Origin of the sequence: Paraburkholderia atlantica (assembly GCF_000092885.1) — a bacterium.
Lineage (GTDB): Bacteria > Pseudomonadota > Gammaproteobacteria > Burkholderiales > Burkholderiaceae > Paraburkholderia > Paraburkholderia atlantica.
Map to the genome: position 1 here is coordinate 1,947,363 of NC_014117.1, position 57,671 is coordinate 2,005,033.

48 protein-coding genes (2 of these 48 cut by a window edge) are annotated in these 57,671 nt (G+C 65.0%); 15 read left to right on the top strand and 33 right to left on the bottom strand.

Going from position 1 to position 57,671, the window contains the following annotated elements:
• The 3 genes from guaA to guaB all read right to left on the bottom strand — a co-directional run.
• Positions 1-1,038, bottom strand: partial view of a glutamine-hydrolyzing GMP synthase gene (gene guaA / locus BC1002_RS08665; RefSeq protein WP_013089680.1) — the 5' portion only. Its footprint begins 546 nt before the window's first position; 1,038 of the gene's 1,584 nt are visible here — the first part of the coding sequence; it begins with the start codon at positions 1,036-1,038; its stop codon lies off the left edge, out of view.
• Between the two features lie 203 nt (positions 1,039-1,241).
• A complete protein-coding gene (locus BC1002_RS08670; protein WP_013089681.1) occupies positions 1,242-1,985 on the bottom strand; it encodes a hypothetical protein in 744 nt (247 codons plus the stop codon).
• Between the two features lie 6 nt (positions 1,986-1,991).
• Positions 1,992-3,452, bottom strand: coding sequence for an IMP dehydrogenase (gene guaB / locus BC1002_RS08675; protein WP_013089682.1), 1,461 nt, complete (start codon positions 3,450-3,452; stop codon positions 1,992-1,994).
• Between the two features lie 295 nt (positions 3,453-3,747).
• Here guaB and BC1002_RS08680 point away from each other — a divergent pair, with 295 nt between their 5' ends.
• Entirely contained in the window at positions 3,748-4,734 is a 987-nt protein-coding gene (locus BC1002_RS08680) for a DMT family transporter (protein WP_013089683.1), read from the top strand.
• Between the two features lie 70 nt (positions 4,735-4,804).
• On the opposite strand, the gene BC1002_RS08685 is transcribed toward BC1002_RS08680, so the two are convergent.
• The gene (locus tag BC1002_RS08685; protein WP_013089684.1) at positions 4,805-5,137 is read right to left on the bottom strand and encodes an RnfH family protein; all 333 of its coding nucleotides are present in this window, start codon (positions 5,135-5,137) and stop codon (positions 4,805-4,807) included.
• Positions 5,134-5,571 carry a type II toxin-antitoxin system RatA family toxin gene (locus tag BC1002_RS08690; protein ID WP_013089685.1) on the bottom strand — a complete coding sequence of 146 codons (438 nt, stop codon included), beginning with the start codon at positions 5,569-5,571 and terminating at the stop codon, positions 5,134-5,136. The genes BC1002_RS08685 and BC1002_RS08690 overlap by 4 nt, the downstream gene beginning before the upstream one ends.
• A 100-nt stretch (positions 5,572-5,671) precedes the next feature.
• On the opposite strand from BC1002_RS08690, the gene smpB reads away from it, so the two are divergent.
• A complete protein-coding gene (smpB, locus tag BC1002_RS08695; protein ID WP_013089686.1) occupies positions 5,672-6,118 on the top strand; it encodes an SsrA-binding protein SmpB in 447 nt (148 codons plus the stop codon).
• Positions 6,119-6,218: 100 nt separating this feature from the next.
• Here the strand turns inward: smpB and BC1002_RS08700 are convergent, their stop codons facing one another.
• From BC1002_RS08700 to ppsA, 3 genes are all read right to left on the bottom strand, one after another.
• A complete protein-coding gene (locus BC1002_RS08700) occupies positions 6,219-7,166 on the bottom strand; it encodes an SPFH domain-containing protein (RefSeq protein ID WP_013089687.1) in 948 nt (315 codons plus the stop codon).
• A 147-nt stretch (positions 7,167-7,313) separates the two neighbouring features.
• Positions 7,314-7,769: an NfeD family protein gene (locus BC1002_RS08705; RefSeq protein WP_041734644.1), complete on the bottom strand. Its 456-nt coding sequence runs from the start codon at positions 7,767-7,769 to the stop codon at positions 7,314-7,316.
• A 117-nt stretch (positions 7,770-7,886) separates the two neighbouring features.
• Positions 7,887-10,289, bottom strand: coding sequence for a phosphoenolpyruvate synthase (ppsA, locus tag BC1002_RS08710; RefSeq protein ID WP_013089689.1), 2,403 nt, complete (start codon positions 10,287-10,289; stop codon positions 7,887-7,889).
• A 468-nt stretch (positions 10,290-10,757) separates the two neighbouring features.
• On the opposite strand from ppsA, the gene ppsR reads away from it, so the two are divergent.
• Positions 10,758-11,573, top strand: a complete 816-nt coding sequence (gene ppsR, locus BC1002_RS08715; protein ID WP_013089690.1) for a posphoenolpyruvate synthetase regulatory kinase/phosphorylase PpsR — start codon at positions 10,758-10,760, stop codon at positions 11,571-11,573.
• 58 nt (positions 11,574-11,631) lie between these two features.
• Here the strand turns inward: ppsR and BC1002_RS08720 are convergent, their stop codons facing one another.
• The 16 genes from BC1002_RS08720 to rpsB all read right to left on the bottom strand — a co-directional run bounded on the left by BC1002_RS08720 (position 11,632) and on the right by rpsB (position 27,884).
• Complete coding sequence (locus BC1002_RS08720; protein ID WP_013089691.1) at positions 11,632-12,420, bottom strand: TrmH family RNA methyltransferase; 789 nt, start codon at positions 12,418-12,420, stop codon at positions 11,632-11,634.
• A gap of 94 nt (positions 12,421-12,514) precedes the next feature.
• On the bottom strand, positions 12,515-13,264 hold the full coding sequence (rnhB, locus tag BC1002_RS08725) for a ribonuclease HII (protein WP_013089692.1): 750 nt from the start codon (positions 13,262-13,264) through the stop codon (positions 12,515-12,517).
• Positions 13,261-14,430: a lipid-A-disaccharide synthase gene (gene lpxB / locus BC1002_RS08730; RefSeq protein WP_013089693.1), complete on the bottom strand. Its 1,170-nt coding sequence runs from the start codon at positions 14,428-14,430 to the stop codon at positions 13,261-13,263. Before lpxB ends, rnhB begins: the two co-directional genes overlap by 4 nt.
• A 3-nt stretch (positions 14,431-14,433) precedes the next feature.
• Complete coding sequence (gene lpxA, locus BC1002_RS08735; protein WP_013089694.1) at positions 14,434-15,222, bottom strand: acyl-ACP--UDP-N-acetylglucosamine O-acyltransferase; 789 nt, start codon at positions 15,220-15,222, stop codon at positions 14,434-14,436.
• Between the two features lie 95 nt (positions 15,223-15,317).
• Positions 15,318-15,782: a 3-hydroxyacyl-ACP dehydratase FabZ gene (gene fabZ / locus BC1002_RS08740; RefSeq protein WP_006048683.1), complete on the bottom strand. Its 465-nt coding sequence runs from the start codon at positions 15,780-15,782 to the stop codon at positions 15,318-15,320.
• A gap of 185 nt (positions 15,783-15,967) precedes the next feature.
• Positions 15,968-17,080: a UDP-3-O-(3-hydroxymyristoyl)glucosamine N-acyltransferase gene (gene lpxD / locus BC1002_RS08745; RefSeq protein ID WP_013089695.1), complete on the bottom strand. Its 1,113-nt coding sequence runs from the start codon at positions 17,078-17,080 to the stop codon at positions 15,968-15,970.
• Between the two features lie 76 nt (positions 17,081-17,156).
• Positions 17,157-17,678 (bottom strand): OmpH/Skp family outer membrane protein, encoded by a 522-nt coding sequence (locus BC1002_RS08750; RefSeq protein ID WP_026225318.1) that lies wholly within the window; start codon positions 17,676-17,678, stop codon positions 17,157-17,159.
• A gap of 103 nt (positions 17,679-17,781) precedes the next feature.
• Positions 17,782-20,094, bottom strand: coding sequence for an outer membrane protein assembly factor BamA (gene bamA / locus BC1002_RS08755; RefSeq protein WP_013089697.1), 2,313 nt, complete (start codon positions 20,092-20,094; stop codon positions 17,782-17,784).
• Positions 20,095-20,161: 67 nt separating this feature from the next.
• The gene (gene rseP, locus BC1002_RS08760) at positions 20,162-21,556 is read right to left on the bottom strand and encodes an RIP metalloprotease RseP (RefSeq protein ID WP_013089698.1); all 1,395 of its coding nucleotides are present in this window, start codon (positions 21,554-21,556) and stop codon (positions 20,162-20,164) included.
• Positions 21,557-21,563: 7 nt separating this feature from the next.
• Positions 21,564-22,769 carry a 1-deoxy-D-xylulose-5-phosphate reductoisomerase gene (locus BC1002_RS08765; protein ID WP_013089699.1) on the bottom strand — a complete coding sequence of 402 codons (1,206 nt, stop codon included), beginning with the start codon at positions 22,767-22,769 and terminating at the stop codon, positions 21,564-21,566.
• Between the two features lie 10 nt (positions 22,770-22,779).
• Positions 22,780-23,601, bottom strand: a complete 822-nt coding sequence (locus tag BC1002_RS08770) for a phosphatidate cytidylyltransferase (RefSeq protein WP_013089700.1) — start codon at positions 23,599-23,601, stop codon at positions 22,780-22,782.
• Entirely contained in the window at positions 23,595-24,377 is a 783-nt protein-coding gene (uppS, locus tag BC1002_RS08775; RefSeq protein WP_013089701.1) for a polyprenyl diphosphate synthase, read from the bottom strand. Before uppS ends, BC1002_RS08770 begins: the two co-directional genes overlap by 7 nt.
• Positions 24,378-24,438: 61 nt before the next feature.
• Entirely contained in the window at positions 24,439-24,999 is a 561-nt protein-coding gene (gene frr, locus BC1002_RS08780) for a ribosome recycling factor (protein ID WP_013089702.1), read from the bottom strand.
• 97 nt (positions 25,000-25,096) lie between these two features.
• On the bottom strand, positions 25,097-25,810 hold the full coding sequence (gene pyrH / locus BC1002_RS08785) for a UMP kinase (RefSeq protein WP_013089703.1): 714 nt from the start codon (positions 25,808-25,810) through the stop codon (positions 25,097-25,099).
• Between the two features lie 222 nt (positions 25,811-26,032).
• Positions 26,033-26,914 carry a translation elongation factor Ts gene (tsf, locus tag BC1002_RS08790; protein ID WP_013089704.1) on the bottom strand — a complete coding sequence of 294 codons (882 nt, stop codon included), beginning with the start codon at positions 26,912-26,914 and terminating at the stop codon, positions 26,033-26,035.
• A gap of 217 nt (positions 26,915-27,131) precedes the next feature.
• The gene (gene rpsB, locus BC1002_RS08795; protein WP_013089705.1) at positions 27,132-27,884 is read right to left on the bottom strand and encodes a 30S ribosomal protein S2; all 753 of its coding nucleotides are present in this window, start codon (positions 27,882-27,884) and stop codon (positions 27,132-27,134) included.
• Between the two features lie 429 nt (positions 27,885-28,313).
• Here rpsB and map point away from each other — a divergent pair, with 429 nt between their 5' ends.
• The 3 genes from map to BC1002_RS39725 all read left to right on the top strand — a co-directional run bounded on the left by map (position 28,314) and on the right by BC1002_RS39725 (position 33,810).
• Entirely contained in the window at positions 28,314-29,255 is a 942-nt protein-coding gene (map, locus tag BC1002_RS08800; RefSeq protein ID WP_274380037.1) for a type I methionyl aminopeptidase, read from the top strand.
• Positions 29,256-29,284: 29 nt separating this feature from the next.
• Positions 29,285-31,864, top strand: a complete 2,580-nt coding sequence (locus BC1002_RS08805) for a [protein-PII] uridylyltransferase (protein ID WP_013089707.1) — start codon at positions 29,285-29,287, stop codon at positions 31,862-31,864.
• A 380-nt stretch (positions 31,865-32,244) separates the two neighbouring features.
• Positions 32,245-33,810 (top strand): pseudouridine synthase, encoded by a 1,566-nt coding sequence (locus tag BC1002_RS39725; RefSeq protein ID WP_420798751.1) that lies wholly within the window; start codon positions 32,245-32,247, stop codon positions 33,808-33,810.
• A 96-nt stretch (positions 33,811-33,906) separates the two neighbouring features.
• Here BC1002_RS39725 and def read toward each other — a convergent pair whose 3' ends face one another.
• The 5 genes from def to BC1002_RS08840 all read right to left on the bottom strand — a co-directional run bounded on the left by def (position 33,907) and on the right by BC1002_RS08840 (position 42,848).
• Positions 33,907-34,440, bottom strand: coding sequence for a peptide deformylase (gene def / locus BC1002_RS08820; RefSeq protein WP_013089708.1), 534 nt, complete (start codon positions 34,438-34,440; stop codon positions 33,907-33,909).
• Positions 34,440-36,503 (bottom strand): NAD-dependent DNA ligase LigA, encoded by a 2,064-nt coding sequence (gene ligA, locus BC1002_RS08825; protein WP_013089709.1) that lies wholly within the window; start codon positions 36,501-36,503, stop codon positions 34,440-34,442. Before ligA ends, def begins: the two co-directional genes overlap by 1 nt.
• Before the next feature lie 166 nt (positions 36,504-36,669).
• Complete coding sequence (locus BC1002_RS08830; protein WP_013089710.1) at positions 36,670-37,986, bottom strand: cell division protein ZipA C-terminal FtsZ-binding domain-containing protein; 1,317 nt, start codon at positions 37,984-37,986, stop codon at positions 36,670-36,672.
• Between the two features lie 113 nt (positions 37,987-38,099).
• On the bottom strand, positions 38,100-41,618 hold the full coding sequence (gene smc, locus BC1002_RS08835; protein WP_013089711.1) for a chromosome segregation protein SMC: 3,519 nt from the start codon (positions 41,616-41,618) through the stop codon (positions 38,100-38,102).
• 180 nt (positions 41,619-41,798) lie between these two features.
• Entirely contained in the window at positions 41,799-42,848 is a 1,050-nt protein-coding gene (locus BC1002_RS08840; protein ID WP_013089712.1) for a DMT family transporter, read from the bottom strand.
• Between the two features lie 373 nt (positions 42,849-43,221).
• On the opposite strand from BC1002_RS08840, the gene dapC reads away from it, so the two are divergent.
• The 6 genes from dapC to cls all read left to right on the top strand — a co-directional run bounded on the left by dapC (position 43,222) and on the right by cls (position 49,675).
• Positions 43,222-44,442, top strand: a complete 1,221-nt coding sequence (gene dapC, locus BC1002_RS08845; RefSeq protein WP_013089713.1) for a succinyldiaminopimelate transaminase — start codon at positions 43,222-43,224, stop codon at positions 44,440-44,442.
• A 62-nt stretch (positions 44,443-44,504) separates the two neighbouring features.
• Positions 44,505-45,332, top strand: coding sequence for a 2,3,4,5-tetrahydropyridine-2,6-dicarboxylate N-succinyltransferase (dapD, locus tag BC1002_RS08850; RefSeq protein WP_008923562.1), 828 nt, complete (start codon positions 44,505-44,507; stop codon positions 45,330-45,332).
• A complete protein-coding gene (locus BC1002_RS08855; RefSeq protein WP_013089714.1) occupies positions 45,332-45,697 on the top strand; it encodes an ArsC family reductase in 366 nt (121 codons plus the stop codon). Before dapD ends, BC1002_RS08855 begins: the two co-directional genes overlap by 1 nt.
• A 151-nt stretch (positions 45,698-45,848) precedes the next feature.
• Positions 45,849-46,988, top strand: a complete 1,140-nt coding sequence (dapE, locus tag BC1002_RS08860; protein WP_013089715.1) for a succinyl-diaminopimelate desuccinylase — start codon at positions 45,849-45,851, stop codon at positions 46,986-46,988.
• Between the two features lie 14 nt (positions 46,989-47,002).
• Positions 47,003-47,887, top strand: coding sequence for a 50S ribosomal protein L3 N(5)-glutamine methyltransferase (gene prmB, locus BC1002_RS08865; protein ID WP_013089716.1), 885 nt, complete (start codon positions 47,003-47,005; stop codon positions 47,885-47,887).
• 300 nt (positions 47,888-48,187) lie between these two features.
• Positions 48,188-49,675 (top strand): cardiolipin synthase, encoded by a 1,488-nt coding sequence (gene cls, locus BC1002_RS08870; protein ID WP_013089717.1) that lies wholly within the window; start codon positions 48,188-48,190, stop codon positions 49,673-49,675.
• Positions 49,676-49,689: 14 nt separating this feature from the next.
• Here the strand turns inward: cls and BC1002_RS08875 are convergent, their stop codons facing one another.
• Complete coding sequence (locus tag BC1002_RS08875; RefSeq protein ID WP_013089718.1) at positions 49,690-50,169, bottom strand: glutathione peroxidase; 480 nt, start codon at positions 50,167-50,169, stop codon at positions 49,690-49,692.
• Positions 50,170-50,334: 165 nt separating this feature from the next.
• Between BC1002_RS08875 and BC1002_RS08880 the strand changes: the two genes are divergently transcribed.
• Together BC1002_RS08880 and BC1002_RS08885 are read left to right on the top strand one after the other, a co-directional pair.
• Entirely contained in the window at positions 50,335-52,290 is a 1,956-nt protein-coding gene (locus BC1002_RS08880) for an ATP-binding cassette domain-containing protein (RefSeq protein WP_013089719.1), read from the top strand.
• A gap of 124 nt (positions 52,291-52,414) precedes the next feature.
• Positions 52,415-53,470, top strand: a complete 1,056-nt coding sequence (locus BC1002_RS08885; RefSeq protein WP_013089720.1) for a CaiB/BaiF CoA transferase family protein — start codon at positions 52,415-52,417, stop codon at positions 53,468-53,470.
• 10 nt (positions 53,471-53,480) lie between these two features.
• Here BC1002_RS08885 and BC1002_RS08890 read toward each other — a convergent pair whose 3' ends face one another.
• The 3 genes from BC1002_RS08890 to alr all read right to left on the bottom strand — a co-directional run bounded on the left by BC1002_RS08890 (position 53,481) and on the right by alr (position 56,363).
• The gene (locus tag BC1002_RS08890; RefSeq protein ID WP_013089721.1) at positions 53,481-53,759 is read right to left on the bottom strand and encodes a DUF2866 domain-containing protein; all 279 of its coding nucleotides are present in this window, start codon (positions 53,757-53,759) and stop codon (positions 53,481-53,483) included.
• Positions 53,760-53,912: 153 nt separating this feature from the next.
• Entirely contained in the window at positions 53,913-55,289 is a 1,377-nt protein-coding gene (gene radA / locus BC1002_RS08895) for a DNA repair protein RadA (RefSeq protein WP_013089722.1), read from the bottom strand.
• Between the two features lie 3 nt (positions 55,290-55,292).
• On the bottom strand, positions 55,293-56,363 hold the full coding sequence (gene alr / locus BC1002_RS08900) for an alanine racemase (RefSeq protein WP_013089723.1): 1,071 nt from the start codon (positions 56,361-56,363) through the stop codon (positions 55,293-55,295).
• A gap of 218 nt (positions 56,364-56,581) precedes the next feature.
• On the opposite strand from alr, the gene lplT reads away from it, so the two are divergent.
• Positions 56,582-57,671: the 5' portion of a lysophospholipid transporter LplT gene (gene lplT, locus BC1002_RS08905; RefSeq protein WP_013089724.1), read on the top strand. 218 nt of this gene lie beyond the right edge of the window; the window shows 1,090 of its 1,308 coding nt (coding positions 1-1,090); the start codon lies at positions 56,582-56,584; its stop codon lies off the right edge, out of view.

Genomic DNA, 57,671 nt, shown 5'->3' on the forward strand with positions numbered 1-57,671 from the left:
GGCCTTCTTGCCCTTGCCCGCCGATTCGATGACGTCCGGATAGATCGTGCCTTGTGCCAGCCACTTCGCATCGGTCAGCTTGCCGGCCTCGGCCTGGAACACTTCGACGAACTCCGCGCCGATGATCTTGCGCTTCGCCTCCGGATCGGTCACGCCGGCGAGCTTGCCGAGGAAAGCTTCGCTCGCGTCGACGTGAATCACCTTCACGCCGAGGTGATCGGCAAACAGCGCCATCACCTGCTCGGCTTCGTTCAGACGCAAGAGGCCATGATCGACGAACACGCAGGTCAGCTGATCGCCGATCGCGCGATGCAGTAGCGCCGCCGCCACGGACGAATCCACGCCGCCCGACAAGCCCAGAATGACGTGCTCGTTACCGACCTGCTCGCGAATCTTCGCGACGGCCTCGTCGATGTAGTGGCCCATTTCCCAATCTGCCTTCGCACCGCAGATCTGCAGCACGAAGCGCTCGAGCATCGCGCGGCCCTGCACCGTGTGGGTGACTTCGGGATGCCATTGCAGGCCGTAGAAGCGGCGCTGTTCGTCGGCCATCGCGGCAATCGGGCACGACTCCGTCGATGCCATCAGCGCGAAGCCGGGCGGCATTTCCAGCACCTTGTCGCCGTGGCTCATCCACACCTTCAGCATGCCGTGGCCTTCGGACGTGGTGAAGTCGCTGATGCCTTCGAGCAGGCTCGTATGATTGCGCGCGCGCACTTCGGCGTAGCCGAATTCGCGCAGATGGCCGATATCGACCTTGCCGCCCAGCTGCTGGGCCATCGCCTGCATGCCGTAGCAGATGCCGAGCACCGGCACGCCGAGTTCGAACACGGCTTGCGGCACGCGCGGCGTGTCTTCCTCGGTGACCGAGCTCGGGCCGCCCGACAGAATCACGCCCTTCGGCGCGAAGTCGCGGATGAACGACGCGTCGACGTCGTACGGATGGATTTCCGAATACACGTTGGCTTCGCGAACGCGACGTGCAATCAGTTGGGTGACTTGCGAACCGAAGTCGAGAATCAGGATCTTGTCATGCATGGCAGCGGACGGAATCAGAAGTGAGCGGATACGGAATGCCGCGCACGAGGCGCGGCGATGAATTCAAAGCGGTCAACGCGGCGACGGCGCGACAGCAAACATTACGGTGAAGCACAAAGGCGCGACCAACGGCGAAACTCGCCGCCAGCGATGCGCGCGAACGAAACCCGGTAGCTTCAGCAAACGGCCTGGCGCGCGGCGCTTCAGCCATGGAACGGCGGGCGCGGTGCGCCGGGCGCGTCGTTGCGGGCGTCGCGTGCGGCGCGTTCGGACTCGCTCGAGCCGGGCTCGCTTGCGGCCGGATGAAGCGGCGCGGTAGTGGCGACGGAAGCCGCGCCAGCCGGATTGACCGGCCGCGTGACCGGCACGACTGGCTCCGGCACCGGCTCCGCCTGATAGATCGGAAAGCCCGTTGACACACGTGGCTCGCGCGCGTTGTCGCGTTCGAGTTCACGCTTCTGCGCGGCATCCTTTTCGGCTTCTTTCGCAACACGCTTGTCAGCCCGGCTGTCGGCCTTGCTCGAGGAGGACTTGACCACGTCCCCCTTCTCGCGCCGCCGCACCACACCCGACAGCCGCACGCCGCCGAGCCCGATCACCACCAGCGCGACACCGGCCAGCACCGCTACCATCTGCCCGAAGCCGGTCAGCGACGGCGTATGCAGCCCCAGCAGCCAGACCAGCATCAGCACGCCGATCAGCCAGTGCACATGACCGACCACCTTCGCGACCGTTGAGGTCAGCGCTCCGTCGAACGACGCATGCAGCGCGAGCCACGCGAGCCCGATCAGTGCAACGCCGAACGCCTGGCCGACCAGCACCGGCTCCGTTGGCACCAGTTGCAGCGCGTCGTACATCGAGGTCCACGGCGTCAGCACGAACAGCAGGCCGAACGCCAGCAGCACCAACGCATCGAGGATCAGTACAACGCGCAGCAGTGGCTTCATGGGCGTTTAGTCCACGTGGTAGTTGGGCGCTTCCTTGGTGATTTGCACATCATGCACGTGCGACTCGCGCAGGCCCGCGCCGGTGATCTGCACGAACTCGGCCTTCTCGTTCATTTCGGCGATGGTGCGGCAACCGCAGTAGCCCATGCTCGCGCGCACGCCGCCGATCAGCTGGAACAGGATCGCGTTGACCGACCCCTTGTACGCGACGCGACCTTCGATGCCTTCCGGCACCAGCTTGTCGATGTTCGCCGAGTTGTCCTGGAAGTAGCGGTCCGCCGCGCCGTCCTTCATCGCGCCGACCGAGCCCATGCCGCGGTACGACTTGTACTGGCGGCCCTGGTACAGGAACACTTCGCCCGGCGACTCTTCGGTACCGGCGAACATGCTGCCCATCATGACCGCGCTCGCACCGGCCGCGAGCGCCTTGCTGACGTCGCCCGAGAAGCGCACGCCGCCGTCGGCGATGACCGGCACGCCGGTGCCGTTCAGCGCTTCGGACACGTTGGAGATCGCGGTGACCTGCGGCACGCCGACGCCTGCGACGATTCGCGTCGTGCAGATCGAGCCCGGGCCGATACCGACCTTGACGCCGTCCGCGCCGTATTCGACGAGCGCCTTGGCAGCCGCGGCGGTCGCGATGTTGCCGCCGATCACCTCGACGTGCGGGAAGTTCTGCTTGACCCACTTGACGCGTTCGAGCACGCCCTTGCTGTGGCCATGCGCGGTATCGACGACGATCACGTCGACACCGGCCTGCACGAGCAGCTCGACGCGCTCTTCGTTGTCCGCGCCGACGCCGACCGCCGCGCCCGCGCGCAGCTTGCCGTGCTCGTCCTTGCACGCGTCCGGGTGCTCGGTCTGCTTGGTGATGTCCTTGACGGTCATCAGGCCGCGCAGCTCGAACGAGTCGTTGACGACCAGCACGCGCTCGAGGCGGTGGCTGTGCATCAGCGCCTTCGCTTCGGCGAGCGGCGTGCCTTCCTTGACGGTGACGAGGCGCTCGCGCGGCGTCATGATGTTGCGCACCGGCTCGTCCAGACGCTCTTCGAAGCGCAGGTCGCGGTTCGTCACGATACCGACGAGTTGCGCACCTTCGACGACCGGGAAGCCCGAAATGCCATGCTGGCGCGACAGCGCGATCACGTCGCGCACTTTCATTTGCGGCGGCACGGTGATCGGGTCGCGCACGACGCCCGACTCGAAACGCTTGACCTTCGCGACTTCACGCGCCTGCTCGGCCGGCGTGAGGTTCTTGTGGATGATGCCGACGCCGCCCATTTGCGCCATGGCGATTGCCAGACGTGCTTCGGTGACCGTGTCCATCGCGGCGGACACGAGCGGCATGTTGAGGGAGATGTTGCGGGTCAGCCGGGTCTTGAGGCTGGTGTCGCGCGGCAGAACATCGGAGAAGGCCGGGACGAGGAGCACGTCATCGAACGTGAGTGCTGTTTGGATCAGACGCATGGCAAATCCTATAGGCGCAAAAGCGAATTATACGCGATACCACCCCGGTTTTCACTGCGCGAACAGCAGCTTAGGGAATTTCAGACGATTTTTTACCGCTCCGGCACGCGCTGATTTCGCTTGGCTTTTCGCGTCGGGTTCGATCGGGTTTCGTTTGCGCGTTCGCAGGCAAACGCGGGGCCCAGGCCGGCGGCCATCGGCGATCGAGCGACGCGAATGCAGGATCGAACAAGACGCCCCGTCCGCAAAACCGCTATTCTGCCGCCCATTCCAGTTTATCCAGCAGGGGCAGTCGATGCAGCGCGGTGTCATATATGGGGTCATGGCCGGCGCCTTGTGGGGCATGGTGTTTCTGGTGCCGCGCGTGCTGCCTGACTTCTCTCCTCTGCTGCTCGTCGCCGGCCGCTATTCGATGTACGGCGTCGTGTCGCTCGCCGCGGCGCTGCCGATCGCGCGCTCGCTCGCCAAACGGCTGAGCCGCGAGGACCTGATCGCGCTCGTCAAGCTCGCGCTGGCCGGCAACATCGTCTATTACCTGCTGCTGACGGCCGCCGTGCACCTGATCGGGATCGCGCCGGCTTCGCTGATCGTCGGCGTGCTGCCGGTCACGGTCACGCTGATGGGCCGGCGCGATCACGGCGCCGTGCCCCTCGCGCGCCTCGCATGGCCGCTCGCGACCGTGATGGCGGGCATCGTCTGCATCAATATCGACGTGTTCACGGTGGCCGGCGCGGCGCCGGTGAGCATCGCGACGCGCCTGCTCGGCGTGGCCTGCGCGGTCGGCGCGCTCCTTTGCTGGACCTGGTTCGCGGTCGAAAACGCCCGCTACCTGCGGCGTCAGACGCATTTCAGCGGCAACGAATGGTCGGTGCTGTGGGGCGTCGTGACGGGCGCGCTCGGCGGCGCGTTGTGGCTAGTGGTCGCCGCGCTGCCGTCCGGCGGCCCGCAGGGCGAGCTGGCCGACGCGCGCTGGCACACGTTCTGGCTGCTCAACCTGGTGCTCGCGATCGGCGCGTCCTGGCTCGGCAACGGCCTGTGGAATGCCGCGGCAAAACGGCTACCGCTGACGCTGTCCGGCCAGATGATCGTATTCGAGACGCTGTTCGCGCTGCTTTACGCGTTCATTTTCGACGAGCGCCTGCCGCGCCCGCTCGAACTCGCGGCGATCCTGCTGCTGGTGGCGGGGGTCTGGTGGTCGGTGCGCCGGCATTCGGACGACGATTCGTCGGGTGCGGCGCGCATCGAGGGCATGGACGAAAAGGCGCAAACAGCGGCGCCTTGAGGTGACGTGACGTGATGATGTGACACGGGGGGCGGGCGAAAAAGTTCACCGCCACACCAGCTCGCGCCGCCTAGCGCGAATCCTTGTTCAACCAGCGCCGTCCCTCGACCGACCCCGCCTTGCGCGTCTTTTCGACGCGGCGTTGGCGCGACACCTTCGGATCGACCAATAAAGGCCGGTAAATCTCGACGCGATCATGGTCGGCCAGCACCGTATCGAGCGGCTTGAGCTTGCCGAACACACCCACCTTCTGCGTGTTCAGATCGATCGATGGAAAACGCTGCAGAATCCCGCTGGCATCGATCGCCTGCTGCAGCGTCGCGCCCGCGGGCAACTCGAGCGCGATCAATGCCTGCTCGCCGGCGAGCGCATAGCAGACCTCAACCGTTAGCCGCGCGCTCATGCCTGACCATAGCGCTGATTGGCGCGCTTCACGAAAGATTCGACGAAGGTATTGGCGATGTGATTGAACACCGGCCCGATGATCTTCTCGAGCAGGATGCTGGTGAACTCATAGTGCAGCGCGAATTCGATCTTGCACGCGTCCGCGCGCAGCGGCGTGAAGCGCCAGAAACCGGTGAACTTGCGAAACGGACCGTCGGCGAATTCCATATCGATGCGCGTGGGGCGCTCCATCGAGTTGCGCGTGGCGAAATGCTGCTTGATGCCCTTGAAGTTGATATCGATCCGCGCCTCCATGCTGGTGTCGTCCCGGTGACGAATCTCGATGCCGCCGCACCATGGCAGGAAGTTGGGGTAATCGTCGACGTCGGTGACGAGGTCGAACATCTGTTCCGCCGAATGGCGAATCAACACGGTTTTCTGGACATCTGCCATAAATTGAACAGCGCGCGGCAAGGGTGGACGAGCGCGGCGGGCTTTCCTTGTCCCGCTTTGCTAAAATCGTAATTTTAAACGAGTTGGGCACTTTCCATTCATGAGCATCATCGACAACAGAAAAGCCTTCTACGACTATTCGGTCGAGGAACGCTATGAGGCAGGCCTCGTGCTCGAAGGATGGGAGGTCAAGGCGTTGCGCGCGGGGCGCGGCCAGATCAAGGAAGGCTACGTGGTGATCCGTAATGGCGAGCTGTTCCTGATCGGCACGCACATCAGCCCGCTGCCCGAAGCGTCGACGCACATCCATCCGGACCCGGTGCGCACGCGCAAGTTGCTGCTGCATAGCGAGGAAATCAGCAAGCTGATCGGCAAGGTCGAGCAGCGCGGCTACACGCTCGTGCCGTTGAACTTTCACTACAAAAACGGTCGCGTCAAATGCGAGATCGGTCTCGCGAAGGGCAAGAAGATGCACGACAAGCGCGAGACCGAGAAGAAGCGCGACTGGGAACGCGAGAAGGCGCGCCTGATGCGCTCGCCGACGTAAGCGCGTTTCCTTTCCGACTCATGCAAAAATGGCCCGCACAACGATGTGCGGGCCATTTGCTTTTTGTCACGCGCTCATTGCGCGCTGATTGCCTGGTTCGTCAGCGCAGGTCGCTTCGCAGTGGCTCCGCTGCCGCCCTGCCCTTGTTCACGATCGTCAGCGCCGACGCGATCATCGAACTCATGTTCGACATATCGCCCGGCACGATCAGCGTCGTGCCCTGCTTCGCGAGATTCGAAAACGCGTTCACGTACTGTTCGGCCACCTTCAGATTCACTGCGTCCATGCCGCCGTTCAGTTGGATCGCCGCGGCGATCTTCTGGATCGCCTGCGCGTTCGCCTCGGCCACCGCCAGAATCGCCGCGGCCTGGCCCTGCGCCTGGTTGATCGCCGCCTGCCGCTCGCCTTCGGACGTCTGGATCGCCGCCTCGCGGCCGCCCGACGCGATATTGATCTGCTCCTGCTTGCGCCCTTCCGAGGCCGCGATCAGCGCGCGCTTCTCGCGCTCGGCGGTAATCTGCGCTTGCATCGCGTGAAGGATTTCCTTCGGCGGCGTCAGGTCCTTGATCTCGTAGCGCAGCACTTTTACGCCCCAGTTCGCGGCCGCCTCGTCGAGTGCGGACACGATGCTGTGATTGATGAAATCGCGCTCCTCGAAGGTCCGGTCGAGCTCCAGCTTGCCGATGACCGAGCGCAGTGTGGTCTGCGACAACTGCGTGATCGCGAACACGAAGTTGCTCGATCCGTACGATGCCTTCATCGGATCGGTGACCTGGAAATACAGCACGCCGTCGACCTGCAGCTGCGTGTTGTCGCGTGTGATACAGACCTGACTCGGCACCTCGAGAGGAATCTCCTTCAGCACATGCTTGTACGCGACCCGGTCGACGAACGGGAACGCGAAGCTCAGACCCGGCGTCAGCGTCGCGTGGTAACGGCCGAGGCGCTCGAGCACCCACGCATGCTGTTGCGGCACGATCTTGATGGTCTGCGAGGCGAGCACGATCACGACGATCAGCAGCACTGCCCCGACGATGGTTGAATCCATATCGCTACCCTCCGATTCTGCTTCGAATTGTTATGCGCAGGTTGGTCGGGCCTGCGTGTTCAGATTAGGCTCTGGTGCTTCGCTTTGTGAAGGGATATCGATGAGCGCGCGTGGCGAACACCGCACCCAACATGCGGGTTCGGATCGTCAGGTCGTGCCCGCGCGCGCCTTCGGCTGCCGGCTCGCGACGACCACGAGACAACTGCCGCGCAACTCCCTGATCTCGTAGACCTGCGCGTCTTCGGGTTCGCCCGCGGCCAGCTCGACATCCCAGGCGGCGCCACGATAGGTCGCACGCGCTTTGCGCCCCTGCCAGGCCGGCACGTTCAGCGTCTGCCCGATGTCCAGATTGACGTCGGGATTGCGCGACGCCTGCTCACGCCTGCGACGGGCAAAGCGCGAGCGTCTGAGCACCACGACCGCCGCGAGCGCGACCAGCGCCGCGACCACGAACTGCAGATCGGGCCCGGCGCCGGCAATGCGCGCAAGTCCGGCCGCGACGAAGCCGAACGCGATCATCAACAGATAGAAGGTGCCGCTCATCAGCTCCAGCACGACAAGCACACCCGCTCCGATCCACCAGAACAGTCCACCAGGCGCCACGTCGACCTCCACAAAGCAAAACACCCCGGATCTACCGGGGTGTTTATAGCACGAAGCGAACGTGCCTTTAACGCGTGCTGAATGCCGCCTGCGAAGCGGCATTCGATACCTCGCAAGTTACGCCTTTGCCTTTGCCAGCTGCTGCCACGTATCGATGATCGTGTCGGGGTTCAGCGAGATCGACTTGATGCCTTCGTCCGTCAGCCATTGCGCGAAGTCCGGGTGATCCGACGGCCCCTGGCCGCAGATACCGACGTACTTGTCCAGACGCAGACAGGTTTCGATTGCGCGCTTCAACATGAACTTGACCGCCGGATCGCGCTCGTCGAAATCGACGGCGAGCAGTTCCATGCCGGAGTCGCGGTCGAGGCCGAGCGTGAGCTGCGTCAGGTCGTTCGAGCCGATCGAGAAACCGTCGAAGTACTGCAGGAACTCTTCGGCGAGGATCGCGTTCGACGGCACTTCGCACATCATGATCAGGCGCAAACCCTTCTCGCCGCGCTTCAGGCCGAACTTCGCGAGCAGCCCGACCACGCGCTCCGCCTGCTTCAGCGTACGCACGAACGGCACCATGATCTCGACGTTGTCGAGGCCCATCTCTTCACGCACCTTCTTCAGCGCGACACATTCCATCTGGAACGCTTCGGCGAAGTCTTCCGCGATATAGCGCGACGCGCCGCGGAAGCCGAGCATCGGATTTTCCTCGTCCGGCTCGTAGCGCGAACCGCCGATCAGCTTTTTGTACTCGTTCGACTTGAAGTCCGACATACGCACGATGACGGGCTTCGGATAGAACGCCGCCGCGATCGTCGCGATGCCTTCGGTCAGCTTGTCGACGTAGAACGCGCGCGGCGACGCGTGACCGCGCGCAACGCTTTCGACCGCCTTCTTCAGGTCCTGATCGACATTCGGGTACTCGAGGATCGCCTTCGGGTGCACACCGATGTTGTTGTTGATGATGAACTCGAGACGCGCGAGACCCACACCTGCGTTCGGCAGTTGCGAGAAGTCGAACGCGAGCTGCGGATTGCCGACGTTCATCATGATCTTCACCGGAATCGGCGGCAGTTCGCCGCGCTGCACTTCGGTGACTTCGGTTTCGAGCAGGCCGTCGTAGATCTTGCCTTCGTCGCCTTCCGCGCACGACACCGTGACGAGCGCGCCGTCCTTCAGCACGTCGGTCGCGTCGCCGCAGCCGACCACCGCCGGCACGCCCAGCTCACGCGCGATGATCGCCGCGTGGCAGGTGCGCCCGCCACGGTTCGTGACGATCGCCGACGCACGCTTCATGACCGGCTCCCAGTTCGGGTCGGTCATGTCCGCGACGAGCACGTCGCCCGGCTGCACACGGTCCATCTCCGACGGGTCGTGAATCACGCGCACCGGACCCGCGCCGATCTTCTGACCGATCGCGCGGCCGGTGGCCAGCACGTTCGACTGGCCCTTCAGCTTGAAGCGCTGCTCGGCCTTGCCGCCGCCCTGGCTCTTCACCGTTTCCGGGCGCGCCTGCAGGATGAAGATCTTGCCGTCGCGGCCGTCCTTGCCCCACTCGATGTCCATCGGACGCTGGTAGTGCTTTTCGATGATGACCGCGTACTTCGCGAGTTCGATCACGTCTTCGTCGGTGATCGAGAAGCGGTTGCGCTGCTCGTGCGCGACGTCGACGGTCTTCACGCGGCCCGGCTCGCCCGGCTTCGTGAACTCCATCTTGATCAGCTTCGAGCCGATCGAGCGGCGGATGATCGGGTACTTGCCCTGCGCGAGCGTGGTCTTGAAGACGTAGAACTCGTCCGGATTCACCGCGCCCTGCACGACGGTTTCGCCGAGGCCATAGCTCGACGTGATGAAGACGGCGTCCTTGAAGCCCGATTCGGTATCGAGCGTGAACATCACGCCCGCGGCGCCGACGTCCGAGCGCACCATGCGCTGCACGCCCGCCGACAACGCGACTTCAGCATGCGTGAAGCCCTTGTGGACGCGATAGGAGATAGCGCGGTCGTTGTACAGCGACGCGAAGACGTGCTTCATGCGATCGAGCACGTCGTCGATGCCGACCACGTTCAGATAGCTTTCCTGCTGACCGGCGAACGATGCGTCGGGCAGGTCTTCCGCGGTCGCGGACGAACGCACGGCAAACGACAGCTCTTCGGGCGAGCTCTTTTGCAGCGTGTCGAACCCTGCGCGAATGTCAGCCTCGAGCTGCGGCTGCAGCGGCGCGTCGACGATCCATTGACGGATCTCCTTGCCCGCTTCGGCGAGCGCCTTCACGTCGTCGACGTCGAGCGTCTCGAGACGTTTGGCGATGCGTTCGGTCAGATTGTTGTGCTGCAGGAAGTCACGGAACGCGAGCGCGGTGGTCGCGAAACCGGTCGGCACGCGCACACCGGCTTCCGCGAGCTGGCTGATCATCTCGCCCAGCGACGCGTTCTTGCCGCCGACGATTTCCACGTCGGTCATCCGCAACTGCTCGAACGGAACTACATACGCCTTGTCCTTTGCGACGGAAACTGCGTTAGTCATACAAGCCCCTAAGTGTGAAAGAAATTCACGACTGTGCAAGTGGGCTTGAACACGGGCAGCCCATTGGAAGCTCGACCCCGTGTCTTGCACAACCTGTTAGATAAGCAATCGCCGTTAAGGCGGAGATGCGTTGGCATGGAGACGGCGGCGAAGAACGCCAATTGGCGCACTTACCGCTGGATCTCTTGCGTTCAACGCATATTGACGCCAGATGACGTGGGGTTGAACGACCGTTCGCAGTAATTTACCGGCGAATCGCCTGCAATTGCTTATCCAACAGGTTGCCGCTATTCTACCGTGCCGACTCCCCAAATGTGGCAGTCGGTCGAGAATTGCGTCTCGAATCGCGCCCCGGCCCAGCCAGCGGGCTTTTGCGATGCCGGCCGCGCCGCTGCGCGGATTGATTCAGGCGCGTTTTGGCGCCGCACTTTGCCGGCTCGTTTGCCTTTCACGTTCACAGCTCCACTGATGCCGCCCACCGTATTCATCGTCTCAGACGGTACCGGGATCACTGCCGAAACCTTCGCGCATTCGATCCTCTCCCAGTTCGACCAGAAATTCCGCCTGGTCCGCGTGCCATTCGTCGACTCGACCGAGAAGGCCTACGCAACGCTCGAAAAAATCAACGAAGCGGTCGTGCAGGACGGCCGTCGTCCGATCGTGTTCACCACGCTCGTCGATAGCTCGTCGAATCAGATCGTGAAGGATTCGAACGCACTCGTGCTCGACATGTTCCAGACCTTCGTCGAGCCGCTCGAGCAGGAACTCGAGCTGAAGTCGAGCCACGCGATGGGCCGCGGTCACCAGAACGCGGACACCGAGGAGTACAAGAACCGGATCGAGGCCATCAATTTCTCGCTCGCGCACGACGACGGTCAATCGAACCGCAATCTCGCGGACGCCGACGTGATCCTCGTCGGCGTGTCGCGCAGCGGCAAGACGCCGACGAGCCTTTATCTGGCGATGCAGTACGGCGTGAAAGCAGCGAACTATCCGCTGATTCCCGAAGATTTCGAACGCGGCAAGCTGCCCACGCCGCTGCTCGAGCATCGGCAGAAGATGTTCGGGTTGTCGATCGATCCGCAGCGTCTGTCGGAGATCCGCAACGAGCGGCGGCCGGGCAGCAAGTACGCGGCGCTGGAAAACTGCCGCTATGAGATCAACGAAGCGGAAGCGATGATGCGGCGCGAAGGGATCAAGTGGCTGTCGTCGACGCACAAGTCGATCGAGGAGATCGCGACGACGATCCTGCAGGAGATCAAGCTGGATCGGCCGTCGTATTGACGGACTGCCGAGCAGGCGTTGCGACGCCGGCCCAGCGCCCACGCAACGCCGCTCACATCTACTTTCTGCGCCCGCGCTGCTGGCGACACTGCTCGAACACGCAGACCGCCGCCGCGGCCGCCACGTTCAGCGATTCCATGCCGCCAGGCTGCGGAATCGTCACCCGCAACGACACGGCATCTCGCCACACCTGCGACACGCCCGCGCCTTCGTTGCCGAACACCCATGCAAGCGGCCTGCTCAGGTCGCAGTCATAAATCGCTTCGGCGCCGTGCGAATCGGTGATGGCGATCGGGACCGCGAGACGTTCGATCAGCGCACTCGCGTCGACATCCTCATGAATCTGCAACAGGAAGTGGGCGCCCATGCCGGAGCGCAGCACCTTCGACGACCACGCGTACGCGGTGCCCGGCGCGCAGAACACGTGTTCGATACCCGCGGCCGCCGCGCTGCGCAGAATCGAACCGACGTTGCCTGCGTCCTGCACGCCGTCGAGCACCAGACAGTTTTGCTCGACGCGCTCGGGCGGCGGCGCATCGAGCTTCTCGACCAGCAGCAGAATTCCAACCCCATGCACGACGTTCGACAACTGTCCGAACAACGCATCCGGCAGCGTTACGAGCCGATGCTCGTCGATGCGCGACACGATCGCCTGCGCTTCTTCGTGACGCAGCGCGCCGTCGGTGACGACGCACAGCTCCGGCTGACCGGCTACGTCGAGATACGCGCTCGCGAGATGGAAGCCCTCGAGCAGCGCATGGCCGCTGCGGCGCTGTTGATGCGTCGAGCCGGCCAGTGCCTTCAGGCGCTTGTAGAGCGGATTGTCCCGCGAGGTGATGGCTTTCACAGGCAGCGAAGGCGGTGAGAAATGGAAAAGGAATGAGCGGCGACTCAGTGGCAACTCAGCGGCGCTCAAGCGCGAACCGCGCTGATGGGGTCGGTCACGCGAGCCCGGCCTCGCCGAACGCATCGTCGTCGAGCAGCAGCGCGTCAGCCACGATGACGGCGTCCGCCGATGGCAACGGCACGCCTGTGCCGAACCGCAGATGCGCTTCGCGCACTGGCGCGAACGAGCGCCGATGATGCTCGCACGGCCCATGCTCGCGCAGCGCCGCGAGATGCTGTGGCGTGCCGTAACCCGCATGCGCGTCAAAGCCGTACATCGGATACGCGTGGTGCAGTTCCACCAGCATGCGGTCGCGCGTGACCTTCGCGAGAATCGACGCGGCCGAAATGCTCTTTACGAGCGCGTCGCCGCCGATCACGGCTTCGCTGCGGATGCTGAGCGTCGGGCAACGGTTGCCGTCGATCTTCACGAGCGTCGGCACTACCGACAGGCCCTCGACCGCGCGCTTCATCGCGAGCATCGTGGCGTGCAGGATGTTCAGCGAATCGATTTCTTCGACCGTCGCCGATGCGACGCAGTAAGCGAGCGCGCGATCGACGATCTTGTCGTATAGCGCTTCACGCTTGAGTGCGGTGAGCGCCTTCGAATCGTCGAGGCCGCGGATCATCGGTCTAGTCGGATCGAAAATCACCGCCGCCGCGACGACCGGTCCGGCCAGCGGTCCGCGCCCTGCTTCGTCGACGCCGCAGACGATGTCGTCGGCGCTCTCGAAGTTCAGGCCGGCTTGCGCGACCACCCGAACGGCAGCCGCGGTCTTGCGACGAGGCGCGCGCGGGGGGGTCATGGCCGCCCCGCCCGTTGCTCGACGACGCTCGCCACGACTTCGGCCGCGCGCTGCGCGGTGTTCTGCTTCAGCACGTGGTGCATCTCCGTGAAGATTTCCTTCAGAGTGCGCCGGTTCGCTTCGTCGCGCAACTGTTTCAGCGTCGCCTCGGCGAGCGCCTGCGGCGTCGCGAAGTGCTGCAGGATTTCCGGCACCACGAAACGCCCGGCCAGAATGTTCGGCAGGCCCACGTACGGCAGATAGCCCTGCCGGCGCATGATCTGGCCGGTCAGCCAAGGCACCTTGTACGAAATCACCATCGGCTTTTTCAGCAGCGCGGCCTCGAGCGTGACCGTGCCGCTCTTCACGAGAATTGCGTCGGCGGCGGTCATGGCGAGTTGCGACTGGCCGTCGATGATGGTCAGCGCGAGACCCGGGTGCGCGTCGACGAGCGGCTGCAGCAGCGCGCGCAACGCGGGCGTCGCCGCCGGCATCACGAAGCTCACGCTGGGCTCCTGGTGCTGCATCATCTCCATCGCCGCGAAGAATGTCGGGCCGATCAGGTCGATCTCGGAGCGCCGGCTGCCCGGCAGCACCGCGATCACCGGCCCGCTTTCCGCCAGACCGAGCGTGCGGCGCGCGCCGAGCGTGTCGGGTTCGAGCGGGATCTGATCGGCCAGCGGATGCCCGACGTACGACGCCGCGACGCCGGCCTTTTCGAGCAGCGCGGTTTCGAACGGGAACACGCACAGCATGTGGTCGACCGCCTTCGCGATCTTCTTGATGCGCCCGCCACGCCACGCCCAGATGGACGGGCAGACGAAGTGCACGGTCGGAATGCCGGCGTCTCGCAGCGCGTGCTCGAGCCCGAAATTGAAATCGGGCGCGTCGACGCCGACGAACACGGACGGCGGCTCGGCAAGCAGTTGACGCTTGAGTTCGTTGCGGATGCCGAGGATTTCGGGGATGTGACGAAGTGCTTCGACATAGCCGCGCACCGTCAGCTTTTCCATCGGCCAGTGGGCGTCGAAGCCCGTGGCGATCATGCGCGGACCACCGATGCCGTAGTACTGCGTGGCGGCGGGCAGCCGGCTGGCGAGACCGTCGAGCAGCGACGCGGCGAGCAGGTCGCCGGACGGCTCGCCGGCCACCATCGCGACGCGCAGCGGACTGGGTTGCAACGTCATCGGTTAGCGGATGATGCCGCGCTGCGACGCTTCGACGAACGCGAGCAGCGTCTGCACCGGGGCGTCGCCGTCACCACCGGCCGAACCGAGTTCCTTCAATTGCACCTTCGCTTCTTCGAGCGACAGGCCGTTCTTGTACAGCACGCGATATGCGGAGCGCAGCACCGAGATCGCGTCCGCCGAGAAACCGCGGCGGCGCAGCCCTTCGACGTTGATGCCGTGCGGCTCGGCCTTATTGCCCGCGGCGATTACATAGGGCGGCACGTCCTGCACGAGCGCCGACGCGCCGCCGAGCATCGCATGCGCGCCGATGCGCACGAACTGATGCACGCCCGACATGCCGCCGATGATCGCGTGGTCGCCGATCGTCACGTGGCCGGCCATCTGCGCGTTGCTCGACAGGATCACGTTGCTGCCGACGTGGCAGTCGTGTCCGATGTGCACGTAGGCCATGATCCAGTTGTCGTCGCCGAGCGTGGTGACGCCCGCGTCCTGCACCGTGCCGGTGTGGATCGTCGTGAATTCGCGGATCGTGTTGCGGTTGCCGATCACGAGCCTGGTCGGCTCGTCCCGGTACTTCATGTCTTGCGGACGGCCGCCGACCGATGCGTAATGGCCGATGCGGTTGTCATCGCCGATCGTGGTATAGCCTTCGATCACGCTGTGCGAGCCGACCGTGCTGCGCGCACCGATCGTCACGTGTGCGCCGATCACCGCATAGGGCCCGACTTCGACGGATTCGTCGATTTGCGCGCCCGCTTCGATGATCGCGGTGGGATGGATCCTGCTCATGCGTCCTCGCTTCTGATTCTGTTGCGTTGTGTGGATGGCCTTGACGCCGGGGTCGCCGCGCGCGTGCCGTGCCGCGACCTGCCGGGACGCCGGCATTACGCGTCTTTGTCCGTGTGGCGCACCGCGCACATCAGATCGGCTTCAGCCGCGACGACGCCATCCACTTCGGCGCGCGCCTTGAACTTCCAGATGCCGCGCATGTGGCGCTCGAACGTGCAGTTCAGGATCAGCTGATCGCCCGGTTCCACCACGCGCTTGAAGCGCGCGTTGTCGATGCCGACGAACAGGTAGAGCGTGTTCGACGGATCGCTCGGCTCTTCCGAGAACGTCAGCAGCGCCGCGGTCTGCGCGAGCGCTTCGAGGATCAGCACGCCTGGCATCACCGGCCGCGTCGGGAAATGTCCCTGGAAATACGGCTCATTGATCGACACGTTCTTCAACGCTTTGATGCTCTTGTGCGGTTCGAGTTCGAGCACCCGGTCGACCAGCAGGATCGGATAACGATGCGGCAGCAGCGTGAGAATCTTATGAATGTCGAGATTGATTTTTTCGGTGCTCATGGTGTTTCTGCTCACGCATTGACTGCGCGATGATGACTGCGGATGCTGGTGCAGGTGGGTTGAAAACGCGCGCGACCGGCGCCTCGGATGACCGGTGGCCGTGCCACCCGGTCACGGCCACCGGCTTTGCTTCCTGATGCTCGACCACTATTTTACGCGGTGCCGGTGGGTCGCCGGGATAACTATCAGATCTTGTTGCCTGCGGGTTGACCTGCGGCGCCGTCGGGGGCATTGCCGGCCTTGTCGGCGGCGGCGTTCTCCAGCGCCTTGATGCGATCGCGAAGCTTGTCGATATTGCGCAGCAGCGCGGCGCTCTTGTTCCAGTCCGCGTGGTTCACGGCGGGGAACGCACTCGTGTACATGCCGGGCTTCAGCAGCGACTTCGACACGCCCGACTTCGCGGTGACGATCACGTGATCGGCGAGCGTCACGTGTCCGGCAATGCCGACCGCGCCGCCGATCATGCAGTGACGCCCGATGGTCGTGCTGCCCGCGATGCCCGCGCAGCCCGCGATCACCGTGTAGGCGCCGACCTTGCAGTTGTGGCCGATCTGCACGAGGTTGTCGATCTTCACGCACTCCTCGATGATCGTGTCGGCCATCGCGCCGCGGTCGATCGTAGTGTTCGCACCGATTTCGACGTCGTTCGCGATCGACACGCCGCCGACCTGCGGAATCTTCACCCAGCTGCCGGTGCGCGCATCGCCCTCGCCGACGAAGTCGGGCGCGAAACCGAAGCCGTCCGAGCCGATCACCGCGCCCGCGTGCACGGTCACGCGCTCGCCGAGCTTGCAGCCGTGGTACACGGTCACGTTCGGATACAGATGCGTGTGCGCGCCGACACGCGTGCCGCGGCCGATCACGACATTGGCGTCGAGCCGCGCATGTTCGCCGATCACCGCGCCCGCTTCCACGGTGACACGCGGGCCGATCACCGCGCTTGCGGCGACCTGCGCGGAAGGATCGATGGTTGCGCTCGGATGCACGCCGGGGACCGCCTTCGGCGCGGCGAGGTCGATGAAGGTTTGCGCGATGCGCGCAAAGTAAGCGTAGGGATTCGGCGTGACGATGAAGTTTCGACCTTCGCGTGAAGCGAGCTTCTCGAGGTCGCCGGCATTGATCAGCACCGCGCCGGCGCGGGTCGTTTCGACTTGCGACAGATATTTCGGATTGGCGAGGAACGCCAACTGGTCCGGGCCTGCCTGGTCGAGCGGCGCGAGACTGCTCACGCGCTGCGACCCGTTACCGACTACCTCACCGCCGAACCGCTGGACGATGTCCTCGAGCGTAAATGCCATGCCTATCCTGTCTCCAACCTATTCAATCATTGCGAGGGCGTGCGCGGGCGCGACCGTGCGCCGCCCTCGGTTGCCCTTAGTTGCCCGATGCCGCCAGTGCCTTGAGCACCTGGTCGGTGATATCGATGCGCGGGCTCACATACACCGCTTCCTGCACGATCAGATCGTAGTGCTGCGTTTCGGCGATCTGTTTGATGACCTTGTTCGCGCGATCGAGCACCGCCGCGAGTTCCTCGTTGCGGCGCTGGTTCAGGTCTTCGCGGAACTCACGCTGCTTGCGCTGGAAGTCCGAGTCGAGCTGCGACAGGTCGCGCTGCTTCTGAGCGCGATCGGTTGCCGACATTGTCGCGCCATTCTTGTCGAGTGCATCGGACATCGACTTGAGCTTTTGCGCCATGTCGGCGAGATCCTTGTCCCGCTTCGCGAATTCGGCCTCGAGCTTCAGCTGCGCGGCTTTCGCCGCCGCGGATTCGCGCAGGATTCGGTCGGAATTCACCGCGGCGATTCTCGCCTCCTGCGCGTGCGCCATGCCGACCCCGAGGGTCATTGCCAGCGCCAATGCGCACGCTACACGTTTCGAAAACATACCGGTTAGCAAAGTCATCCTCTCGATACTGTAGTTTGGCCGGGCTCGCCGCCGGGAGCATCCGCCGCCGCAGCCGGCCGTCGGGAGCGCCCGCCGCCGCAGCCGGCCGCCCCAATCAGAACGCGGTCCCGATCTGGAACTGGAACTTCTGATACTGGTCGCCCGTGTGCTTCGTGAGCGGGAAGCCAAGGCTCAACTTGAGCGGGCCGATCGGCGAGATCCACGCGAGACCCACACCGTAGCCGTAACGCAGGCCGTTCGCGCCAGTCGACGTCGCTGCCGTGCTCGCGTCCGCCCAGACGTTACCAGCGTCCAGGAAGGTGAACACACGCAGCGTGCGGTCATAACCGGTGCCTGGCAGCGGGAACGTCAACTCGATATTGCCCACCAGCAGCTTCGAGCCGCCGATCGGGTCGCCGGTCGTTTTGTCACGCGGACCCAGTGAGCTCGGCTCGTAACCACGCACCGAACCGATACCGCCCGCGTAATAGTTCTTGAAGATAGGATAAGGCTTGCCGGAAAGGCCGTTACCATAGCCGCCCTGGAAGTTGAAGCCCAGCACAAAGCCGCGCGCAAACGAATAATAGTACTGCGCGTTGATGTCGGCCTTGTAGTACTGGGTGCCACCGATCGGCGTCCCGTATTCTGCGTTCGCCTGCGCGAAGTAGCCGCGGCTTGGCACCAGCGCGCTGTCGCGCGCATCACGCGACCAGCCAACCGTAAGCGGCACGTTGTTCGAGACCCGGCCGAAGTCATTCACATATTGCCGGTATGAAGCCGGGGTATTTGCGTCGACGTCCAGCTGGTTCTGTTCGAAGCCCGCGCCGAAGTACACGGTATCGACTTCGGAAAACGGAATGCCGAACTTCAGGTCGCCGCCCATCGTGACGATCTTGAAGCTCGAATCGGTCGAGTAGTACAGCGGCTGATACGTACGGTAGTAGACGTCGGTGATCCGCTTGATGCCGTCCACCGTGAAGTACGGGTCGACCTGCGTGACCGTCAGCGTACGATACGTCTTCGCGGTATTGATGTTCACCGCGAGGCTCGTACCGGAGCCGAACACGTTGTCCTGCGAGATACCCGCCGACAGCACCACCTTGTCCGTCGACGAGAAACCCGCACCGAGCGTAATCGCGCCGGTCGGCTTTTCGGCGACCTTCACGTCGATGTCGACCTGGTCGGGCGTGCCTTCGACGGGCACCGTGGTCACGTCGACGTCGGTGAAGTAGCCGAGACGATTGATACGGTCCTTCGACAGCGACAGGCGGTTCGAATCGAACCACGAGCTTTCGAGCTGGCGCATTTCGCGGCGCACCACTTCGTCGCGCGTGCGCGTGTTGCCGACCACGTTGATGCGTCGTACGTAGACGCGACGGCTCGGGTCGACCTGCAGCGTCAGGTCGACGGTGTGGTTGTTCTGGTCGATATTCGGCTGTGCATTGACGGTCGCGAACGCATAGCCGTATTCGCCGAGCTTGTCGACGATCGCCTTCGTGGTGGCCTGCAGCTTTTCGGCCGAGAAGCGGTCGCCCGGCTTGATCTTGATGAGCTTTTTAAGCTCCGCTTCGCGATCGAGCAGATTACCGGCGAGACGGATGTTCGAAATCGTGTACGGCTGGCCTTCGTGCAGCGTGATGGTCAGGTACATGTCCTTCTTGTCCGGCGAGATCGACACCTGGGTCGACTCGATGCTGAACTCGAGGAAGCCGCGATTCAGGTAGAACGAGCGAAGGTTCTCGAGGTCGCCGGTGAGCTTGTCTTTCGCGTACAGGTCGTTCTTGGTGTACCACGAGAACCAGTTCGGCGTGGACAACTGCATTTCGTCGCGCAGCGTGCCGGTGCTGAATGTCTTGTTGCCGATGAAGTTGATCTGGCGGATCTTCGCGCTCGGACCTTCGGCCACCGAGAACAGGATACCGACGCGGTTACGGTCGATCGGCGTGATCGTCGTGGTGACTTCGGCCGCGTAAAAACCGCGTGTCAGGTATTGGCGTTTCAGTTCCTGCTCGGCTTTGTCAACCAGCGCCTTGTCGAAGTACCGGCCCTGCGACAGCCCGACCGCGCGCAGCGCCTTGATCAGGTTGTCCTTTTCGAACTCGTGGATGCCGGCGAAGTCGATCGTGCCAATGGCCGGTCGCTCCTGCACCTGCACCACCACCACGTTGCCTTCGGTGGCGATCTTGACGTCGTTGAAGAAGCCCGTCGCGTACAGAGCGCGAATCGCTTCAGAGGCCTTGTCGTCGGAAAAGGTATCGCCTTGTTTGATGGGCAGGTACGCGAACACCGTACCCGGTTCGACGCGTTGCAATCCCTCAATGCGAATGTCTTGCACCACGAAGGGCGTCGTTGCATGAGCAACCAGCCCATGCGCGGCGAACGCCGCGGCTATAACCGTCTTTGGACCAAAGCGATGAGGTTTGAACAACGTGCTTCCCCAGTGTGTATAGCTGCATCAGGCCAGGCGGCCGCCCTCGAGAACGCCGCCGGACACTTTAAAAATGGATTAAACGAGCCAGATCGTTGAACAGCGCAATCGCCGATAACGCGACGATGCAGGCAAGACCCGCCCTCTGAAAAACGAGTTGCCAGCGATCAGAGACAACTTTACCGGTCACAGCTTCAACCAAATAATATAACAGATGACCCCCGTCCAATACCGGAATTGGTAGCAGGTTCAGCACGCCGAGGCTAATGCTGACAAGGGCCAGGAACGACAAAAACGCGGAAGGACCCAGACGTGCGCTCTTTCCCGCGTAGTCGGCGATCGTCACCGGACCGGAAAGGTTCTTCAGCGATGCCTCGCCGACGATCATCCGGCCAAACATCCGCACGGAGTACACCGCGAGGTCCCACGTCCGGCGCGCGCCGAGGCGCAGGCTGTCGAGCGGGCCGTAGCGCACATCGATCGACGGCACCTGGGTCGCCAGCTCCGCGCCGATGCGGCCTATCTGCTGCCCGCTCGCCGCATCGCGCTGCAGTTGCGGCACGATCGTGATCTCTTCGAGCACGCCCACCGTATGTCCGCCGCGGCCGCCGCGCTCCACCCGCAGCGTGACCGGCATACCGGCGTGCGATTTTACATAGGCAATGAAGGCCGCGGCATTATCGGTCGGCGTACCGTTGATCGCGCGCAGCCGGTCGCCCGCGACGAGCCCCGCCTTCTGCGCGGCGCTGCCCGCCTGCACGCCCGCCACCGTCAGCTTGCCGCCACCTGGCTCGAAGCCGAGGCGCGACATCAGATCGTCGTCGACGTCTTTCTCGCCGATGCCGCGCAGGTCCATCGGAAAATCGGAGGTGCCGTGTGCGTCTTTCGCACTGAGCACGATGCGCTGCTGGTCGAATGCGGCGCCGAGCAGCTTCCAGCGCAGATCCGACCACGAGCGCACCGGTTCGGTCTCGTCGCTATGGCCGGTGCGCACGCCAACGATCGTCTCGCCGCCCTCGAACCCCGCCAGCGCGGCGGGTGTGTTCGGCGCGGGCGTCGCGATCACGGCCGCCGGTTCGGTCACGCCCGTCGCGAAGACGAGCGCGAACAGCACGATGGCAAGCAGGAAATTCGCGACTGGACCGGCCGCGACGATCGCGAAGCGCCGCCACACCGACTGGCGATTGAACGCATGCGGCAGATCCGCGTCGGGAACCGAGCCGGGGCCGGCTTCGCGCTCGTCGAGCATCTTCACGTAGCCGCCTAGTGGCAGCGCGGCAATCGTCCACTCGGTGCCGGTCTTCTGACTGACCCACTGAACCAGCGGCTTGCCGAAGCCGATCGAAAAACGCAGCACCTTCACGCCGCACAGGCGCGCGACGCTGTAGTGCCCGTACTCGTGGACCACCACGAGTACGCCAATCGCAACCGCGAAGGCGAGCAGTTCGATCAGCAGATTCATAAGCGCCTCACTGGACGGCGCGTTCCGTGCGACGGGCGCCGTCGGGCAGACGCGCGATGAATTCGGCAGCGGCGCGGCGCGCGGCGGCGTCGGCTTCGATGACGTCGTCGAGCGCGTGCGCGCTGCGGTTCGGAAATGCGTTCAGCACCGAGTCGACGACCTGGGCAATCGCCATGAAGCCGATGCGGCGCGCGAGGAACGCCTCCACCGCGATCTCGTTCGCGGCATTCAACGCCGCGCTCGCAACGCCGCCTTCGGCAAGCGCCTTCATCGCGAGGGCGAGGCAGGGGAAGCGCGCGTAGTCGGGCTTTTCGAACGACAGCGACGCGATCTCCGCGAGATCGAGCTGTGCGACGCCGGAATCGACACGATCCGGGAACGCGAGCGCGTGCGCGATCGGCGTACGCATGTCGGGGTTGCCGAGCTGCGCGAGCACCGAACCGTCCGCGTACGAGACCAGTGAATGGATCACGCTCTGCGGATGGATCAGCACGTCGATACGTTCGCCGGGCAGGTCGAACAACCAATGTGCCTCGATCACTTCGAGGCCCTTGTTCATCATCGTCGCCGAGTCGACCGAGATCTTGCGGCCCATTACCCAGTTCGGATGCTTGCAGGCTTCGTCAGGCGTCACGTCGACGAGCGTGGCCGGTTCGCGCGTGCGGAACGGGCCGCCCGACGCGGTCAGGATGATCTTCGACACGCCGCCATGCAGCGATGCTTCGCGCGGCAGACACTGGAAGATCGCGTTATGTTCGCTGTCGACCGGTAGCAGCACCGCGCCGTTGTCGTGCACCGCGTCCATGAAGATCGCGCCGGACATCACCAGCGCTTCCTTGTTCGCGAGCAGGATGCGTTTGCCGGAGCGCGCCGCGGCAAGGCTCGGTGCGAGACCCGCTGCGCCGACGATCGCCGCGACCACCGTGTCGCAGCCCTCGCTTTTCGCAACGTCGACGAGCGCCTGCGGCCCGTAAGTGACCTCGGTCTTGCTGCCCGCATCGCGCAGCTTCGCGGCGACCTTCGCGGCCGTGTCGGCGTCGCCGACCACCGCCACTTCGGGCGCGAAGCGCAGGCATTGCTCGACGAGCTTGTCGCCGTTGCGATGCGCGCTCAGCGCGTAAATGGAAAAACGCTCGGGATGGCGCGCGACCACGTCGAGCGTACTGTCTCCAATCGAGCCCGTGGAACCGAGCAATGTCAGACGTTTTTGCATATCTCTTTCTCTAGCCGAGCAGCAGCATCGCGAGCGGCAGCACCGGCAACAACGCGTCGATGCGATCGAGCACGCCGCCGTGCCCGGGCAACAGGCCGCTCGAGTCTTTGACGCCGGCCTGGCGCTTCATCATCGATTCGAACAGATCACCGACCACGCTGAAAACCACCAGCAAGGTCAGCGCGAGCACCGTGCGTAGCGCGCCCAGTTGCGCCAGCAGCGCAGAATACAGGGTCGGCTCGAACGCGTGCAAAAAGATCGCCGCCGCCGCGACGATCATGACCAGCAACCAGCCTCCGATCGCGCCCTCCCAGGTTTTACCAGGACTGATGGTGGGTGCCAGCTTGTGCTTACCAAACGCCTTCCCCGAGAAGTATGCGCCGATATCGGCGAGCCATACCAACAGCAGCAGCGACAGCACGAACGGCACACCGAGCATGCGCGCGGCGACGAGAGCATGCCAGCACGCGATGAAACCGACGATGCCGGCAAGAAACAGAAAGGCGCGCCAAGCGCCGTGCGCGAGAACGGGCTTGCGCAGAAGCACGAATGGACCGCCGATCACCCAGAAAATCGCCGCAGCCTGGAAGAACGGCCGCGCATGCTCGGTGCCGATGCCGAGCCGCGTGCTGGTGACGAGCCCGAGTGCCGCGACGAGCGCGTACAGCACCGGACCCGCGCCGTCGAGCTTCAGCAGGCGCGCCCACTCCCACGCGGCGAACACGACCACGAACGCGATCAGCGCGCCGAACGCGCCGACCGGCGCGAACAACGTGACAGGCAGGAACACTGCCAGCAGCACGACCGCCGTGATGACACGGGTTTTTAGCATGGAAGCGAATCGACGTTCTGCGATTGCGGCTCGAGTTGAGCACTGGTGCGGCCGAAGCGGCGTTCCCGCTCGGCGTACGAAGCGATGGCATGACCGAGCGCGTCGGCGTCGAAATCCGGCCAGAACGTGTCGGTGAAATAGAACTCGGTGTAGGCGAGCTGCCAAAGCAGGAAGTTGCTGACGCGGCGCTCGCCGCCGGTGCGGATGAACAGATCGGGCTCGGGCGCGTAGGCCATCGACAGATGCTCGGCAAACGAGTCTTCGCTGACATCGACCGGTTGGCCCGCGGCTGCCGCTTGCGCGACGAGCTTGCGGGTGGCCTGCATGATGTCCCAGCGGCCGCCGTAGTTCGCGGCGATGGTCAGCGTCAGACGGGTATTGCGCGCGGTCTTGGTTTCGGCGCGCTTGATCAGATCGCGGATCTTGTCGTCGAAACGTTCGAGATCGCCGACCACGCGCAAACGGATGCCGTTCGCGTGCAGCTTGCCGATCTCGCGCTCGAGCGCGGTGACGAACAGGCGCATCAGGAACGACACCTCCTCGTTCGGACGGCGCCAGTTTTCCGAGCTGAACGCGAACAGCGTCAAATATTCGACGCCCCGCCGCGCGCACGCCTCGACGGCCGCCCGTACCGCGTCGACGCCGCGCGTATGGCCCGCCACGCGCGGCAGACGCCGCTGGGTGGCCCAACGGCCGTTGCCATCCATGATGATCGCGATATGTCGCGGCACCGCGGCGACTTCAGGCACGCGCACGGTTGAGCTGGTATAGGTCATGGCCGTCGGGACAGTAATGCCAGTAAAGAAGTGGAAACCAGGAAGGCTGAGCCGAACGGCGTCAGACCGTCATGATTTCGGCTTCTTTCGTCGTGACGAGCTTGTCGATTTCAGCGACGAACTTGTCCGTCAGCTTCTGGACGTCGTCGCCGGCACGACGCTCGTCGTCTTCCGAGATTTCCTTGTCCTTGACGAGCTTCTTCAGTTGCTCGTTGGCGTCGCGACGCAGATTGCGCACGGCCACCTTGGCCGTTTCGGCTTCGCTGCGCACGACCTTGGTCAGCTCGCGGCGGCGCTCTTCGGTCAGCGCGGGCATCGGCACGCGGATCACGTCGCCGTGCGTGGCCGGGTTCAGACCGAGGTCCGACTCGCGGATCGCCTTTTCGACGACCTGAACCATCTTCTTTTCCCACGGCTGCACGCCGATCGTGCGAGCGTCGATCAGCGTCAGGTTCGCGACCTGCGAAATCGGCACCGGCGAGCCGTAGTAGTCGCACTGGATATGATCGAGCAGGCCCGTGTGCGCACGGCCCGTGCGGATCTTCGACAGGTCGTTCTTGAACGCGTCGATGGAGCGCTGCATCTTCTGTTCAGCGCCCTTCCTGATATCAGCCACAGACATTTTTAAACCTCCGAACCTTCAAAACGGTGCGAGCCGCCCGACACGCGCGATGCGGCGGCCCGGGCTCGCGTCAAAGCCCACGTAATGTAAACGAAGTTTACACGTGGACGAGGGTGCCCTCGTCCTCACCTAGCACGATGCGCTTGAGCGCACCGGGTTTGACGATCGAAAACACGCGGATCGGCAGCTTCTGGTCGCGGCACAGCGCAAAAGCCGTCGCGTCCATTACCTGCAGATTGCGGCCGATTGCCTCGTCGAAGCTGATCGTGGTGTAACGGGTCGCGCTCGAGTCCTTCTTCGGGTCGGCCGAATAGACGCCGTCCACCTTGGTTGCCTTCAGGACCACTTCCGCGCCGATTTCCGAGCCGCGCAATGCAGCGGCCGTGTCGGTCGTGAAGAACGGGTTGCCGGTGCCGGCCGCGAAAATCACGACCTTGCCTTCCTCGAGCTGGCGGATCGCGCGAGGCCGGATGTACGGCTCGACGACCTGGTCCATGCGCAGCGCCGATTGCACGCGCGCCTCGATGCCAGCGTGGCGCATCGCGTCCTGCAGGGCCAGCGCGTTCATCATCGTTGCCAGCATACCCATGTAGTCGGCCGTCGCGCGGTCCATACCCGCCGCACCGCCCGCGACGCCGCGAAAAATATTGCCGCCGCCGATCACCACGGCCAGCTGCGTTCCGAGACGGACCACTTCGGCCACGTCCGCCACCATTCGTTCGATGGTCGCGCGATTGATGCCGAAGGCATCGTCGCCCATCAGAGCTTCACCGGAGAGTTTGAGCAGGACGCGTTTATAGGCAGTGGGCATAGAGGTATCCAGATCGCGCAGAACAGGGCAACAACAAGGGACTAATGTAGGGATGAAATGCTGATTCGGGCAAGCACCGCCAAATTGGCGAGCCCAAGGGTTCGCCAGCGGCGGCCGCGCAGCGAGGGTCAACCCGTGCGCGGCCTTGCGGTGCTGCCGACCGCGGCGAGGTCTTGCCTCGCCGCGGGTCCAAACGGTACGGCGGTAAAGCTTAGGTAACGCTTATTGTTGCTTTGCAGCAGCGACCTGAGCGGCCACTTCCGCAGCAAAGTCGTCCTGCTTCTTCTCGATGCCTTCGCCGACCACGAACAGTGCGAACTTCTGCACGCTCGAGCTGGCCGCCTTCAGCATCTGCTCGATCGTCTGCTTGTCGTTCTTAACGAACGTCTGGTTCAGCAGCGACACTTCCTTCAGGTACTTCTGCACGCTGCCGTCGACCATCTTCGCGACGATTTCAGCCGGCTTGCCCGATTCGGCCGCCTTCTGTTCAGCGATGCTGCGTTCCTTGGCGATCAGGTCCGCCGGCACGTCGTCCGACGACAGCGAAACCGGCTTCATCGCGGCAATGTGCATCGCCACGTCCTTGCCCACCTGCTCGTCCGCGCCGGTGTACTCGACCAGCACGCCGATGCGCGTGCCGTGCAGGTACGCGGCCAGCTTGTTGGCGGTGTCGAAGCGCACGAAACGGCGGATCGACAGGTTTTCACCGATCTTGCCGACCAACGCGAGGCGCACTGCGTCGACGGTCTGGCCGTCGAGCGGCAGTGCCGACAGCGCTGCGACGTCAGCCGGGTTTTGCGTCGCGACGAGTTCGGCGATCTTCTTCGAGAACGCGAGGAAGTCGTCGTTCTTCGAGACGAAGTCGGTTTCGCAGTTCAGCTCGACGAGCGAACCGGCGTTGCCGTTGATGAACGATGCGACGACGCCTTCAGCCGTCACGCGCGATGCAGCCTTGCTCGCCTTGTTGCCGAGCTTCACACGCAGCAGCTCTTCAGCGCGCGCCAGATCGCCGTCGGCTTCCGTCAGCGCCTTCTTGCATTCCATCATCGGCGCGTCGGTCTTCGCGCGCAGTTCTGCAACCATGCTTGCGGTAATTGCCGCCATCATTTGCTCCTTGAGTTCTGTCTGTCACACGCCGCCCGCACTTCGATGCCGGCGGCAGGAATTCGTTTCAGCGTTTTCGCGTAATTTTGCGAGCGACGCGCCTCACGCTACCTCGAGCACTCTGCCAGATGCCCGTTACAACATCTGTTACAAGCGTCGCGGCTTAAAAAAAGGGGGCCTGTAGAAAGCCCCCTTTTATGTCGGACACTGGGCAGCCTTACGCTTCCGGGTTGACCTCGACGAACTCGTCGCCGTCGCCACCACGTGCTGCCTGGACCACTTCGTTGACCGCATTGGCGCGGCCTTCGAGGATCGCATCTGCCACACCGGCCGCGTACAGAGCGACGGCCTTGCTGGCGTCGTCGTTACCCGGGATCACGTAGTCCACACCTTCCGGCGAGTGGTTCGTATCGACCACAGCGATAACCGGAATGCCGAGCTTGTTCGCTTCGGTCACGGCAATCTTGTGGTAGCCGACGTCAACCACGAAGATCGCGTCCGGAATGCCGCCCATGTCCTTCACGCCGCCGATCGACTTCTGCAGCTTGGCCATTTCGCGTTCGAACAGCAGCGCTTCCTTCTTGCTCATGCGCTCGGTTTCACCGGCTTCCAGCGCCGCCTCCATGTCCTTCAGGCGCTTGATCGATACCTTCAGCGTCTTGAAGTTGGTCAGCATGCCGCCGAGCCAGCGTGCGTTCACGAACGGCATACCAGCGCGTTGCGCTTCCTGGGCGATCGTGTCGCGCGATTGACGCTTCGTACCGACGAACAGGATCGTGCCGCGGTTCGATGCCAGCTGACGCGCGTACTTCAGCGCGTCGTTGTACATCGGCAGCGTCTTTTCGAGGTTGATGATGTGAATCTTGTTGCGATGACCGAAAATGAAGGGAGCCATCTTCGGGTTCCAGAAGCGGGTCTGGTGACCGAAGTGGACACCTGCTTCCAGCATTTGACGCATCGTAACTGCCATGAAATTCTCCACGAGGGTTGGGTCTTAAGCCGGCTGCCGTATCGGCCGCGCCCGCCTGTATTTTGGCTGGAACGCGGTGACACCCTGGGTGCGCCGGCTTGCGAATTGGTTGCCTGACACTGCTTTCTCTAACTCACGGCGCCAGGAACCACAGTGCCGCGAGAAGCCGGTTCCGCCCAGCTGCCATGCGCGAATTTGCGTACTCGCGAATAAAAGCAGACCAGGACCGACTTAGCCAAAGAGTATAGCACGCGACTATCAACTGACTCAACCGACCCAACCGCCGGCCGGTAGCCATGGGCACGGGGGCGCCAAGCCGGGCCCGAAGCCCGGCTTGGCGCCCGTTGGCCCACCAATTGGCCGATTTTGATCGCTTTTAGCCCATTACCGCCCGATCCAGCGCAACGACCCCGCGCCCACTGCTGTAAAATGGCTCGATTCCGCCACGCGCGGGGGATCGTCAAGGATCGACCGGCATTCCGCGTCAGGAAAACGCCCCCCCCCCCGCCAGGCCACCGCAACACCCAGCAAGCCTTATCCAGCAAGGCTTCCGAGGAAACCATGGCTATCACCATCAAAAACGAAGACGATATCGCGAAGATGCGCGTCGCCTGTCGGCTCGCGAGCGAAGTGCTCGACTACATCACGCCGTTCGTCAAGGCCGGCGTCACCACTGGCGAGCTCGACCGCCTGTGCCACGAATACATGCTGAAGGACCAGGGCACGGTCCCCGCGCCGCTGAATTACCAACCGCCCGGCTACCCGCCCTACCCGAAGGCCACCTGCATTTCCGTCAACGACGTGATCTGCCACGGCATTCCGGGCGACAAGGCCCTGAAAAACGGCGACGCGCTGAACATCGACATCACCGTGATCAAGGACGGCTACTTCGGCGACACGAGCCGCATGTTCATCGTCGGCGAAGGGTCGATCATGGCGAAGCGCCTCGTGCAGGCCACCTTCGAGTGCATGTGGCTCGGCATCGACCAGGTGCGCCCCGGCGCGCATCTCGGCGACATCGGCTATGCGATCCAGAAGCACGCCGAAGGCCTCGGCTACAGCGTGGTGCGCGAATATTGCGGCCACGGCATCGGCACCGTGTTCCACGAAGACCCGCAAATCCTGCACTACGGCCGCCCCGGCACCGGGCTCGAATTGCAGGCCGGCATGATCTTCACGATCGAGCCGATGATTAACGCCGGCCGCCGCGACATCCGCACGATGCCCGACCAGTGGACCGTCAAGACCAAGGACCGCAGCCTGTCCGCGCAGTGGGAGCACACGGTGCTCGTCACAGAAACCGGCTACGACGTGCTGACCGTGTCGGCCGGTACGCCCGCGCGTCCGCCTATGGTTGCGGCCACCGTCTGACCGATTTCGACCTCACCTTCCGCCTGCCAATGAGTAGCGTTCCAGCCGTCGCCTCCTCCCATGCCTCGTCGCTCAAGGCGGACTACAAAGTGGCCAAAGCCCAGTTGCTGGAACGCTTTCGAACGGCCACCAACGTCGACGCGTTGATGGCCGCCCTCGCGCGCGCCACGGACCATTCACTGCGCGCCGCCTGGGACACGTGCGAGCTGCCCGACGACCTCGCGCTCGTCGCGGTCGGCGGCTATGGGCGCGGCGAACTCGCGCCGCACTCCGACATCGACATCCTGGTGCTGCTGCCAGACACGCGGCTCGTGCATCTGGAGGCGCGCATCGAGCGCTTCATCAGCCTCGCGTGGGATCTTGGGCTGGAACTCGGCAGCAGCGTGCGCAGCGTGTCGCAATGCCTCGAGGAAGCGGCCAACGACGTCACGGTGCGTACCTCGCTGCTGGAAGCGCGCCGCATCACCGGCAGCACCGCGCTGTTCGACGATTTCGCCCAACTCTACCGTGCCGCGCTCGACCCGAAGGCGTTCTTCCAGGCGAAGGTGCTCGAAATGCGCCAGCGTCACGCGAAGTTTCAGGACACGCCGTACGCGCTCGAGCCGAATATCAAGGAAAGCCCGGGCGGGCTGCGCGATCTGCAGCTGATCCTGTGGATCACGCAGGCGGCCGGCTTCGGCAGCAGTTGGCGCGAGCTCGAAGCGCGCGGACTCATCACCGAGCGTGAAGCGCGCGAGCTGCGCCTCAACGAGGGCTTCCTGAAGTCGCTGCGCGCACGGCTGCATGTGATCGCCGGGCGCCGTCAGGACATCCTGGTGTTCGACCTGCAGACGCCGGTCGCCGAAAGCTTCGGATTCAAGCCGACCGCGACCAAGCGCGCGAGCGAGCAACTGATGCGCCGCTACTACTGGGCCGCGAAAGCGGTTACACAGCTCGCGACGATCCTGATCCAGAACATCGAGGCGCAGCTGTTTCCCAGCACGAGCGGCATCACGCGCGTGCTGTCGGATCGCTTCGTCGAAAAGCAGGGCATGCTCGAAATCACGTCCGACGACGTGTTCCAGCGCGAGCCGAACGCGATCCTCGAAGCGTTCCTGCTGTACGAGCGCACGCCCGGCGTGAAGGGTCTGTCGGCGCGCACGCTGCGCGCCATCTACAACGCCCGTGACGTGATGGACCAGCATTGGCGGCGCGACCCGGAAAACCGCCGGCTGTTCATGGAAATCCTGAAACAGCCGGCCGGCATCACGCATGCATTCCGGCTGATGAACCAAACCAGCGTGCTCGGGCGTTATCTGCTGAATTTCCGGCGCATCGTCGGGCAGATGCAGCACGACCTGTATCACGTGTACACCGTCGATCAGCACATCCTGATGGTGCTGCGCAATCTGCGCCGCTTCGCGATCGCCGAGCATGCGCACGAATACCCGTTCTGCAGCCAATTGATCGCCAACTTCGACCGACCGTGGGTGCTGTACGTGGCCGCGCTGTTTCATGACATCGCGAAGGGGCGCGGCGGCGATCATTCCACGCTCGGCATGGCCGACGCGCGGCGCTTTTGCCGGCAGCACGGCATCGAAGGCGAGGATGGCGAACTGGTCGTGTGGCTCGTGCAGCAGCATCTGACGATGAGCCAGGTCGCGCAGAAGCAGGACACCAGCGACCCCGAAGTGATCAAGCGCTTCGCCGAGCTGGTCGGCACCGAGCGGCGTCTAACTGCGCTCTATCTGCTGACCGTCGCCGACATCCGCGGTACCAGCCCGAAGGTCTGGAACACGTGGAAAGGCAAGCTGCTCGAAGACCTCTACCGCACCACGCTCGCCGTGCTGGGCGGCGCTCAACCGGACGAGCATTCGGAGCTGAAGTCGCGCAAGGAGGAAGCGCTCGCGCTGCTGCGTCTCGAAACCGTGCCGGAAGGCGCGCAACGGGCGCTGTGGGACAAACTCGACGTCGGCTACTTCCTGCGCCACGACGCGGCGGACATCGCGTGGCAAACGCGCGTGCTGTACCGCCACGTCGAAACGCCGACGCCGCTCGTGCGCGCGCGGCCGTCGCCGATCGGCGACGCGCTGCAGGTGCTCGTCTACGTGAAGGACCAGCCCGATCTGTTCGCGGGCATCTGCGCGTATTTCGACCGCAACGGGCTGTCGGTGCTCGATGCGCGCGTCAGTACGACGCGCCACGGTTACGCGCTCGACAACTTCCTCGTCACGCACACCGAAGAGGACGTGCATTATCGCGACATCGCCAATCTGGTCGAGCAGGAGCTGACCGCGCGCCTCGCGGGCCACGGTACCTTGCTGCCGGGACCGTCGAAGGGCCGGCTGTCGCGGCTGTCGCGCACCTTCCCCATTACGCCGCGCGTCGACCTGCGGGCCGATGAGCGCGGCCAATACTACATCCTGTCCGTGTCGGCGAACGACCGGCCGGGCCTTCTTTATTCGATCGCGCGCGTTCTGGCCGAGCACCGGGTCGGCGTCGCCTCGGCGCGGATCAATACGCTCGGCGAACGCGTCGAAGACGTGTTCCTGCTCGAAGGGCACAGCCTGTCGGACAACCGCCTGCAAATTCAGGTCGAGACCGAACTACTGCGCGCGATCGCAGTGTGAGATTTCATGCGAATCAAATTAACAGCGAAGCATCCGCGGCCGGCGTCGTCCGAACGCGCCCCTGTCCGCCCCGGCAGCGCGTCGGCGCGTAAGCCGACCCGTCCAGAGCGGCCGAAGCCCTTGGAGGCCGAGGGCGGCGCGAAGCGCGAAGGCGCGGCATCGACGGGTGGCGGTGCGAAGCGACCGGTCGGCGCAAAGCCGGCGGGCGCCGGTGCACGCGCGCCGCGTGCCGAAGGGCCGGGTGCGCGCGAACGGGGCACGGCTGCCGCCGGCGCACCACGCCGCTTCGAAAGTGCGGCTGAGCGTGGGGAACGCGGAGAACGCGCACCGCGTCGTTTCGAAGGCAGCGCTGAGCGTGGCGAACGTGCCCCTCGGCGCGAATTCGGCGAACGGACCGAGCGCGCCGTCGTTTCGAAGGCAGCGCTGAGCGTGGCGAACGTGCTCCTCGGCGCGAATTCGGCGAACGGGCCGAGCGCGCGCCGCGTCGTTTCGAAGGCAGCGCTGAGCGTGGCGAACGCGCTCCCCGGCGCGAATTCGGCGAGCGGGCCGAGCGCGCGCCGCGTCGCTTCGAAGGCGGTGCTGAGCGTGGCGAACGTGCTCCTCGACGCGAATTCGGCGAGCGCGCTGAACGCGCACCGCGCCGCGACGACGGCGAACGCCGTCCGTTCAGCGGTCCGCGCGCAGGCGCAGGCAGGCCGTCGGAAGGCGGCGCGCGTGGCGACCGCCCGGTGCGCCGGGAGCGCGATGCCGCCGACCGTCCGCGCTTCGGCAGCGATCGCGGCGAGCCGCAGCAGCGTCGCGGCGATCGAGGCGCCCGCAGCGACAGCGCCCCGCGCCGCTTCGAAGGCGAGCGTGGCGAGCGCGGCTTCGCGAAGCCGGTAAAAGGCGGCTACGGCGAGCGCACCGAGCGTCCAGCGCGCGGCGTGCATGAGGACCGCGGCGAGCGCGGTGCACGCGGCGACTGGGCGCCCTCGCGCCGCGAGTCCGGCGAGCGCGCCGCACGCGGCGGTGAACGCACCGAGCGTCGCGAGCGCCCTGCGCGCGACTTCGACGACACGTTGCCCGCCGCGAACCGCCGCTTCAGCGACGACCGGCCAGCCCGCGCCGCCAAGCCCCGAGCCGCGGAATCGGCAGCAGCCCAACCCGTCGACACCCCGCACCCGCCCCGCCGCGATCGCGAAGACGCGCCGGGCATGCTGCGTCTGTCGAAGCTGATGTCCAAGCTCGGGCTGTGCTCGCGCCGCGAGGCCGACGAATGGATCGAGAAAGGCTGGGTCATGGTCGACGGCGAGCGCGTCGATACACTCGGCACGAAGGTGTTCCCGGATCAGCGCATCGACATCGACCCCGCCGCCGAAGCCTTTCAGTCGAGCCAGGTGACGGTGATCGTGCACAAGCCGGTCGGCCTCGTGTCGGGACAGGCGGAGGACGGCTACCAGCCGGCCATCACGCTCGTCACGCCGGAAAATCGATGGGAAGGCGACCATTCGGGCATCCGCTTCTCGGTGTCGCATCTGCGCCAGCTCGCGCCGGCCGGACGTCTCGACATCGATTCGACGGGCCTGCTGGTGCTGACGCAGGACGGCCGCGTCGCGAAGCAACTGATCGGCGGTCACTCGGATGTGGACAAGGAGTATCTGGTGCGCGTCGCCTACGGCGATCACACGGTCGACGTCGAAAGCCACTTCCCGGCCGAAAAACTCGCGCTGCTGCGCCACGGCCTGTCGCTCGACGACGTCGCGCTGAAGCCCGCGCAAGTCAGCTGGCAAAACGGCGAGCAGCTGCGTTTCGTGCTGCGCGAAGGCAAGAAGCGTCAGATTCGCCGCATGTGCGAACTGGTCGGTCTCGAAGTGGTGGGCCTGAAGCGCGTGCGCATGGGCAACGTGATGCTCGGCGCGCTGCCGCCGGGACAGTGGCGCTATCTGTCGGAAGACGAGTCGTTCTGAGGCCCGTCCAATGCGCCTCCTTGCTCAGAGCGGGCGCATCGGGACAACAAAAAACCCACGCACTTAGGCGTGGGTTTTTTATTGACGGCAGCCGCGTCAGTCGTCGCTATTCGGATCGAGATCGGGGAACAGGATCTCGGTGAAGCCGAACTTCGAGAAATCGGTAATCCGCATCGGATACAGCTTGCCGATCAGATGATCGCATTCGTGCTGCACGACCCGTGCATGAAAGCCCTCGGCGACGCGATCGATTGGATTGCCGAACTGATCGAAGCCGTGATACCGGATCATCGAAAAGCGGCTCACCACGCCGCGCAGCCCCGGCACCGACAGGCAGCCCTCCCAGCTCTCTTCCATGTCCTGCGATACCGGCGTAATGGTCGGATTGATCAGCACCGTCTCCGGCACCGGCGGCGCGTCCGGATAGCGCTCGTTCGAACCGAAGCCGAAGATCACCACCTGCAGATTGACGCCGATCTGCGGTGCTGCAAGACCCGCGCCATTCGCCGCGTGCATGGTCTCGAACATGTCTTCGACGAGCCGATGCAGCTCCGGCGTGTCGAAGTGATCGACCGGCTCGGCGATTCGCAGCAGGCGCGGATCGCCCATCTTCAGAATGTCGTGAATCATCAGTGCCCCTCCAGGAGCTTGCGCATACCATCTTCGTCGAGTACGGGGATGCCGAGTTCCTCGGCCTTCGCGAGTTTGCTGCCCGCGTCGGCGCCCGCCACCACGTAACTGGTTTTCTTCGATACCGACCCCGCCACCTTCGCGCCGGCCGCTTCGAGCATTTCCTTCGCGTCCTCGCGCGACAGGTTCGGCAGCGTGCCGGTCAGCACGACCGTCTGGCCGGCCAGCACACCCTGAGGCGCCTTCGGCGCGGGCGGCCCCTCGGGCCACGTGACTCTGCCCGGCGCGCGCAGTTGCTCGATTACCGTGCGGTTGTGGTCCTCGGCGAAGAACTGGTGGATCGATTCGGCGACGACCGGCCCCACGTCGTTGACTTCGAGCAGCGCTTCGAGCGACGCATCCATGATCGGATCGAGCGAGCCGAAGTGCTTCGCCAGATCCTTCGCGGTCGATTCGCCGACATGGCGAATCCCCAGCGCGTAGATAAAACGCGCGAGCGTCGTGTGCTTGGCCTTTTCGAGCGAGTCGAGCAGGTTCTGCGCCGATTTATCGGCGAAGCGGTCGAGCTCCGCGAGCGTCGCAAAGCCGAGATTGAACAGATCGGCCGGCGTGCGGACCAGGTTCTGCTCGACCAGCTGATCGATGATCTTCTCGCCGAGTCCGTCGATATCGAGCGCGCGGCGCTGCGCGAAGTGCCACAGCGCCTGCTTGCGCTGCGCCGGACAGAAGAGTCCGCCCGTGCAGCGTGCAATCGCCTCGTCGGGCAGCCGCTCGATCGCCGAGCCGCACACCGGACACTGCGTCGGCATCACGAACTCGCGCGCGTCGGTCGGACGCCGGTCGAGCAGCGCGCTGACCACCTCCGGAATCACGTCGCCGGCGCGGCGCACGATCACCGTATCGCCGATGCGAATATCCTTGCGGCGCACTTCGTCTTCGTTGTGCAAGGTCGCGTTCGTGACCGTCGCGCCGCCGACGAACACCGGCTCCAGCCGCGCGACCGGCGTGATCGCACCGGTGCGGCCGACCTGCACGTCGATCGCGACGAGCTTCGTCAGCGCTTCCTGCGCGGGAAATTTGTGCGCGAGCGCGAAGCGCGGCGCGCGCGATACGAAGCCGAGCCTGTCCTGCTCGTCGCGCCGGTTGACCTTATAGACCACGCCGTCGATGTCATACGGCAGCCTGTCGCGCTTCTCGCCGACCGCGTGGAAGAAGCCGAGCAAGCCTTTGGCGCCCTGCACGACCGCGCGCTCGCCATTGACCGGCAAGCCCATCTCCTTGTACCAGTCGAGCAGTTCGCTATGCGTGGGCGGCATCTCGATGCCGTCGAGCACGCCGATCCCATACGCGAAAAACGACAGCGGCCGCTGCGCGGTGATCTTCGAATCGAGCTGGCGCAAGCTGCCGGCCGCCGCGTTGCGCGGGTTCGCGAATTCGCGTTGCCCGGCGGCGCGCTGGCGTTCGTTCAGGCGCTCGAAATCGCGCTTGAACATCAGCACTTCGCCGCGCACGTCGAGCACGTGCGGTACGCGCTTGCCCTTCAGCTTCAGCGGAATCGAGCGGATCGTGCGGACGTTTTCGGTGACGTTCTCGCCGGTCGTGCCGTCGCCGCGCGTGGACGCCTGCACGAACACGCCGTCGACATAGCGCAGCGAGATAGCGAGACCGTCGAATTTCAGCTCGGCCGCGTAGTCGACGGGCACCGGCGGCTCGCTCGCGTTGTTGCCGAGCGCGTCGCCGATGCGCTTGTCGAACGCGACGATGTCTTCGTCAGCGAAACCGTTGTTCAGCGACAGCATCGGCTGATCGTGGACGACCGGCTCGAAGCCGCTCGCGGCCTCGCCACCGACTCGCTGCGTCGGCGAATCAGGCACGATCAGATCCGGATGCTCGGCCTCGATGCGCTCCAACTCCTTGAACAGCTTGTCGTACTCGGCATCCGGTAGGTCCGGTTGGTCGAGCACGTAGTACGCGTAGTTCGCGTGTTCGAGTTCCGCGCGCAACCACGCGGCCCGTTCGGCCGGAGCGCTGGTTGCGAAAGAAGGGACGGAGGATCGGGCCATGCTGTCGGAAACTTCTCGAGATGAAAGTCGGACATCGGATTATCGCAGGAAGCGTGCCCCTTTACATCGGTGCATACCGGGCGCGTCATGCTGCAACGCAAGCCGGAACGACGACGGCCGCACATCGTGCGGCCGTCGTCAAAACGCGTGGAACGCTGAAACCGGTTTACTGGCTAAACAGGCGCCGAGTGGCCGGCGAACCCGCCGGAATGCCCGCCTGTTCGAGCTTCGCGTACAGCGTCATCAACTGTTTTTCGATCGCGAGCAGCGCGCTTTCGGGCAGCGGTCGGCGGCCGTCGTCGACCACGCGTCCGCCGATGCGCTCGGCCAGCGACTTCGCGTAGTCGCACATCAGACGGAACGGCAGGATGTCTTCATCTGCGACCGGCACGTCGAGCACCAGCGTGATCATCTCGCCGCCTTTGTACGTGAGGTCGTCGCGCAGGAAGTTGGTGTCGCCGAACTGCAGCATGAATACAGGGTTTTGCCGCGCGTCGAGCTTGACGAAGCGCGTGCCGTCACGCGACAGCAGCAGACCGTCCTGCGACGCGACCGCCTGCACGTAGTTGGCCGACCACGGTGCGCCGTCCGACAGCACGTTGATCGACAGCTGCGCGTCGCACTGGGCGGCAAAGCCGTCGAGCTCGCGCGCCATCGCGACGGTTTCGAGCATGTCGGGAAATTCCGGCGCGGCGTCGAGCGCGTCGGCGAACTGCTGCACGCCGGTCACGAACTCGGAAAATTCGAGCTCGTTGAGCGCGCCGCTGCGGTTCGCGAGCTGCGCGGCCGCGCGCAGTTCTTCATAGCGCGTGCCGTTCTGCAGCAGCTCCCACGCGCCGCCGCCTTCGGGCTTGCCTTCGATATGCACCGGCTTGCTGCCCGCGCGACGCAACCGCTGCGCGAGCGGCAGCACCTTGTCGCCGGCCACGGGGCCGTTGAGCCGGAGCGGCACGATACAGTCGATCCGCCGGTCGACGATGGCCGGCGGCGCCGACGAGATCGTCGTGGCGGCCGGCAGGATCGGTTCGACGCGCTCGTGCTCGGTCGACGCCGGCTGGGCCGCGGGCGCTTCGGCCGCGGGCCGCTCCACGTCCGCGTCCTGCGCCGCCGCGTGCTCGCCTTCGCCGGCGGTATCAGAATCCGCCGACGGATAACCGTTCGGCGACGTCATCTCAGCCTGGATATCGGCCGGTGTATCGAGCGGCGCCGCGCCCGCGCCGAACGTCGGCTCGACGCGCGCGGCGCTCGGGTGCCCGGTCGCCTCGGCGTTCACGCTCGGCTCGCGCCGCGTGGTCGGCCGGGCCGGCTCGATGAACGGGCTCTGCTCCTCATGCTCGTCCCGCGCGAAGCTCTCGGCGGTGTCGACCGGCATCGGCCGCGGCATCTTGCGACGCACCTTCGCGCCCTGCCACGCGTTGTACACGACCACGCCCCCCACCACCACGGCACCCGCGCCGATCAAACCGAGTGTCAACTCGTCCATGCATGCTCCATCAGCAATTCTTCTATCCACGCGGGCCTGTCGTCCGCTCCACGTACCGCGCGGCTCTCATCGAGGCCGCTGCGCTGGATGCGGATGCCCGCGCAGGCGTTAACTCAAACGATATTCTGGGCGAAACCCGCTGCCGTTTCCATGTCGACCGCAACGATCCGCGAGACGCCCTGCTCCTGCATCGTCACGCCGATCAGCTGCTGCGCCATCTCCATCGCGATCTTGTTGTGCGAGATGAACAGGAACTGGGTTTTGTCCGACATCGCCCGTACCAGGTTCGCAAAGCGCTCGGTGTTGGCGTCGTCGAGCGGCGCGTCCACCTCGTCGAGCAGACAGAATGGCGCCGGATTCAGCTGGAACATCGCGAACACGAGCGCGGTCGCGGTCAGCGCTTTCTCGCCGCCCGACAACAGGTGAATCGTCGAATTCTTCTTGCCCGGCGGCTGCGCCATTACCTGCACACCGGCGTCGAGGATTTCGTCGCCGGTCATGATCAGCTTCGCCTGGCCGCCGCCAAAGAGACGCGGGAACAGCTCGCCGAAATGACGGTTCACTTCGTCGAACGTGCTTTGCAGCAGCGTGCGCGTTTCGGCGTCGATCTTGCGGATCGCGTCTTCGAGCGTTTCGATCGCGCTCGTCAGGTCGGCCGACTGCGAATCGAGGAAGCTCTTGCGCTCGGTCGCGGCCTTCAGCTCGTCGAGCGCGGCCATGTTGACCGGCCCGAGCGCGATGATCGCGTTGTTGATGCGCGTGACTTCACCCTGCAGGTACGACGGTTTCATGTCCGGCGTCAGCTTGGCTTGCAGCTCGGCTTCATCGACCCCGGCCGCGCTCAACTGCTCGACGAACTGCTCGCCGTTGATGCGCGCGGCCTGCTCCTTCAGCTGCAATTCGTTGATGCGCTCGCGCAGCGGCTGCAGCGCGCGCTCGGCGGTCAGGCGCGTTTCGTCGGCCGCGCGCAGCTTCGCGGTCAGGTCGTCGAGCTCGACGCGCGCGGCGCGCAGCGCCTCTTCCTTGACGGCGCGGATATCGAGCGCGTCCTGCAGACCGGTGTGCGCGGTCTGCTCGTTGATCGTTTCGAGCTCGGCGCGCGCGTCTTCGAGCGAGCCCGCGACGCGCTCGCTCTGCTCGTGCGCGACCTGGATACTGCGCTTCAATTCGTCGATGCGGTTCGCCATGTTGCGCGCGGCGAAGCGCGCGTCGGTGGCGGCGCGATCGAGGTCGCGTGCTTCGCCACGGGCGGTCGTCAGTTCTTCGTCGAGCGCTTCGAAGGCGAGCTGGTGGTCTTCGAAGCGCGCCTGCAGTTCGGCGAGTTCGCCATCGTGACGCTCGAAGTTCGCTTCCGATTCGGCGCGCAGCGCTCGCTGCTCGTCGACCTGCGCGGCGATCTCTTCGAGTTCCTCGCGAATCTGCGTGCTGCGCTGCGTGTAGCGCTCGTGGGCCTGGGTGAGCTTCAGCACGTCCATCTGCAACGCGTGGACACGCTGCGTCGCGCGTTCGGCCTGCTGACGCATTTCGGCGAGCGCCTGCGCGGCTTGCGTGTGCGCGGCTTCGGCGCGGATCGCGGCGGCCTTCGCCTCATCGGCGAGCAAGGCCTGCGCGCGCACCTGGCGGCCGAGGTTTTCGATTTCCTGCTGACGCGCGAGCATGCCGGCTTGCTCGGAATCGGCCGCGTACAACTGCACGCCGACGCGCGTGACCACGTGCCCCGCCTTCACGACGAACGCACCGCCCTCGGGCAGCTGCGCGCGCATCGAAAGCGCCTGCTGCAGATCGTCGGCGACGTAGGCGAGGCCCAGCCAGTCGGTCAGCACCGCGCGGATTCCCGCGTCCTCGATGCGCACGAGCGACAGCAGCGAGCGCAGCGCGCCCGCCGCCGGGGCCGGCTGACCGGACGCGGGCGGTGCGTAGAACGCGAGCTTGGCGGGGGGGGCGTCGGTTGCAAACGCCTTCACCCAGTCGAGATTCGACACTTCGAGCGCGGCGAGACGCTCGCGCAGCACTGCTTCGAGCGCGGTTTCCCAACCGGCCTCGACATGCAGCTTCTTCCACAGACGAGGCAGGCTGCCCAATTCGTGCTTGTCGAGCCACGGCTGGATCTTGCCTTCGGTCTGCACGTTTTCCTGCAGCTGCTTCAGCGCGGCGAGGCGCGCATCGAGCTGATGAATCTGCGCGCTTTCGGCCTGCACGCGCTCCTGCGCAGCGCGCCGTTCGCCGTCGAGCCGCGGCAGTGTTTCCTGCGCGTCGGCGAGGCGTCCCTGCGCGTCGCGGAGGATTTCCTCGTGCTCGGCGAGCTGCATGCGCAACTCTTCGAGCTGCGCTTCGTCGGGCGCATCGAGCCCGCCTTCTTCCGATTTCAGCCGCTCCTGGCGCTGCTGCAGTTGCTGCAACTGCTGGTCGGCATTGCGCTGATGCGCGGCTTCGAGCTTCAGCGCCTGCTCGGTCTGCGCGATGCCGGCGCGCTCGGTGTTCAGCTCCGTCTGGGCGTCACGCCAGCGCGCTTCGAGCGCGGGCAGCGCGTCGTGCTTAGCGGCGGCGTCCGCTTCAGCGATTACGGCTTTTTCTTCGGCGACCGCCAGTTGCTCTTCGGCGTCGGCGATATCGTCCTGCGCCTTGTCGGCCTGCGATTGCCACTGCTCGCGCTGCGCGGTCAACGCGGCGATCTGCGCCTGCACGCGATTGCGCGATTCGACGATGAAGCGGATCTCGGCTTCCAGCCGGCTCACTTCCGCGTTCGCCTCGTACAGCGCGCCTTGCGCGCCCTGCATCGCGTCGCTCGCCGAATAGTGCGCGACGCGCAGCGTTTCGAGTTCCGCCTCGACTTCGCGCAGCTTCGCGGTTTGCGCCTCGAGGTCGATCTGCGCCTGTTCGATCGCGCGTTGCTGCCGCTGCTGCTCGCCAGCCGCCTCGTTCTTGCGCAGCAGCCACAACAGACGCTGCTTTTCCTCGCCGTCGCTCTGCAGCTCGCGATAACGCGTCGCGATGACCGCCTGCCCCTCCAGCTTCTCGAGATTCGCGCCGAGCTCGCGGATGATGTCCTCGACGCGCGTCAGGTTCTCGCGCGTGTCGTGCAGACGGTTCTCGGTCTCGCGACGGCGCTCCTTGTACTTCGACACACCGGCGGCTTCTTCGAGGAACACGCGCAGCTCTTCGGGCTTCGCCTCGATCAGCCGCGCGATCATGCCCTGCCCGATGATCGCGTACGCGCGCGGCCCGAGGCCGGTGCCGAGGAAGATGTCCTGGATGTCGCGGCGTCGCGCCGGCAGATTGTTGATGTAGTAGCTCGAGGTGCCGTCGCGCGTCAGCACGCGCTTCACGGCGATCTCCGCATACTGGCCCCACTGGCCGGCGGCGCGGCCGTCCGCGTTGTCGAACACGAGTTCGACGCTCGCGCGGCTGCCGGGCTTGCGGGCGGTCGAGCCGTTGAAGATCACGTCCTGCATCGACTCGCCGCGCAATTCAGAGGCGCGCGATTCGCCGAGCACCCAGCGCACGGCGTCGATGATGTTGGATTTGCCGCACCCGTTCGGACCGACCACGCCAACCAGTTGGCCTGGGACCTGAAAATGCGTGGGATCGACGAAGGATTTGAAGCCAGCGAGTTTGATCGAGGTGAGCCGCACGGCGATTTCGCTGTTTGAAAAGAGTGTGTGATAGGTGGCTCGCGAGGTTGCGCCAGTCGTTCACCGCCGCGGCGGGACGGCCCCACGCAACCTCGCGAGCCTTCGCATTTTGGTTGCCGGCTCCATGCGCTCATGCACATCAAAGGCACAGGTGCGCATGCGCCGGCTAATGAGGGGCAATCATACCATCGCGCGTGGACGATTCTTGCCGCCCTTTCGGTGGTCGTCGCTGTCGCCGTCACGGCCGTGTGCGTCACCGCGCTGGTCACTGCACGGGCCGTCGCGCCCATCGTCGTCGCCCGGCCCGTCCATGTCGCCGATGGCCGGATCGGGCGGCGCCGTCCTGGTCCGATGCACCCAGCTCGACAATGCCGATGCGAGCACGATGCACGCGCCGCCGGCCCATTCGCGCGGCCCCGGTACTTCGCCGGCGAACAGCCACGCCGACAGCGCCGTCACGACGAGCTCGAACAGCATGATGATCGAAGCGCGATTGGCCGGCACGCGCGAAAGCCCGTATTGCACCAGCATATTGTTCGACGCGAGCAGCAGACCGAGACCGAGCACCAGCAGCGCCGCGGTACCGAGGTGCGCGCCGGTGGGCGGCGCGGGCATCGGCTCGATTAGCGACGCGAGCGCGCCGAACAACGCCGCGCCGCCGAAGATCACCGCGGTGCGCATTTCGGGCTTCATGTCCGGCAGCACGCGACTCGTCTTCAGGATCAGCACATTGCTCATCGCAAAGCCCATGCCGCCGGCGAGACCGGCCCATTCGGCGGGATTGCCGGGCACCGGGATGCCGAGACGCGGCGACCACAGCATCGTCATCGCGCCCGCGAGCGACAGCGCGGCCAGCGCCGCGCCCGACCAGGTGAGCCGCTCGTGCAGGATGAAATGCGCGAACAGCGCGGTCCACGCGGGCGTCAGATAAAACAGCAGCAGCACCCGCATCACCTGACCGTGGATCGCGCCCCACACGAAGCCGAGATTCGTGACGCCCGCGGCGAGCGCGAGCGCCGGCAGCAGCCAGTGCCACCGCACGGTCTTCAGTGCGCGATGACGCACGAGCAGCACGAACAGGCAGCCCGTGCCGCTCGTCAGCGCGCTCGCTGCCGTGCCGGTTACGCCTAGCGCGGCGAGCATGCGCAGCGGATACCAGACCATCCCCCAGACCGACGCGCCCAGCATGATCGCGAACGTCGGCCAGCCGTTGCGAAGCCAGTTAGTCATGGGGCCGGACTCCGACGGACGTCGTGGGCGGGTCGGATGAAGGTCCAGCCGGCCGTCTGCTGATCTGCTGCGTACATTGCTGCTCCTGCGTATTCTTTTGCGCGAACCGTGGCGGATTCGCGCCGTTCCCGCCGCGGCGCGCCGGTGCGCCGCCTCGCGGATTGCTGCCGCGCCGCGCGGCAAGCTCCCGCTTGGCCGGCGGGGGCGCCACGCTATAATCGTCCGTTCGCCGCCGCTGGTGGCCGGCTCGTCGCTGGTCAGTCCATCGCGCGCAGGGATGCCGATTCATGTTTGATGCGCCGATGCCCGCCGGCGCGCGTGCCCGGTTGTCCCGACTTTCATCCGCGTCCATTCCGATCAGGCCAACTCGTCCGTGAATCCGCTACTCGACTCCCTTCAGCCCTATCCGTTCGAAAAGCTGCGCCTGCTTTTCAAGGACGTCACGCCGCCGGCCGGCCTCGCGCATATCAGCTTCGGCATCGGCGAGCCGAAACATCCGACTCCGCCACTGATCCGCGACGCCGTCATCGCTTCGCTCGGCGGCCTCGCTGCCTATCCGGCCACACTCGGCTCGGCGCCGCTGCGCGAGTCGATCGCGAAGTGGGTCACGCAACGCTACAACCTGCCGCCGCTCGATCCGCTGACCGAGGTGCTGCCGGTGTCCGGTTCGCGCGAGGCGCTGTTCGCGCTCGCGCAGACGGTGCTGAACCCGCGCCGCGATGCCGACGGAGAGCCTGCGATCGTACTCTGTCCGAACCCGTTCTACCAAATCTACGAAGGCGCGGCTCTGCTCGGCGGCGCCCAGCCGTACTTCGTCAACAGCGACCCGGCGCGCAACTTCGCGTGCGACTACTCGGCGGTGCCCGCCGACGTCTGGGCCCGCACGCAACTGCTGTACGTCTGCTCGCCGGGCAACCCGACCGGTGCCGTGCTCACGCTCGATGACTGGCGCGAACTGTTCGCGCTATCGGACCGCTACGGCTTCGTGATCGCGTCGGACGAGTGCTACTCGGAAATCTATTTCGATGAGTCGAAGCCGCCGCTCGGTGGTCTCGAAGCAGCCCACCAGCTCGGCCGCGGCTACGAGCGCCTCGTGATGCTGTCGAGCCTGTCGAAGCGCTCGAACGTGCCGGGCATGCGCTCGGGCTTCGTCGCCGGCGACGCGTCGATTCTGAAGTCCTTCCTGCTGTACCGCACGTACCACGGCGCGGCGCTCTCCACCGTTTACCAGAGCGCGAGCGTGGTCGCGTGGGGCGACGAGGCGCACGTGCGCGAGAACCGCGCGAAGTACCTGCAGAAGTTCACGACCGTCACGCCGATGCTCGCCGACGTGCTCGACGTGCGCCTGCCCGACGCCGCGTTCTACCTGTGGGCCAACGTCGAGCGCACCGGCCTCACGGACACCGAGTTCGCCCAGCGCCTCTACGCCGACTATAATGTGACGGTTCTGCCGGGCTCGTTCCTCGCGCGCACCGCGCACGGCGTGAACCCCGGCCGCAATTTCGTGCGCCTCGCGCTCGTCGCCGATGTCGACGAATGCACGGCGGGCGCGCAGCGGATCGTCGAATTCTGCCGATCTCTCGCTGCGGCTTGAGCCGCACCCGAGCCGCACCGCATCCCCATCTCCAGACTTCAACCCTTCAGAAAATCACGCATATGTCGCAACAACTTCAGAGCATCATCGATACCGCCTGGGACAACCGCGCCGAGCTGTCGCCGAAAGCCGCGCCGGCCGAAGTGCGCGAAGCCGTCGCCCACGCGATCGAGCAACTCGATAAGGGCGCGCTGCGCGTCGCCGAAAAAAAGGACGGCGACTGGGTCGTCAACCAGTGGCTGAAGAAGGCCGTGCTGCTGTCGTTCCGTCTGGAAGACAACGCGCCGATGCCGGCCGGCGGCTACAGCCAGTTCTACGACAAGGTGCCGTCGAAGTTCGCGAACTACACCGCTGAAGACTTCGCGGCCGGCGGCTTCCGCGTGGTGCCGCCCGCGATCGCGCGCCGCGGCTCGTTCATCGCGAAGAACGTCGTGCTGATGCCGTCGTACACCAACATCGGCGCATACGTCGACGAAGGCACGATGGTCGACACGTGGGCCACCGTCGGCTCGTGCGCGCAGATCGGTAAGAACGTGCACCTGTCGGGCGGCGTCGGTATCGGCGGCGTGCTGGAGCCGCTGCAGGCAAACCCGGTCATCATCGAAGACAACTGCTTCATCGGCGCGCGCTCGGAAGTCGTCGAAGGCGTGATCGTCGAGGAAAACTCGGTGATTTCGATGGGCGTGTACCTCGGCCAGAGCACCAAGATTTACGACCGCGAAACCGGCGAAGTCACGTACGGCCGCATTCCGGCGGGCTCGGTCGTGGTGGCGGGCAACCTGCCGTCGAAGGACGGCACGCATAGCCTGTACTGCGCGGTCATCGTCAAGAAGGTCGACGCCAAGACGCGCGCGAAGGTCGGCCTGAACGAGTTGCTGCGAGGCGACTGATGGCGCGCGGCACCAAAACCGTCGTCTACGGCATTCCGAACTGCGACACCGTGAAGAAGGCCCGTGTGTGGCTCGAAGAGCACGGCGTCGAGTTCGAGTTTCACGACTTCAAGAAGGCCGGCGTGACCGAGCCGCTGGTGCAGGACTGGTTGAAGGACGTCAAGCTCGACGCGCTGCTGAACCGGCGCGGCACGACGTGGCGCGCGCTGTCCGACGACATGAAGGCGGCCGCGGAAACGCAGCCGGGCGCGATCGCGCTGATGATCCACAAGCCGTCGGTGATCAAGCGGCCGGTGCTGGTCGTAAACGGACGCGTGAAGTCGCTCGGGTTTTCCGTCGACGAGTACGCGGCGCTGTTTGCCTGAGCTTGCCTGGTCCGAACGCTGAAACGCCAGGCTCAGGCACGAGGTAGCAAGACGCGCGGCCTCGCGCCGCGTTGTCCAAAGGCTGTTGCCGGCTGCGGTGCCTCACCGCGAGCCGGCATTTTTTCATTTCAAAGTGGCTTGTACTGAATCCATGTCCGGCACCCTAGCCCTTACCGAACAACTGATCGCGCGCGCGTCCGTGACGCCCGACGACCAGCATTGCCAGCGTCTGCTGATCGAGCGCCTGGCCGCGCTCGGCTTCGAGCACGAGACGATCGAATCCAACGGCGTGACCAACCTGTGGGCCGTCAAGCGCGGCGCCGACGGCACCGAGGGCAAGCTGCTCGCGTTCGCCGGCCACACCGACGTGGTGCCAACCGGCCCGCTCGAACAATGGCAGTCGGCGCCGTTCGAGCCGACCCAGCGCGACGGCAAGCTGTACGGCCGCGGCGCGGCGGACATGAAGGCATCGATCGCCGGCTTCGTCGTCGCGAGCGAGGAGTTCGTCGCGGCCAACCCTCAGCACCGCGGCTCGATCGCGTTCCTGATCACGAGCGATGAGGAAGGCCCCGCCACCGACGGCACCGTCAAAGTCGTCGACGCGTTGCAACAGCGCGGCGAGCGCATGGACTACTGCATCGTCGGCGAACCGACGTCGAGCGAGCGGTTCGGCGACATGGTCAAGAACGGCCGGCGCGGTTCGATGTCGGGCAAGCTGACCGTCAAGGGCGTGCAAGGTCATATCGCTTATCCGCATCTGGCCAAGAATCCGGTGCACCTGCTCGCGCCCGCGCTTGCCGAGCTCGTCGCCGAACGCTGGGACGAAGGCAACGAATATTTCCCGCCGACCACCTGGCAGGTGTCGAACCTCCACAGCGGCGCCGGTGCGACCAACGTGATCCCCGGCCATGCGGACGTGATGTTCAACTTCCGCTTCTCGACCGCGAGCACCGTCGAAGGACTGCAAAAGCGCGTGCACGCGATTCTCGACAAACACGGCCTCGAATACGAACTGCACTGGACAATAAGCGGCCTGCCGTTTCTCACCCCGCGCGGCGAACTGTCGAGCGCGCTCGCAAAGGCGATCAAGGACGAGACCGGCGTGGACACCGAGCTATCGACCACCGGGGGCACGTCGGACGGCCGCTTCATCGCGCGCATCTGCAAGCAGGTGATCGAGTTCGGTCCGCTGAACGCAAGCATCCACAAGATCGACGAACATATCGAAGTCGCCCATATCGAGCCGCTGAAGAACGTGTATCGCCGCGTGCTCGAACAACTGATCGCATAACCAGGAACTCTGCGATGACGCTTCCTTTTTGCACCGTCCGCGACCTGCTGCGTTATGCAGTGTCGCGTTTCAGCGAGGCCAAACTGTCGTTCGGCCACGGCTCGGCCAATGCCTACGACGAAGCAGCCTATCTGATCCTGCACACGCTGCATCTGCCGCTCGACCTGCTCGAGCCGTTTCTCGACGCGCGCCTGACCACGGCCGAAATCGAGGCGGTGCTGAAAGTGATCGAGCGACGCGCCGCCGAACGCGTGCCGGCCGCATACATCACGCAGGAAGCGTGGATGCACGGCTATCGCTTTTACGTCGACGAGCGCGTGATCGTGCCGCGCTCGTTCATCGGCGAGCTGCTGCAGGACGGCCTGCAGCCGTACGTCGAAGATCCCGAGCAGGTCGCCGCGGTGCTCGAACTGTGCACCGGCTCCGGCTGCCTCGCGATCCTCGCCGCCCACGCGTTCCCGAACGCCGACGTCGACGCGGTCGATCTGTCCGCGCCCGCGCTCGAAGTCGCGACGCGCAACGTGCTGGACTACCACCTCGACGACCGCATCGCGCTGTTCGAAGGCGATCTGTACGCGCCGCTCGCCGAGCGCCGCTATGACGTGATCATCAGCAATCCGCCGTACGTGAACGCGAAGTCGATGCAGGAGCTGCCGGCCGAATACAAGCACGAGCCGGAGATGGCGCTCGCGGGTGGCGCCGACGGCATGGACATCGTGCGTCGGATCATCGCCGACGCGCGCAACTGGCTGACCGAAGACGGCGTGCTCGTCATCGAGATCGGCAACGAACGCGAGCACGTCGAGGCGGCGTTCGGCGGTCTCGACCTCGTGTGGCTGTCGACCAGCGCCGGCGACGACAACGTATTCCTAATCCAGGCCAGCGACTTGCCGGTCTGATGTCTGAGTTCGACATGCTGGCCGTTTGAGCGCGCGGCGTGCGCGGCGCCGGCTCGCCGCCGCTTGCAGCGGATTTCGCAAGTGACACGCGCGCCGCTCGTCGTACCACGCACGGTTTATTCGTGCGCGTTTTTGCGCTATTTTTTAGCGCGTGTTTTTAGGCCGTTTTTTGGCGCTTTCCCAGGCGCCGCAGCCGCAGTCTGAATTCGTTGCCCGACGCGTTCGCCGCAGACCACGAAGCGAGCTTGTGCCCGCCTCCGTTTCCTGAACCACGGCGCTTCGCCAACTGTTCGCGAGCTTATGACATTCGACCTGCTTCACGTCGGCCCGCTGGTTCTCCTTGCCCACATTCTCGGCATCATCGCGGCCGCTCACGCGATTCTCCATACCCGCACCTCGCAAGGGGCGATCGCGTGGGCCGTGTCGCTGGTCGCGATGCCGTATCTGACGCTCGTGCCCTATCTGTTCCTTGGCCGCAGCAAGTTCGCCGGCTACGCGGACGCGCGCCGCGTCGAGAACGAGCTGCTGCGCACGCGCGCGCATCCGCAGGTGTGGGACACGCACGCATCGTCGGCGGGGCTGCCGACGCAGCAGCTCGGCTCGCGGCTCGTGCAGTCGCTGACGCGCCTCGGTGGCATGCCGTTCCTACCCGGCAATACCGTGCGCACGCTGATCAACGGCACGGCGACTTTCGAGGCCATCTTCGACGCGATCCAGAACGCGCGCCACTATGTGATCGTGCAATTCTTCATTGTGCGCGACGACGCGCTCGGCGACATGCTGAAAGACGCGCTGATCGCGAAAGCGCAACAGGGCGTGCGCGTGTACTTCCTGTACGACAGCATCGGCAGCTTCGATCTGCCGCACCGCTACGTCGCGGCACTGCGCGCGGCCGGCATCGAGATGCAGCCGTTCGCGACGAACCGCCGCTTCGTCAACCGTCTGCAACTGAATTTCCGCAATCACCGCAAGATCGTGGCGGTCGACGGCGAGCGCGCGTTTATTGGCGGTCATAACGTCGGCGTCGAATATCTGGGCGCGAAGCCGCCGCTGTCGCCGTGGCGCGATACGCACATCGAGGTGCGCGGCCCGGCGGTCGCCAGCATCCAGTTCGTCTTCATCGAGGACTGGTACTGGGCCACGCAGCAGTTGCCCGAGTTAGACGTGCCGTCCACCGAAACAGCCGTCCCATCCGTCGAGCAGCGCGCCGCCCACGGCGCCGTCGAACCCGCCGGGAACAACATGCACTGCATCGTGCTGCCGAGCGGCCCGGCCGACAAACAGGAGACCTGCTCGCTGTTTTTCGTCGAAGCGATCAACGCGGCGCGCGAACGCATCTGGATCACGACGCCCTACCTCGTGCCCGACGAGGCGGTGTTCGCCGCGTTGCGGCTCGCGGCGCTGCGCGGCGTCGATGTACGCATCCTGATTCCGAGCCGGCGCGATCACCGGGTGGTGTTCGAGGCTTCGAAGCTATATGCATACGACTCGCTGCGCGCGGGCATTCGCATCTTCCGCTATCAGCCGGGTTTCCTGCACCAGAAGGTCGTGCTGATCGACAGCAGCGCGGCCGCGATCGGCAGCGCCAATCTCGACAACCGCTCGTTCCGTCTGAACTTCGAGATCATGGTGCTGACCGTCGACCGCGGTTTCGCGCTCGAAGTCGAAACGATGCTGCTCGACGACTTCGCCGAGTCGCGCGAAATCGACCGCGACGAGTACCGCAAGGCGAACGCGCTGCGACGCATGCTGATGCACGTCGCACGGCTCTTTTCGCCGATCCTGTAGAGGCGCGCTCCCCCTTACAGCAGCGCTTCGATATCCTCGGTGATCGCCTCGGGCTTGGTCAGCGGCGCGTAGCGCTTGACCACGTTGCCGTCGCGGCCGATCAGAAACTTCGTGAAATTCCACTTGATCGCTTCGAGACCGAGCAGCCCCGGCGCCTCGATCGTCAGATAGCGGAACAGCGGGTGCGCGTTCGGGCCGTTCACGTCGATCTTGTCGAACATCGGGAACGTGACGCCGTAGTTCTTCTCACAAAAGCTGCCGATCTGCGCGGCGTCGCCCGGCTCCTGCTTGCCGAACTGGTTGCACGGAAAACCCAGCACCGCGAGCCCGCGCGCCGCATACGCATCGTACAGCTTCTGCAAGCCCGCGTACTGCGGCGTGAACCCGCATTCGCTCGCGGTATTGACGATCAGCATCACCTTGCCTTGGTACTTCGCGAGACTCGCTTCCTCGCCGCCGAGCGTGCGTGCCGAAAACGAATAGATCGATGTCATGTCCCCTCCCGTGAAAGCCGTCAGTCTATGCCAAAAGCGCTGCCGATACAGTCGGCCGAATGGCCGATGGCGGCTGCGCTCAATGTGACAGCGGGCAATCGGCGCCGCGCGCCCGGCAAGCCGCCGGGCAGTCTAAAATAGCGGTTTTCTTCAGCCGGCCACGTCGTGATCCGCTTCAATCAGTTCAGCCTCGCGCGCGGCACCAAGCCGCTTTTCGACAACACCACGTTCACGTTGAACCCCGGTGAAAAAGCCGGCCTCGTCGGGGCGAATGGCGCGGGCAAGTCGACGCTGTTCGCCGTGCTGCTCGGCGAGCTGCATGCGGACGGCGGCGATTTCTCGATTCCGCCGACCTGGCGCATCGCCCACGTCGCGCAGGAAACGCCCGCCGTCGACAAAACCGCCCTCGCCTACACGCTCGACGGCGACGCCGCGCTGCGCGACATCGAAGCGCGCATCGCGGCCGCCTCCGCGGCGCACGACGGCGCGGCCGAAGCCGAAGCGCACGCCGCCTTCGCCGACGCCGACGGCTACACCGCGCCGGCGCGCGCCGAAGCGTTGCTGCTCGGCCTCGGCTTCACGCTCGACCAGACCCGCGAGCCGGTCAGCAGCTTCTCGGGTGGCTGGCGCATGCGGCTGAATCTCGCGCAGGCGCTGATGTGCCGCTCCGACCTGCTGCTGCTCGACGAACCGACCAACCACCTCGACCTCGATGCGATCGTCTGGCTCGAAGACTGGCTCAATCGCTATGCGGGCACGCTGATCGTGATCTCGCACGACCGCGAGTTTCTCGATTCCGTCTGCAATGTCACGCTGCATCTCGAGAACCAGCAGATCAAGCGCTACGGCGGCAACTACTCGCAGTTCGAAGTGCTGCGCGCGCAGCAGATCGCGCTGCAGCAGAGCGCGTACGAAAAGCAGCAGCGCACGGTCGCGCATCTGCAGAGCTACATCAACCGCTTCAAGGCGCAGGCCACCAAGGCGCGTCAGGCGCAAAGCCGGGTGAAGGCGCTCGAGAAGATGGAACTGATCGCACCCGCGCACGTCGCGTCGCCGTTCACGTTCGAGTTTCGTACGCCCGACTCCGCGCCGAATCCGATGATGGTGATGGAAGACGTGCGCTGCGGCTATCACGCCGAAGACGGCAGCGAGATTCCGATCGTCGAGCGCGTGATGCTGTCGATCCAGAACGGTCAGCGCATCGGCCTGCTCGGCGCGAACGGCCAGGGCAAGTCGACGCTGATCAAGACGCTCGCAGGCACGCTCGAACCGTTGAGCGGCCACGTGCGCGAGGGCAAGGGTCTGCGCATCGGCTACTTCGCGCAGCATCAGCTCGAAACGCTGCGCCCGGACGACACGCCTTTACAACACCTCGCGCGCCTTGCGCCCGACACGCGCGAGCAGGAACTGCGCGACTTCCTCGGCAGCTTCAACTTTTCCGGCGACATGGCGACCGCGAAGATCGCGCCGTTCTCGGGAGGCGAGAAAGCGCGCCTCGCGCTCGCGCTGATCATCTGGCAGAAGCCGAACCTGCTGCTGCTCGACGAACCGACCAACCACCTGGACCTCGAAACGCGCCACGCGCTGACGATGGCGCTCGCGCAATTCGAAGGCACGCTGATTCTGGTGTCGCACGACCGGCATCTGCTGCGTGCGACGACCGATCAGTTCATGCTGGTCGCGAAGCATCGTCTGCAGGAGTTCGACGGCGATCTCGACGACTATCGCGACTGGCTGCTGCAGCATGCGGCCGAGCAGCGCGCCGCGCTGAAGGCGAATGCGTCCGGCGCGTCAGACGCAGCGTCCAACGGCGCGGCAAATGGCGACAGCAACGTCAATCGCAAGGAGCAGCGCCGCCTCGAAGCGGAAACGCGGCAGAAGCTCGCGCATCTGAAGAAGCCGCTGCAAAGCCGCATCGCGAAGATCGAAAAGGAAATGGACGCGCTCAACGCGGAGAAGACGACGCTCGATACGTTCGTCGCCGATCCCGCGAGTTACGAGCCGGAGCAGAAGAGCAAACTGACGGAGGCGATCCGCCGTCAGGCAGACGTGAACGCGCGCCTCGACACGCTCGAAGCCGAATGGCTCGAGACGCACGAGGAACTCGAACAGATCGGCTAGCGGCACGCAACGGCCGGGCCGCGCCGGCATCCACGGGAGCTTGGCTTTGTCATTTGCGAACTCGTCGTCCGCGTCATCGGTGTCTGGACCCGCGGCTGCAACGGCAACCGAAGTGCCGCCACCGTTGCAAGGACTGCGCGTGCTCGATCTCACGCGCCTCTTGCCGGGTCCGGTGGCCGCGCTGCGCCTCGCCGAGCTCGGCGCCGATGTGTTGAAGATCGAAGCGCCCGGCACGGGCGACCCGACACGCACGATGATGCAGTCGTCGAGCGATCGTGTCGCCGGCCGGCCCGGTGCGTTCTACCGGATGGTCAATCGCGGCAAGCGCGAGACGCGCCTCGACCTCAAGTCCGAAGCAGGACGCAACGTGCTGCGCGCGCTCGCGGCAGAAGCCGACGTGCTGATCGAGAGCTTCCGGCCCGGCGTGATGGAGCGGCTCGGCCTGGGTTATGCGACGCTCAGCGCCGCTAATCCGCGCCTCGTCTATTGCGCGATCAGCGGATATGGCGCAAGCGGTCCGTTCGCTGACCACGCCGGCCACGATCTGAACTACATCGGCTATGCGGGTGTGCTCGATCAACTGGCGAGCCGCGACGGTGCGCCGATCCTGCCGAACTTCCAGATCGCCGATCTGCTCGGCGGCGCCTTGAGCGCGGTCACGCAGATTCTCGCCGCGCTCTGGCATGTCGCGCGTGGCGGCGCTGGACGCTTCGTCGATGTGTCGATGACGCACACGAGCTATGCGCACAACTTCGTCGCGCAAGTCTCGCTGCTCAACGAAGGGGCGGCGCCTGCCGCGGGCAATGGTCTGTTGAACGGCGGCGTGCCCTGCTACAACCTGTACCGCACGAGCGATGAGCGCTGGCTCGCGGTCGGCGCGCTCGAATTGAAGTTCTGGGAAACGCTGTGCATGGCGCTCGATCAGCCCGAATGGGCGACGCGTCACTGGAGCCTGGGGCAGGCGATCGGCGGTCCCGATGCGCTCGCGCTCATTCAGGAAGTCGCCAAATTGATTGCGACGCGCACGCTCGGCGAATGGGTGGAATCGTTAGAATCGCTCGATTGCTGCGTGTCGCCGGTGCTCACGCCCGCTGAAGCGGCGCAGCATCCGCTGTTCAATCCGCACGCGTATGCGGCGGTGGCCGCGAGCGCCGCCAATTCAGACGACGACGGGGCCTAGCCCGCCGCCGTCAACGCCGCGTCGCCGTCTGCCTCGGCAGCGTTTGACGCGGCGACTTCTCGTCGTCGTACAGCAAGTGCTTGCGACCTTCCACATGGCGGCTGATCGTGGCGCGCACTTCGGCGGCTGTCACGTCTTCGGCGACCACGCGCCGCGAGATCTGCCCCGCGGTGTCGATCCACTCGACGATCCGGCAAGCGCCGCCCCAAGGCTGATGAATCGGTGCGGAGACCCGGCAGCCGCGCACCTGGATGTGCTGGCCGGCAGCGGTTTCATCTGACTGTTTCAAAGCGCGATCCTTTTTCGAGCATCAGAAGGGATGCATATCGTTACAGCTTAGGAAAAAGGTATGGCGGCCAGGTTACAGCCAATATGGCGATATTTACAGGGCATTACCGGACCGCGAGCGAACAAGGTACCCGCGAGCCGTCCCGGCCCCCGTCTATTCGAGCGTACGGACGCGGTCGATGGCCTGTTCGATCCGTTCGACGGCAACGACCTGTAAGCCTTCGATCGGCTGTTTCGGCGCATTGGCCTTCGGAATCACCGCCACCGAGAAGCCGAGCTTGGCCGCTTCCTTCAGTCGTTCCTGACCGCGCGGCGACGGCCGGATCTCGCCGGCGAGACCCACTTCGCCGAACACGACAAGCCCCTTCGGCAGCGGCTTGTTGCGCATCGACGAATGAATGGCGAGCAATACCGAGAGATCGGCGGCGGGCTCGGAGATCTTCACGCCGCCCACCGCGTTCAGGAACACGTCCTGATCGAAACAGGCGATGCCCGCATGCCGATGCAGCACCGCGAGCAGCATCGCGAGCCGGTTCTGTTCGAGGCCGACCGCGAGGCGGCGCGGATTCGGCGCGTTGGCCGAATCGACGAGCGCCTGCACTTCGACGAGCAACGGCCGCGTGCCCTCCTGCGTGACGAGCACGCACGAACCCGGCACCGACTGCTCGTGCTGCGACAAAAACAATGCCGACGGATTCGCGACGCCGCGCAAACCACGCTCGGTCATCGCGAACACGCCGAGCTCGTTGACCGCGCCGAAGCGGTTCTTGATCGCCCGCACGAGACGGTACGACGAGTGGGTGTCCCCCTCGAAATACAGCACCGTATCGACGATATGTTCGAGCACGCGCGGCCCGGCGAGCGCGCCCTCTTTCGTCACGTGCCCGACCATGATGATCGTCGTGCCCGACTGCTTGGCGATGCGGGTCAGTTGCGCGGCGCACTCGCGCACTTGCGCGACCGAGCCCGGTGCCGATGTCAAAGCATCCGAATAGACGGTCTGGATCGAATCGATCACGGCGACTTCGGGCCGTTGCTCGGTGATCGTCGCCTGAATTTTTTCGAGCTGGATTTCCGCGAGCAATTGCAGTTCGCTCGCCTTCGAGCCGGGTTCGAGCAGCGCGAGCCGTTGCGCGCGCAACGCGATCTGCGCGCCCGATTCTTCGCCGCTGATATAGAGCGCGCGCTTGTCCGCGGCAATCTCCGCGAGCGACTGCAGCAGCAATGTCGATTTACCGATGCCCGGATCGCCGCCGATCAGCACCACGCCGCCCGGCACGAGGCCGCCACCGAGCACGCGGTCGAATTCGCTGACGCCGGTGGAAAAGCGCGGCACGTCCGATGCATCGATGTCGGCGAGGCGCCGCACCGGGGTGCTCTTCGCGAGCGACTGGAAACGGTGACCGGACGGCGCCTCGGCGACCGATTCGACAAGCGTGTTCCACGCCTGGCAGGACGGGCATTGACCGGACCACTTCGGCGACTGTCCGCCGCATTCCCCGCAGATGTACAACGTCTTCGCTTTCGCCACGCGTTACTCCGCCCGAACCGGCACACGCGGCGCGACCGCGCACATCAGCTCGTAGCCGATCGTGCCGCAGGCCTGCGCGACGTTGTCGATGGGCAGCGCGGTGCCCCACAGTTCCACGCGCGAGCCGACGTTGGCGGTCGGCACGGGGGTCAGGTCGACGGTCAGCATGTCCATCGACACACGTCCAACGATCCGCGTGCGCACGCCATCGACGATCACCGGCGTGCCTTCGGGCGCGACGCGCGGATAGCCGTCCGCGTAGCCGCACGCGACCACGCCGATGCGCATCGGCGCGCGCGCGGTGAACGTCGACCCATAGCCGACCGAACTGCCTTCGCCGAGCGTCTGCACGGCGATCAGTTCCGACGCGAGCGTCATCGCGGGCTGCAGGCCGGTGCCGTCGATCGCGGCCGTCACGCCGGACGGCGACGCGCCGTACAGGATGATGCCGGGACGCACCCAGTCGAAATGCGCTTCCGGATGCCACAGCGTCGCGGCCGAATTCGACAGACTGCGCGCACCGGCGATGCCCTGCGCGCCGCGCTCGAACGCCTCCATCTGATGCGCGATGCCGCGCTCGGCATCGGCATCGGAAAAATGCGTCATCAGCGTGATCTGGCCGACGCCCTGGCAGGCGCGCGCGCGCTCCCATGCGGCACGGAATTTTTCGACCGTGTAGCCGAGCCGGTTCATGCCGGTGTTCATCTTCAGCTGAATATTGACCGGTTTCGACAGACGCGCCATTTCGAGCATGCGCAGCTGCTCGTCCGAATGCAGCGCCGTGGTCAAGCTGTAGCGGTCGATTACGTCGATATCGGTCGGCCGAAAAAACCCTTCCAGCAGAAGAATTGGGCCCGCCCAGCCCAATTCACGCAACTTCACCGCTTCTTCGAGGTCCAGCAACCCAAAGCCGTCCGTTGCGCGCAAACCGGGAAACACGCGCGCGAGGCCATGCCCGTAGGCATTAGCCTTGACGACGGCCCAGATTTTCGATTTCGGCGCATGGCGCCGCGCGACAGCGAGGTTATTGGCGAGAGCAGCGGTATGAATCGTGGCGGAAAGGGGGCGCGGCATGGGATTTTTTCGAAAAGACACTTGCGAATCAGCGGCTTACAAGGCGTTTTCAGCGCTCTGCGGCCCGCTGGGCGGTGCGATCAAGGATTCTGCTAGTCTGAATCCATCTATTTTCATGATATAAAGCCGTGCGCACAACCCATTTCGATCGGCATAAGCCCGGACGCATAACAAACGGCCGGGGCGGACAGACCGCAGCGAGGACAGCATCGCATCAGATGAAAAAAGGCTTTTACACCATCATGGCCGCGCAGTTTTTTTCGTCGCTGGCCGACAATGCGCTTCTGATCGCTGCTATCGCACTGCTGAAAGATCTTCACGCTCCGAACTGGATGACGCCGCTGCTCAAGCTGTTTTTTGTGCTGTCGTACGTCGTTCTTGCCGCCTTCGTCGGCGCATTCGCCGACTCCCGTCCGAAAGGACGCGTGATGTTCATCACCAATACGATCAAGGTGGTCGGCTGCATCACTATGCTGGTCGGCGCGCATCCGCTGATTGCGTACGGCATCGTCGGCTTCGGCGCGGCGGCCTACTCGCCCGCCAAATACGGCATTCTCACCGAACTGTTGCCGCCTGACCGGCTCGTCGCCGCGAACGGCTGGATCGAAGGCACCACGGTCGGCTCGATCATTCTCGGCACGGTGCTCGGCGGCGCGCTGATCAGTCCGCATATCGCCGCGCCGATCCTCAAATGGCACGTTCCCACCGTGAACACACCAGCGGAAGCCGCGATGCTCGTGATCATGGGCATCTACGTGGTCGCCGCGCTGTTCAATCTGCGCATTCCCGACACCGGCGCGCGCTATCCGCGCCAGGAACACGGGCCGATCCGCCTGATCACCGATTTCGCCGACTGCTTTCTCGTATTGTGGCGTGACAAGCTCGGACAAATTTCTCTCGCTGTGACCACGCTGTTCTGGGGTGCGGGTGCGACGCTGCAATTCATCGTGCTGAAATGGGCCGAGGTGTCGCTGGGCATGTCGCTGTCCGAGGCGGCGATCCTGCAGGCGGTCGTCGCGGTCGGCGTCGCGGGCGGCGCGATTTTTGCAGCCTCGCGTGTGCCGTTGAAGAAGTCGCTGTCGGTCTTGCCGGTCGGCATCATTATGGGTATCTCCGTGATGCTGATGGCGTTCTACACGCGTGATCTGTTCCCCCCGCACTGGGGCATTTATTTTGGCCGCATGCACGTGTCGGGCTATCTGATCTTCGCGTATATCTTCCTGATGTTCGTGGGCGGCCTGTCGGGCTTTTTCGTCGTGCCGATGAATGCGCTGCTGCAGCATCGCGGGCACGTGCTGCTATCGGCGG

Coding starts and splice junctions, on each gene's coding strand:
- rnhB (WP_013089692.1), bottom strand. CDS start 13,264: ATGACCCCCCCGCGCGCGCCTCGTCGCAAGACCGCGGCTGCCGTTCGG.
- BC1002_RS08690 (WP_013089685.1), bottom strand. CDS start 5,571: ATGGCAGATGTCCAGAAAACCGTGTTGATTCGCCATTCGGCGGAACAG.
- pyrH (WP_013089703.1), bottom strand. CDS start 25,810: ATGCCCACTGCCTATAAACGCGTCCTGCTCAAACTCTCCGGTGAAGCT.
- map (WP_274380037.1), top strand. CDS start 28,314: ATGGCTCGATTCCGCCACGCGCGGGGGATCGTCAAGGATCGACCGGCA.
- BC1002_RS08805 (WP_013089707.1), top strand. CDS start 29,285: ATGAGTAGCGTTCCAGCCGTCGCCTCCTCCCATGCCTCGTCGCTCAAG.
- ppsA (WP_013089689.1), bottom strand. CDS start 10,289: ATGACTAACGCAGTTTCCGTCGCAAAGGACAAGGCGTATGTAGTTCCG.
- ligA (WP_013089709.1), bottom strand. CDS start 36,503: ATGGCCCGATCCTCCGTCCCTTCTTTCGCAACCAGCGCTCCGGCCGAA.
- alr (WP_013089723.1), bottom strand. CDS start 56,363: ATGCCGCGCCCCCTTTCCGCCACGATTCATACCGCTGCTCTCGCCAAT.
- rpsB (WP_013089705.1), bottom strand. CDS start 27,884: ATGGCAGTTACGATGCGTCAAATGCTGGAAGCAGGTGTCCACTTCGGT.
- BC1002_RS08685 (WP_013089684.1), bottom strand. CDS start 5,137: ATGAGCGCGCGGCTAACGGTTGAGGTCTGCTATGCGCTCGCCGGCGAG.
- lpxB (WP_013089693.1), bottom strand. CDS start 14,430: ATGACGTTGCAACCCAGTCCGCTGCGCGTCGCGATGGTGGCCGGCGAG.
- BC1002_RS08700 (WP_013089687.1), bottom strand. CDS start 7,166: ATGGATTCAACCATCGTCGGGGCAGTGCTGCTGATCGTCGTGATCGTG.
- lpxA (WP_013089694.1), bottom strand. CDS start 15,222: ATGAGCAGGATCCATCCCACCGCGATCATCGAAGCGGGCGCGCAAATC.
- tsf (WP_013089704.1), bottom strand. CDS start 26,914: ATGGCGGCAATTACCGCAAGCATGGTTGCAGAACTGCGCGCGAAGACC.
- fabZ (WP_006048683.1), bottom strand. CDS start 15,782: ATGAGCACCGAAAAAATCAATCTCGACATTCATAAGATTCTCACGCTG.
- guaB (WP_013089682.1), bottom strand. CDS start 3,452: ATGCGTCTGATCCAAACAGCACTCACGTTCGATGACGTGCTCCTCGTC.
- BC1002_RS08765 (WP_013089699.1), bottom strand. CDS start 22,769: ATGCAAAAACGTCTGACATTGCTCGGTTCCACGGGCTCGATTGGAGAC.
- frr (WP_013089702.1), bottom strand. CDS start 24,999: ATGTCTGTGGCTGATATCAGGAAGGGCGCTGAACAGAAGATGCAGCGC.
- BC1002_RS08680 (WP_013089683.1), top strand. CDS start 3,748: ATGCAGCGCGGTGTCATATATGGGGTCATGGCCGGCGCCTTGTGGGGC.
- BC1002_RS08670 (WP_013089681.1), bottom strand. CDS start 1,985: ATGAAGCCACTGCTGCGCGTTGTACTGATCCTCGATGCGTTGGTGCTG.
- prmB (WP_013089716.1), top strand. CDS start 47,003: ATGACGCTTCCTTTTTGCACCGTCCGCGACCTGCTGCGTTATGCAGTG.
- cls (WP_013089717.1), top strand. CDS start 48,188: ATGACATTCGACCTGCTTCACGTCGGCCCGCTGGTTCTCCTTGCCCAC.
- BC1002_RS08830 (WP_013089710.1), bottom strand. CDS start 37,986: ATGGACGAGTTGACACTCGGTTTGATCGGCGCGGGTGCCGTGGTGGTG.
- ppsR (WP_013089690.1), top strand. CDS start 10,758: ATGCCGCCCACCGTATTCATCGTCTCAGACGGTACCGGGATCACTGCC.
- smpB (WP_013089686.1), top strand. CDS start 5,672: ATGAGCATCATCGACAACAGAAAAGCCTTCTACGACTATTCGGTCGAG.
- BC1002_RS08770 (WP_013089700.1), bottom strand. CDS start 23,601: ATGCTAAAAACCCGTGTCATCACGGCGGTCGTGCTGCTGGCAGTGTTC.
- rseP (WP_013089698.1), bottom strand. CDS start 21,556: ATGAATCTGCTGATCGAACTGCTCGCCTTCGCGGTTGCGATTGGCGTA.
- uppS (WP_013089701.1), bottom strand. CDS start 24,377: ATGACCTATACCAGCTCAACCGTGCGCGTGCCTGAAGTCGCCGCGGTG.
- lpxD (WP_013089695.1), bottom strand. CDS start 17,080: ATGGCATTTACGCTCGAGGACATCGTCCAGCGGTTCGGCGGTGAGGTA.
- def (WP_013089708.1), bottom strand. CDS start 34,440: ATGATTCACGACATTCTGAAGATGGGCGATCCGCGCCTGCTGCGAATC.
- BC1002_RS08840 (WP_013089712.1), bottom strand. CDS start 42,848: ATGACTAACTGGCTTCGCAACGGCTGGCCGACGTTCGCGATCATGCTG.
- dapE (WP_013089715.1), top strand. CDS start 45,849: ATGTCCGGCACCCTAGCCCTTACCGAACAACTGATCGCGCGCGCGTCC.
- BC1002_RS08875 (WP_013089718.1), bottom strand. CDS start 50,169: ATGACATCGATCTATTCGTTTTCGGCACGCACGCTCGGCGGCGAGGAA.
- dapD (WP_008923562.1), top strand. CDS start 44,505: ATGTCGCAACAACTTCAGAGCATCATCGATACCGCCTGGGACAACCGC.
- BC1002_RS08855 (WP_013089714.1), top strand. CDS start 45,332: ATGGCGCGCGGCACCAAAACCGTCGTCTACGGCATTCCGAACTGCGAC.